Source organism: Rhodospirillaceae bacterium, from assembly GCA_018660465.1.
In the GTDB taxonomy this organism is placed as follows: Bacteria; Pseudomonadota; Alphaproteobacteria; order Rhodospirillales; family JABJKH01; genus JABJKH01.
In genome coordinates, this window is the sequence record JABJKH010000028.1 from 1 (window position 1) to 55227 (window position 55227).

Annotated in this window: 53 protein-coding genes; 34 read left to right on the plus strand and 19 right to left on the minus strand. The window is 52.3% G+C overall.

The genetic code is table 11. From position 1 onward, the window contains the following. Positions 1-575, minus strand: a 575-nt coding sequence (locus HOM51_05080) for a cation/H(+) antiporter (GenBank protein ID MBT5033873.1), incomplete at its 3' end; no start/stop codon positions are given. Between the two features lie 164 nt (positions 576-739). Between HOM51_05080 and HOM51_05085 the strand changes: the two genes are divergently transcribed. Then, positions 740-1111 carry a hypothetical protein gene (locus HOM51_05085; protein ID MBT5033874.1) on the plus strand — a complete coding sequence of 124 codons (372 nt, stop codon included), beginning with the start codon at positions 740-742 and terminating at the stop codon, positions 1109-1111. Here HOM51_05085 and HOM51_05090 read toward each other — a convergent pair whose 3' ends face one another. Then, entirely contained in the window at positions 1112-2593 is a 1482-nt protein-coding gene (locus HOM51_05090) for a hypothetical protein (GenBank protein MBT5033875.1), read from the minus strand. It lies immediately after the preceding gene. Positions 2594-2843: 250 nt separating this feature from the next. Between HOM51_05090 and HOM51_05095 the strand changes: the two genes are divergently transcribed. Beyond that, positions 2844-3692: a hypothetical protein gene (locus HOM51_05095; GenBank protein ID MBT5033876.1), complete on the plus strand. Its 849-nt coding sequence runs from the start codon at positions 2844-2846 to the stop codon at positions 3690-3692. On the opposite strand, the gene HOM51_05100 is transcribed toward HOM51_05095, so the two are convergent. After that, positions 3689-5074 (minus strand): glycosyltransferase family protein, encoded by a 1386-nt coding sequence (locus tag HOM51_05100; GenBank protein ID MBT5033877.1) that lies wholly within the window; start codon positions 5072-5074, stop codon positions 3689-3691. The genes HOM51_05095 and HOM51_05100 overlap by 4 nt on opposite strands. 367 nt (positions 5075-5441) lie before the next feature. Between HOM51_05100 and HOM51_05105 the strand changes: the two genes are divergently transcribed. Continuing rightward, positions 5442-7595, plus strand: coding sequence for a HAMP domain-containing protein (locus HOM51_05105; GenBank protein ID MBT5033878.1), 2154 nt, complete (start codon positions 5442-5444; stop codon positions 7593-7595). A 70-nt stretch (positions 7596-7665) separates the two neighbouring features. On the opposite strand, the gene arsC is transcribed toward HOM51_05105, so the two are convergent. Continuing rightward, positions 7666-8007, minus strand: coding sequence for an arsenate reductase (glutaredoxin) (gene arsC / locus HOM51_05110; GenBank protein MBT5033879.1), 342 nt, complete (start codon positions 8005-8007; stop codon positions 7666-7668). Between the two features lie 107 nt (positions 8008-8114). On the opposite strand from arsC, the gene HOM51_05115 reads away from it, so the two are divergent. Both HOM51_05115 and HOM51_05120 read left to right on the plus strand, forming a co-directional pair. Continuing rightward, positions 8115-10436, plus strand: coding sequence for a mechanosensitive ion channel (locus HOM51_05115; GenBank protein ID MBT5033880.1), 2322 nt, complete (start codon positions 8115-8117; stop codon positions 10434-10436). 18 nt (positions 10437-10454) lie between these two features. Beyond that, positions 10455-10835, plus strand: a complete 381-nt coding sequence (locus HOM51_05120; protein MBT5033881.1) for a VOC family protein — start codon at positions 10455-10457, stop codon at positions 10833-10835. On the opposite strand, the gene HOM51_05125 is transcribed toward HOM51_05120, so the two are convergent. Then, the gene (locus HOM51_05125; protein MBT5033882.1) at positions 10826-11398 is read right to left on the minus strand and encodes a regulatory protein RecX; all 573 of its coding nucleotides are present in this window, start codon (positions 11396-11398) and stop codon (positions 10826-10828) included. The genes HOM51_05120 and HOM51_05125 overlap by 10 nt on opposite strands. 49 nt (positions 11399-11447) lie before the next feature. Between HOM51_05125 and HOM51_05130 the strand changes: the two genes are divergently transcribed. The 3 genes from HOM51_05130 to argF all read left to right on the plus strand — a co-directional run bounded on the left by HOM51_05130 (position 11448) and on the right by argF (position 14413). After that, entirely contained in the window at positions 11448-12227 is a 780-nt protein-coding gene (locus tag HOM51_05130; GenBank protein ID MBT5033883.1) for an ABC transporter permease, read from the plus strand. A gap of 114 nt (positions 12228-12341) precedes the next feature. Then, entirely contained in the window at positions 12342-13508 is a 1167-nt protein-coding gene (locus HOM51_05135; GenBank protein ID MBT5033884.1) for an aspartate aminotransferase family protein, read from the plus strand. Further along, the gene (gene argF / locus HOM51_05140) at positions 13505-14413 is read left to right on the plus strand and encodes an ornithine carbamoyltransferase (GenBank protein MBT5033885.1); all 909 of its coding nucleotides are present in this window, start codon (positions 13505-13507) and stop codon (positions 14411-14413) included. The genes HOM51_05135 and argF overlap by 4 nt, the downstream gene beginning before the upstream one ends. 9 nt (positions 14414-14422) lie before the next feature. Here the strand turns inward: argF and HOM51_05145 are convergent, their stop codons facing one another. Further along, positions 14423-15547 (minus strand): hypothetical protein, encoded by a 1125-nt coding sequence (locus HOM51_05145; GenBank protein ID MBT5033886.1) that lies wholly within the window; start codon positions 15545-15547, stop codon positions 14423-14425. A 161-nt stretch (positions 15548-15708) separates the two neighbouring features. Here HOM51_05145 and tcuA point away from each other — a divergent pair, with 161 nt between their 5' ends. Beyond that, on the plus strand, positions 15709-17109 hold the full coding sequence (gene tcuA, locus HOM51_05150; GenBank protein ID MBT5033887.1) for an FAD-dependent tricarballylate dehydrogenase TcuA: 1401 nt from the start codon (positions 15709-15711) through the stop codon (positions 17107-17109). After that, on the plus strand, positions 17096-18190 hold the full coding sequence (tcuB, locus tag HOM51_05155; protein MBT5033888.1) for a tricarballylate utilization 4Fe-4S protein TcuB: 1095 nt from the start codon (positions 17096-17098) through the stop codon (positions 18188-18190). The genes tcuA and tcuB overlap by 14 nt, the downstream gene beginning before the upstream one ends. On the opposite strand, the gene HOM51_05160 is transcribed toward tcuB, so the two are convergent. Together HOM51_05160 and HOM51_05165 are read right to left on the minus strand one after the other, a co-directional pair. Continuing rightward, positions 18187-19209, minus strand: a complete 1023-nt coding sequence (locus HOM51_05160; protein MBT5033889.1) for a PDZ domain-containing protein — start codon at positions 19207-19209, stop codon at positions 18187-18189. The two genes, tcuB and HOM51_05160, sit on opposite strands and share 4 nt — an antisense overlap. Next, positions 19148-19561, minus strand: a complete 414-nt coding sequence (locus HOM51_05165) for a cupin domain-containing protein (protein ID MBT5033890.1) — start codon at positions 19559-19561, stop codon at positions 19148-19150. The genes HOM51_05160 and HOM51_05165 overlap by 62 nt, the downstream gene beginning before the upstream one ends. 168 nt (positions 19562-19729) lie before the next feature. Between HOM51_05165 and HOM51_05170 the strand changes: the two genes are divergently transcribed. Both HOM51_05170 and HOM51_05175 read left to right on the plus strand, forming a co-directional pair. After that, positions 19730-20602, plus strand: coding sequence for a 3-keto-5-aminohexanoate cleavage protein (locus tag HOM51_05170; GenBank protein MBT5033891.1), 873 nt, complete (start codon positions 19730-19732; stop codon positions 20600-20602). An 18-nt stretch (positions 20603-20620) separates the two neighbouring features. Next, positions 20621-21874: an anaerobic sulfatase maturase gene (locus tag HOM51_05175; GenBank protein MBT5033892.1), complete on the plus strand. Its 1254-nt coding sequence runs from the start codon at positions 20621-20623 to the stop codon at positions 21872-21874. Between the two features lie 32 nt (positions 21875-21906). On the opposite strand, the gene HOM51_05180 is transcribed toward HOM51_05175, so the two are convergent. Further along, positions 21907-22473, minus strand: a complete 567-nt coding sequence (locus tag HOM51_05180; GenBank protein MBT5033893.1) for a class I SAM-dependent methyltransferase — start codon at positions 22471-22473, stop codon at positions 21907-21909. 294 nt (positions 22474-22767) lie between these two features. Further along, on the minus strand, positions 22768-23559 hold the full coding sequence (locus HOM51_05185) for a glutathione S-transferase family protein (protein ID MBT5033894.1): 792 nt from the start codon (positions 23557-23559) through the stop codon (positions 22768-22770). Positions 23560-23672: 113 nt separating this feature from the next. Here HOM51_05185 and HOM51_05190 point away from each other — a divergent pair, with 113 nt between their 5' ends. After that, positions 23673-24920, plus strand: coding sequence for a flavin-dependent oxidoreductase (locus HOM51_05190; GenBank protein ID MBT5033895.1), 1248 nt, complete (start codon positions 23673-23675; stop codon positions 24918-24920). Here HOM51_05190 and HOM51_05195 read toward each other — a convergent pair. Then, positions 24917-25402 (minus strand): CinA family protein, encoded by a 486-nt coding sequence (locus HOM51_05195; protein ID MBT5033896.1) that lies wholly within the window; start codon positions 25400-25402, stop codon positions 24917-24919. The genes HOM51_05190 and HOM51_05195 overlap by 4 nt on opposite strands. A 99-nt stretch (positions 25403-25501) precedes the next feature. Here HOM51_05195 and HOM51_05200 point away from each other — a divergent pair, with 99 nt between their 5' ends. The 11 genes from HOM51_05200 to tauD all read left to right on the plus strand — a co-directional run bounded on the left by HOM51_05200 (position 25502) and on the right by tauD (position 37597). After that, complete coding sequence (locus tag HOM51_05200; GenBank protein MBT5033897.1) at positions 25502-26317, plus strand: cupin domain-containing protein; 816 nt, start codon at positions 25502-25504, stop codon at positions 26315-26317. Then, the gene (locus tag HOM51_05205; GenBank protein MBT5033898.1) at positions 26317-27315 is read left to right on the plus strand and encodes a Gfo/Idh/MocA family oxidoreductase; all 999 of its coding nucleotides are present in this window, start codon (positions 26317-26319) and stop codon (positions 27313-27315) included. The genes HOM51_05200 and HOM51_05205 overlap by 1 nt, the downstream gene beginning before the upstream one ends. 8 nt (positions 27316-27323) lie before the next feature. Beyond that, entirely contained in the window at positions 27324-28487 is a 1164-nt protein-coding gene (locus tag HOM51_05210) for an acyl-CoA dehydrogenase (protein ID MBT5033899.1), read from the plus strand. Positions 28488-28493: 6 nt separating this feature from the next. Next, positions 28494-30569, plus strand: coding sequence for a CoA-binding protein (locus tag HOM51_05215; protein ID MBT5033900.1), 2076 nt, complete (start codon positions 28494-28496; stop codon positions 30567-30569). Positions 30570-30601: 32 nt separating this feature from the next. Beyond that, positions 30602-31966 carry an MmgE/PrpD family protein gene (locus HOM51_05220; GenBank protein ID MBT5033901.1) on the plus strand — a complete coding sequence of 455 codons (1365 nt, stop codon included), beginning with the start codon at positions 30602-30604 and terminating at the stop codon, positions 31964-31966. 15 nt (positions 31967-31981) lie between these two features. Next, on the plus strand, positions 31982-33385 hold the full coding sequence (gene leuC, locus HOM51_05225; protein MBT5033902.1) for a 3-isopropylmalate dehydratase large subunit: 1404 nt from the start codon (positions 31982-31984) through the stop codon (positions 33383-33385). A 10-nt stretch (positions 33386-33395) separates the two neighbouring features. Further along, positions 33396-34025: a 3-isopropylmalate dehydratase small subunit gene (leuD, locus tag HOM51_05230; GenBank protein ID MBT5033903.1), complete on the plus strand. Its 630-nt coding sequence runs from the start codon at positions 33396-33398 to the stop codon at positions 34023-34025. Then, positions 34022-35125: a mandelate racemase/muconate lactonizing enzyme family protein gene (locus tag HOM51_05235; GenBank protein ID MBT5033904.1), complete on the plus strand. Its 1104-nt coding sequence runs from the start codon at positions 34022-34024 to the stop codon at positions 35123-35125. The genes leuD and HOM51_05235 overlap by 4 nt, the downstream gene beginning before the upstream one ends. 14 nt (positions 35126-35139) lie before the next feature. After that, positions 35140-36291: a mandelate racemase/muconate lactonizing enzyme family protein gene (locus tag HOM51_05240; GenBank protein MBT5033905.1), complete on the plus strand. Its 1152-nt coding sequence runs from the start codon at positions 35140-35142 to the stop codon at positions 36289-36291. Further along, on the plus strand, positions 36291-36644 hold the full coding sequence (locus HOM51_05245) for a hypothetical protein (protein MBT5033906.1): 354 nt from the start codon (positions 36291-36293) through the stop codon (positions 36642-36644). Before HOM51_05240 ends, HOM51_05245 begins: the two co-directional genes overlap by 1 nt. Positions 36645-36739: 95 nt before the next feature. Continuing rightward, positions 36740-37597, plus strand: coding sequence for a taurine dioxygenase (gene tauD, locus HOM51_05250; protein MBT5033907.1), 858 nt, complete (start codon positions 36740-36742; stop codon positions 37595-37597). Here the strand turns inward: tauD and HOM51_05255 are convergent. Then, complete coding sequence (locus tag HOM51_05255; GenBank protein ID MBT5033908.1) at positions 37594-38472, minus strand: TauD/TfdA family dioxygenase; 879 nt, start codon at positions 38470-38472, stop codon at positions 37594-37596. The two genes, tauD and HOM51_05255, sit on opposite strands and share 4 nt — an antisense overlap. A 26-nt stretch (positions 38473-38498) precedes the next feature. Continuing rightward, positions 38499-39473 (minus strand): TauD/TfdA family dioxygenase, encoded by a 975-nt coding sequence (locus HOM51_05260; GenBank protein ID MBT5033909.1) that lies wholly within the window; start codon positions 39471-39473, stop codon positions 38499-38501. Between the two features lie 259 nt (positions 39474-39732). Here HOM51_05260 and HOM51_05265 point away from each other — a divergent pair, with 259 nt between their 5' ends. Then, a complete protein-coding gene (locus HOM51_05265; GenBank protein ID MBT5033910.1) occupies positions 39733-40452 on the plus strand; it encodes an IclR family transcriptional regulator in 720 nt (239 codons plus the stop codon). Here HOM51_05265 and HOM51_05270 read toward each other — a convergent pair. Genes HOM51_05270 through HOM51_05280 form a run of 3 tightly spaced genes read right to left on the minus strand, consistent with a single transcriptional unit; the run spans position 40422 to position 43894 of the window. Then, positions 40422-41489 carry an isocitrate/isopropylmalate dehydrogenase family protein gene (locus HOM51_05270; GenBank protein MBT5033911.1) on the minus strand — a complete coding sequence of 356 codons (1068 nt, stop codon included), beginning with the start codon at positions 41487-41489 and terminating at the stop codon, positions 40422-40424. The genes HOM51_05265 and HOM51_05270 overlap by 31 nt on opposite strands. 15 nt (positions 41490-41504) lie before the next feature. Beyond that, positions 41505-42860, minus strand: coding sequence for an MmgE/PrpD family protein (locus HOM51_05275; protein ID MBT5033912.1), 1356 nt, complete (start codon positions 42858-42860; stop codon positions 41505-41507). A 5-nt stretch (positions 42861-42865) separates the two neighbouring features. After that, positions 42866-43894: a CapA family protein gene (locus HOM51_05280; protein MBT5033913.1), complete on the minus strand. Its 1029-nt coding sequence runs from the start codon at positions 43892-43894 to the stop codon at positions 42866-42868. Positions 43895-43970: 76 nt separating this feature from the next. Here HOM51_05280 and HOM51_05285 point away from each other — a divergent pair, with 76 nt between their 5' ends. The 5 genes from HOM51_05285 to HOM51_05305 all read left to right on the plus strand — a co-directional run bounded on the left by HOM51_05285 (position 43971) and on the right by HOM51_05305 (position 48322). Next, positions 43971-45200: an MFS transporter gene (locus tag HOM51_05285; GenBank protein MBT5033914.1), complete on the plus strand. Its 1230-nt coding sequence runs from the start codon at positions 43971-43973 to the stop codon at positions 45198-45200. Positions 45201-45262: 62 nt separating this feature from the next. Further along, entirely contained in the window at positions 45263-45544 is a 282-nt protein-coding gene (locus HOM51_05290; GenBank protein MBT5033915.1) for a hypothetical protein, read from the plus strand. Positions 45545-45577: 33 nt separating this feature from the next. Continuing rightward, positions 45578-45856 (plus strand): hypothetical protein, encoded by a 279-nt coding sequence (locus HOM51_05295; GenBank protein ID MBT5033916.1) that lies wholly within the window; start codon positions 45578-45580, stop codon positions 45854-45856. A 10-nt stretch (positions 45857-45866) separates the two neighbouring features. Next, the gene (locus HOM51_05300) at positions 45867-46925 is read left to right on the plus strand and encodes a hypothetical protein (GenBank protein ID MBT5033917.1); all 1059 of its coding nucleotides are present in this window, start codon (positions 45867-45869) and stop codon (positions 46923-46925) included. Then, positions 46922-48322 (plus strand): MmgE/PrpD family protein, encoded by a 1401-nt coding sequence (locus HOM51_05305; GenBank protein ID MBT5033918.1) that lies wholly within the window; start codon positions 46922-46924, stop codon positions 48320-48322. Before HOM51_05300 ends, HOM51_05305 begins: the two co-directional genes overlap by 4 nt. A 2-nt stretch (positions 48323-48324) precedes the next feature. On the opposite strand, the gene HOM51_05310 is transcribed toward HOM51_05305, so the two are convergent. After that, on the minus strand, positions 48325-49698 hold the full coding sequence (locus HOM51_05310; protein ID MBT5033919.1) for an MmgE/PrpD family protein: 1374 nt from the start codon (positions 49696-49698) through the stop codon (positions 48325-48327). 93 nt (positions 49699-49791) lie between these two features. Between HOM51_05310 and HOM51_05315 the strand changes: the two genes are divergently transcribed. From HOM51_05315 to HOM51_05330, 4 genes are all read left to right on the plus strand, one after another. Next, entirely contained in the window at positions 49792-50868 is a 1077-nt protein-coding gene (locus tag HOM51_05315) for an ornithine cyclodeaminase family protein (GenBank protein MBT5033920.1), read from the plus strand. A gap of 8 nt (positions 50869-50876) precedes the next feature. Then, the gene (locus HOM51_05320) at positions 50877-52130 is read left to right on the plus strand and encodes an MFS transporter (protein MBT5033921.1); all 1254 of its coding nucleotides are present in this window, start codon (positions 50877-50879) and stop codon (positions 52128-52130) included. A 66-nt stretch (positions 52131-52196) separates the two neighbouring features. Further along, positions 52197-53153 (plus strand): D-2-hydroxyacid dehydrogenase, encoded by a 957-nt coding sequence (locus HOM51_05325; protein MBT5033922.1) that lies wholly within the window; start codon positions 52197-52199, stop codon positions 53151-53153. 2 nt (positions 53154-53155) lie between these two features. Further along, positions 53156-53476 carry a hypothetical protein gene (locus HOM51_05330; GenBank protein MBT5033923.1) on the plus strand — a complete coding sequence of 107 codons (321 nt, stop codon included), beginning with the start codon at positions 53156-53158 and terminating at the stop codon, positions 53474-53476. A 6-nt stretch (positions 53477-53482) separates the two neighbouring features. Here the strand turns inward: HOM51_05330 and HOM51_05335 are convergent, their stop codons facing one another. Then, positions 53483-54568: an amidohydrolase gene (locus tag HOM51_05335; GenBank protein ID MBT5033924.1), complete on the minus strand. Its 1086-nt coding sequence runs from the start codon at positions 54566-54568 to the stop codon at positions 53483-53485. A gap of 71 nt (positions 54569-54639) precedes the next feature. Beyond that, positions 54640-55227: GntR family transcriptional regulator (locus HOM51_05340; GenBank protein MBT5033925.1), on the minus strand; the 588-nt coding region annotated here is incomplete at its 5' end.

Genomic DNA, 55227 nt, shown 5'->3' on the forward strand with positions numbered 1-55227 from the left:
AGGAAGACCACCGAACCGCCTAATTTAATCAACACCAACCAGTCAAAACTTCCTTCCGCCAACGCCCCAAGACCAAGCATCATTGGTACCACAGCCAAATCCTGTGCGATGAGTACGCTCACGGTAATGCGGCCTGCACGGGTACGGAGTTCGCCAATATCTTCGAGAACTTTGATCGCGACAGCGGTGCTCGACAATGCCACCACGAATCCCAAAACGACTGACACCTCCACAGAAAATCCTGCGACCTTGGCGGCCAAGACCATCACAGATGTACTGACACCGATTTGAATTAAGGTGGTTAGGACAGCGAGCTTCCACACCCGGCGAAAGGCCCGCAGCGACAATTCCATGCCGATCACAAACAGCAGCATCAACACGCCGAGTTCCGCCAGAACGTCAATATCGCCGCGATCATGAACTACGGCAAACGCTGAGGGGCCTAAGAGGACCCCCGCCAAAATATAGCCAACAATGGCGGGCTGGCGCAGGCGTTCCAGCCCTAATCCACACAACAACGCAGCCAAAGCCACAACGGCGATGCCGGTCAGGTTAGAATGTGCCGCTGCCTCCATAAATTCGACATTACCACACAGATATGATCGTACATTGGATTTTTTCCAGACTTAATGCTAAGATGCCTGCTACGCCCATTCGCAGAAGCGGTTTTATGGGTTTTGATTGGTTTTCAGGCGCGCTCGTTTTAGAAAACGGGGGTGTGATGGAAGCAAAAAAATAGGTGAAGAATTTGCCGCGTTATCGTCTTTCAATTTGTGTGATCTGCATGATGGTGTTCGCTGCCTTTGGCGTACAACCCGTGGATGCGGCCGAGTATGCATCTTCCAAATCACCAACATGGCACGTTGGGATTCTCAATAAGAATTTATCGTTTGCCTGCCGCCGAGGACGATTTAATCAGGCCCACACTTTCCGCCTGTCTATCGGCTACACTGGAAAAAATGGTCAGGGGATCACCGGAATTGCTCAAAAAGGCTGGAACTTAAAAGATCCAAAAAATATGAGTGAATTCGGTTATACCTATCACTTTTTTCATGATGGGCTTTCAAATTGTCGGGTTTATGTTGCTGAAAATCCTAAACGGCGCCGCTAATTAGTTCGACTCCGCGTCGTCGTCTTCTTCTTTTGCCTCTATTCCGGCGCGGGCCTCTTCTTTTCGTTCTGCCTCTTGTTCCCATTTCATCTTAGGAACGCCCCGGCTGCCGCGTTTTTCGAGCAATTTTACAACCCGGGATAGGTTCTTCTCAGAAATCTCTGCCTGCCTCGTGGCGTTGCGTTCTTCGTATAAATCTCTCACTTCGGCAAATACCTCTGCGGCTTCTTCTAGCTCTTCCGTACCCCGACCTTGCTTGGCAAGCATAAACAAAGCGGAGGCGAGATTATTCTTGGTCGCCGCCCACCATAACGGATGTTTCTCCCGGGTTCGGACTTCCAAAGCAGACCGACACGCGTCAATCGCGCTCTGGATGAGTTCTTGATTACGAAGGTGCTCACCCAAAATTTGCGCGGCACGGGCAAAGTCGTTCATAATTTCCGCCCAGACGTCCGGACTCTCGGCGCGGGTAAATACTTGCAGCGCCGACTGGTACGACGTCAGCGCATGTTTCAACATTTCTGTATCGCCGGATTCTCTCTCCAGCATATAGAGAACTTGACCCATCCGATGATTTGAAATGGCCCATTCCTTGGGATATTCAAATTTAGTGAGAAGAGTGAGCGCGGCCCGGTAAGCATCGACCGTCTGATCCATGGTTTCCGTGTCGCCGCGTTCGATGAGGGCCTGCAGAACCATGCCCAAGTCCATCTGCGCCGTCGCCCAGACGAATGGGGCATCGTCCTTATTAATCCCCGCCAGCGCTTCGGTCAGATGTCGTGCTGCCGTTTGATAGAGATCAGGAGAAGACTGATGCAACGCCACTTTGGCGATTGCCTTGCCGACACAAAACTCAAGAGCCGACCGCTCTCTGGATGTTAAATCTACCGGCGGCGATTGGATAACCGGCACAGCCGTCTCCAACGCTCCGGTTAACGTTTCGCGCAGGAGTACTGCTTTATCTCCATCCTTAATTTCCATCGCCGCGACCGTCGTTAGCAGCAAGATAGATAATAATTCCGGCGTAATTTCTATTGGAAGATGAAGCGTCTGGGTAAAACCAAAGCTACTAGGGCGATCATCCTGATCAGGAACAGCTGAAATAAACCGCAGGTTTAAAGTGGTGCCTGGTAAGGGGGCCTCACCCCAAATTAAAACATCCGCGTTGACACCTTGGAGCCAGCTCCTGGCAACGACGGTGGCCTGCTGAATTTGTTCTTCGGATGCCATGTGAGCATCTACTTCGAGTGTCTTTTTCAACAATCGGACCCGAATGCCGCCTTGTTTATCCATCGCATCAACGAGTCGCTTGCTGTGTTCAAGCCCGGCCTCGCCTGCCAGCAACGCCACGCGGACATCAAGCCTCCCACGACCAGGCGCACCTTTGAGACCGAGCAAGCGCCAAAACATTTCGGCCAGCGACCGTTTTTTTGCGGGTGGTGAACTCGCTTCGGAATTAGCAGTGGTGTTATCGACGTCCAATGGTTGCCCTCAGAATTTGTTATACAAACCGCGTAAATCAAAAAATAAACGGTAATTTCAACATCCGCCATTCATTTCGGCGTTAATCGAATATTATGGTCTGGAAGGGTTAATAACAATCTTACTAAAATATCTTGGGGCTAAAAATATCTTGAGGTCGGTTTCCATTACCGTCTTAATACAGGACCCAATTCGAAGGTGGGGCTTTGGATAATCATTGACGAATACCATCTGAGGGTATCGGAGAGTTATGATCCGTCGGGAATTCAGTTTTACGTTGGTCATTGTCGCCACGGTTTTTCTGTTGGCGGGCTTGGGAACGCGTGACGCCATGGCAACCGGCATGTACGACATGCGCGGGTTCCTGGGTCAAGGCCACCCATTTGACACCACGGACCCAAGAAACAGAGTTCCGGCGCCCACACCGTATCCAGTTCAAGCTCAGCCAGTCCAGGCTCAGCCAGCGGCAACAACTCCGGTGCCACCTGCTTATCGCCGCCCTGCCGCACCGCCAACAGCCCCGCGTCGGGCAAACCGGAGCACCCCTAAGAAAGCTGATCCAACAGGCTTGGAGCGCCCATTTGCTAATCAAAAGACTGAGGCGAGTTCTAGTAACAGCACCGATGATCCTTTTCTGGGATTTATTTCGGAGTTTAGAGTGGGTGGATTGGCGCATGACCAAGGCCCCTTCAGCCACAACAAGGAAGACGGCTACGATATCAATGCCGAAATTTTATTTGCGTCACCAGGCTTTTTGGATGTGATCTGGAGCCCGCGCCCGCATATCGGAGCCACGCGAAATTCGATTGGAAGAACAAGCCAAGTTTACGCTGGCATAACCTGGGATTGGAGCTTCTGGGATGGCTTCTTTGCAGAATTTGCCTGGGGTGCCGCCGGACATGACGGCAACAAAGTTCAAGAAGACCCGGATTTCAAGGACTTGGGGTGTCACCTTCTTTTCCGCGAAGCACTAGAATTTGGTTACCGAATTGCCGGCCACGGCCTGTCCCTTCACTTGGCCCATATTTCGAATGCGAAGCTGTGCGATAAGAATGAAGGACTTGAGACCGTGGGATTTAGGTACGGCTATCGGTTCTAGAATTTTTCTTTTGTTAATTCCCGAAGTGCTTCTCCAACTTGTCTGAATACGGGCGCCCAGTCACCAGGGTCGGTCTGTCGAAATAGCCGCATGCTGGGGTACCATGGCGAATCATTACGATTTAGCAACCATCTCCAATCTGGTGCAAATGGCACCAGAACCCAAACCGGTCGGCCCATGGCCCCGGCCAAATGTGCAATGGATGTATCGACGGTGATCAATATGTCTAATTGCTCTAAAACCACAGCCGTGTCGGCAAAATCATTCATTTTGCTGCCAACGTCGGCGATCAGAATTCCGCCGGCCCGTTCGTTGTATTCGCTAATGGCATCGCCCTTTTGCAGACTAAAGAAGGTGGTGTCGGGGATCGCCGTTAAATCCATGAAATCTGCAAACGAGCACGACCGATTTCGATCATTTTTATGAGTCGGCTTGCCGGCCCAGCATATGCCGACTGAGACAGTCCCCGAATGCGGCGACAGGACAAAATTATGCTGCTCCGGGGCACGGACGTAGGGAATGTTATTGGGGATGGTCTCCAACGTTGTCTCAAAGATTTTCGCCAGAGTGATGATCGGCGCGGTGACGTCGAAATCCGGCAGCGGGGATTCAGACGAAACCACCTGATCAACACCTTCCAACGTTGCAAACAAGCGCAACAGTTCGGGTTGGCATTCGATAAGAACCGTGCCACCCTTTTCCTTGACCAGAGGCACATAGCGGGCGAACTGAATCATATCGCCGAAGCCTTGTTCCTGATGTAGCAAAATTGTTTTGCCGGTCAGGTCCGACCCATCCCAAAGCGGTTGTTTGAACCCTCGGGGCGGGTTGTGTGATAGACGCCAACGCCATTCATATTCCGGGAAACCTTCTTCTAATTTTCCATTCCGCAACAGAATTAACGAACGGTCCCAGTGGCAATCTACGTAATCCGGGTCGATTTCCAGGGCCTGATCGTATTTTTGCAGGGCGATGTCATCGCGGCAGAGATCACGATCCACTAATGCGCGATTATAAATACCCGACGGGGATGTGGCGTCGAGTTCCACCGATTGATTGTGCGCAGCCTCTGCTTCTTCAAACCGCGCCAATTCGCGAAGCGCGTTCCCTAAATTTGAATACACATTGGCGGCTTCTGGGCCATAGGCAAGCGCTCGCCGATAACACGACACTGCGGCTTCCAGCTTTCCGAGAGTCCGAAGGGCGACACCAAGATTGTTATAAATATCGGGATGGCGCGGTTCTTTCGAAAGAATTTGCGCATAGGCCCGCACCGCCTCAACCATCTTGCCCTGCTGGTGCAGGGTTACTGCCTGATTGAAGAGTTTCTCTGATTCGCTCGCAGTAAAAGATAATTTGCCGATATCGGTATCTTTATCCATCTAGGCCATGCACTTGTCTTTGTAACAGTCATGTAACAAAAATATATATATTGGAAATACTATCATCTAATGCCGGAAACAATGCAACAATTTGTCCTTAACATATTAATAATAAACATTTTAATTTAATTTTCCTTAATATAAATAACATCGCACATGCGTTGATTGCCTGTATTTTAAGCACGGCATTCGCAACTATATATTTGCCCATTCTTTAACCGTTGACTGATTGATTCGTTTTAATCCTTAGTAAGTTTAGAGGCTTCGCTACGAAGTAATTAATAATAACTATCTAGTAAATCGACAAATATTAATGTTGGACAATTAATTTTAGAATGAAACCCACCTCTTACTAAGGAGACATTTAATGGTAATTCTACCGCATAAAATTTCCGTGAAGCTGCCGCTTATTATAATATCTGCAGCACTTGTTGCCGCGATAATTACCGGCGCAAACTCCTATCGGACGACATCCAATTTATTGATAAATGCTGCGAATGAAAAACTTACCGCGCTTATGGAATCCCGTAAATCTGCGCTCAGTTCATATTTATCGAGCATTAGAGAGGATCTACTAATCACGGCATCCAATGAAACCGTCATCAAGGCAATGAAGACCTTTCAGCAAGATTTTGCAGTGATTGAAAAAGCCGGCAATCCGGTCACTCAACTGCAAAAAATTTACATCAAGGACAATCCCAACAAGTTGGGTGAGAAACATAAGCTGATGATGGCGAACGACGGGTCATCCTACAGCAAGACCCACGGTCGGTTTCATCCGTGGTTTCGGAAATTCCTTGAAGCGCGCGAATATTATGATGTCTTCCTCGTCGATCTCAAAGGCAATGTTGTATATTCGGTTTTCAAGGAACTCGATTACGCAACAAATTTGCAAACTGGCCAATGGAAAGACAGCGATCTCGGCAATGTCTTTCGTAAAACAACCAAGGCCAAAATAGACGGTGTCACATTTTTCGATTTCAGGCCTTATGCCCCAAGCGCAAATGCACCAGCCAGTTTCATCGCAACGCCAATAGTCGATGCCGCAGGAAAGAATATTGGAGCATTGGTTATTCAGATGCCGGTTGATCGTATTAACGCGATTATGCAGGTAGCTGCCGGAATGGGGGAATCGGGAGAAACCTACCTCGTCGGCGACGACTTCTTAATGCGGAGTAATTCCCGGTTTTCCAAAGAATCAACGATCCTGAAAACGAAAGTAGATTCGGCGACGGTACGGAAAGCCCTAGCCAATAAATCAGGCATCGAGGTTACCCCAGACTATCGCGGTATTCCCGTATTTTCGGCTTTTACCCCGATGGTATTCGAAAATGTTACCTTTGCTATTCTGGCAGAAATTGACGAGTCAGAAGTCTTAACCCCTGTCACCAGCATGGGAAAATCATTGCTTTTTGCCGGCGCAATTTTTTCAATCATCATTGCAGTCCTAGGCGTGTTCTTTGCACGACGGATTACCAAACCTATCAGCATTATGACTTCGGCAATGAACAATTTGGCTCAAGGCAATTTGGAGACTGTCGTTCCGGCTCTTAGTCAGAAAGATGAAATTGGGGAAATGGCATCCGCCGTACAAATCTTCAAAGAAAACGCCAGTCGCGTCAAACGGATGGAGACAGAATCAGGTGAACGAGCCCGCGTTAGAGAGGTTGAAAAGCAGAAAATGATGTACGATCTTGCAAACGGCTTTAAATCGTCCGTCGGTGGTATTGTTATCAACGTTTCGGAAGCATCTGCGGAAATGCAAAATCAGGCAGGGAATTTGACATCTCAAGCCGAAAGCACCAATTCTAGGTCCTCAACCGTTGCAGCCGCTGCTGAACAGGCTTCTGCCAATGTTCAAACTGCGGCAACGGCTGCAGAAGAACTATCGTCATCCATCGCAGAAATTAGCCGTCAGGTTACAAAATCAACGGCCATTGCCTCAAATGCCGTGTCGGAAGCAGGCCGGGCAGATACGATGGTCAAAGGATTGGCCGACTCAGCACAAAAGATTGGGGATGTTGTGGCTCTTATTACAGACATCGCTGATCAAACGAACTTGCTGGCCCTAAACGCGACCATTGAGGCGGCAAGAGCCGGCGATGCTGGCAAGGGATTTGCCGTGGTTGCTTCCGAAGTTAAAAACTTGGCCAATCAAACAGCCAAGGCGACTGAGGAAATTGGCGGACAAATCTCCGAAATCCAGTTGGCGTCGCAAGAAGCAGTCGGGGCAATTCAGGGTGTCAGTTCGATCATTGATGATATGAACGAATATGCTTCCACCATTGCCGCAGCCGTCGAAGAACAGGGGGCTGCAACCCAGGAAATTGCCCGTAACGTGGAACAAGCAGCAGTTGGGACATCGGACGTATCCAGTAATATCACTGGGGTCAATGAGGCCGCTAATGAAACCGGCTCAGCAGCCGGGAAGATCATGTCATCAGCAAACGACATGGCGCAGAAGTCTAATGACTTACGGTCGGAAGTTGATACATTCCTGGAAAAAATACAGGCAGCGTAAATTTAAAATAAATCCAGCCGAGTGGTGGAGTTGTTCCGTCGCTCGGCTGGTATTTTTTTGCCAAATTCTTTTAGAGGATTTTCAAGATATCTTCTGGCGGACGCCCCAACCCAGCCTTGCCGTTGGAAACCACGAGCGGGCGCTGAATTAATATGGGGTTCTTAACCATCTCATCGATCAAAACGTCTTCATCCATCGACTTGTAGTCCAGGCCGATTTTTTTAGCGTCTCCATCACGAACCAGTTGATGGGCCTCCATGCCTAACATTGCCAAAATCTTCCGAAGTTCGTCCGCGTTTGGCGGCGTTTTTAAATACTCGATAACTTCGGTCTCTACACCTTTTTCATCCAGCAAACCCATGGTGGCGCGGGATTTACTGCACTGCGGATTGTGATACAGAATGGTCGACATGATTTCTAAATTTCCTAATAGTGCCAAAATATGTGACAGCCACACCCTCAGGCGGGTAATGTCACCCTCAAGTTTTAAGTTGGCTGGAATTGGTTTGGCAAGAACATATGCGTTTAAAATTCTATCAGTTCTTTGGTGTTCTATTTATCGCTTTGATTCTAGCGGGTTCAGCTTCTGCTGCGGGCACAAGCTTGGCACCGACACCTAAAGCAGCAACTTCAGCGGCGGAAGAGGCTGGCGTTTCCGTTAAAGATCTTGAAGACCTTGCCGGAACGCTAAAAGACGAAGCCAAACGCAAGGCATTATTGGCCAGAATTCAGGCCCTGATCGCGGTTCAAAAGGGGACCGAGAAACCAGCCGAAAAATCCAGCCCCGGTGCGGCCTTTATCGGCATGTTGACCAATCATGTGGAAAAGATGACTGGCCAGTTGCTGTCTATGGCCGAGGCCCTGAGTGACTTACCGGAGCTAAAAAATTGGCTGATTGACCAAATCACCAGCGAAAAGGCACGCGACCTTTGGATTGGTCTCTTGATAAAGGTCGGGATCGCGCTAGGTGTCGGCATTGGCGGTGAGTACCTCACGCGCTGGTTGCTAACTCGACCGCGCCGCGCAGTAGCATCCTGGAAAATAAAATCCTACCTGATGCGAATTCCCGCTCTTGGGGCCCGAACGCTGCTTGATATTATTCCTATCGCCGTATTTGCGGCGATGGCTTATGCAACATTGCCGCTGACCGAACCTGACCCGAAGGTCAATGTGGTGGCGCTGATTATCATAAATGCCTATGCAATTGCACGAGTCATCATGGCCCTGGTTCGTATGGTGCTGGTGCCCTCCAATGAGACTCTTCGATTGCTTCCACTGGGCGGGGAGACGGCCAACTATCTGTTCATCTGGGCGCGGCGGCTGGTCTACACCACGGTCTATGGCTACTTCTTTGCTGAGGCGTCTTTGTTGCTGGGCCTTCCACCGGCAGGGCATACCGGCCTCCTGCGACTCTTGGGTTTGTTGATCGCCGGCATGGTGATCGTCCTCATCAATCAAAATCGAACGGATGTCGCCAAATTGATCCGCGGCAAACCAAAAGACGATGAGCAACTCGCGCAAATTCGGAACCTTCGCACGCGTCTCGCCAAGTCTTGGCACGTGCTTGCGAGCCTGTATGTCGCTGTGGTTTTTGGTGTTTGGGCGTTTGGTGTTCTGGGTGGATTTCAGTTCCTGCTTAAGGCAACCATCATCACTGGCGTTATTCTATTCGCGGCCCGGTATGCGGGCATCGGCATCCGCAAGGGTGTTGAAAAAGGTTTCGCCGTTAGTGATGAGGTCAAGGAACGTTTCCCCACATTAGAGGCCCGTGCCAACCGGTATGTCCCGATGCTGCACACGACTCTTCGGTGGATTCTTTATGCCGCCGTTACGCTATTTTTGTTGCAAACGTGGGGTGTCGATATCTTAGGATTACTCAAAACCCCTGCTGGGAAGAGCGTTTCAAATGCGGCAATCAGCATTTTCACCACGTTGGTCCTAGCTCTGGTATTCTGGGAATTGCTCAGTTCCGCCTTCGAACGCTATCTGGGTGAGACCGACCGTAATGGGGAATTAGTGGAACGAAGCGCGCGGGTTCGAACGCTCCTGCCCCTCCTTCGAAATGTAATTCTCGTGCTGTTGGTCACCACCGTTATTCTGACAGTCCTCTCCGAAGTCGGCGTTAACATCGCACCTCTGTTGGCCGGTGCTGGTGTAATTGGTCTGGCCATTGGTTTTGGCGCCCAGACTTTGGTGAAAGATATTATTACGGGTGCCTTTATTTTGTTCGAGAACACCATTGCGGTTGGCGATGTCGTTGCCCTGGGCAGTCACACGGGACGGGTCGAGAAAATAACCATTCGATCAATCCAACTTCGGGATTTTTCCGGCAACGTCCATACCATCCCCTTTAGTTCCGTCGAAACGGTAACCAACAAAACCAAGGATTACTCATTCGCCGTATTTGAGGTTGGTGTGGGTTATAGCGAAAACACCGACGAGGTTACAGCAGTCCTCCAGGGCATTGGTGCGGAAATGCAAGAAGACCCGGAATTGAGCCCGCTTATTTTAGAGCCGCTTGAAGTCGTCGGTGTGGACCAGTTTGGAGATTCTGCGGTTGTCATTAAGGCACGTCTGATGACACAGCCGCTCAAACAATGGGCTTTAGGACGCGAATTTAACCGCCGCATGAAAATTAAATTCGATGAGCTTGGAATCGAGATTCCTTACCCGCACACAACATTGTTCTTCGGAGAAGATAAATCAGGCAATGCCCCAGCGGCTCGCTTTGAAGCTGTAACAAAATCACGTGCCACAAATTCGCCAAAAGGTTCTCAGGCAAAAACTGGCAAGTCCACCCCCATCGTTGAACAAACGACAACTGACGACGATGGTGATTAGGGAGAAAGCGTTATGTCCATCACCCTCAGCCATCTGGATCATTTTGTCTTAACCGTCCCTGATATCGATCGGACCTGCGACTTTTATGTAAAAGTTCTAGGCATGGAGCGGATGGAATTTGGCGCGGGCCGCACAGCACTAAAGTTTGGCCAGCAAAAAATAAACCTGCACCCGACGGATAAAATCCTCGACCCGCACGTCAAACACGCGCTGCCGGGGTCAGAAGATTTATGTTTTATCACGGAAACACCCATAGCCGACGTGCTGGAACACTTAAAGGCTTGTGGGGTGAGCCCACACTTGGGGCCGGTTGAGCGCAGTGGCTCACAAGGGCCGATCATGTCGGTTTATTTTTATGACCCGGATGAAAACCAAATCGAAGTTTCCAATCAGTTATAGTCTTCTAGTTCATCGGTAGTTTCTGTTTCCACCACCTGTTTGGCGATGTCGTAGCTAAAACCTGCACGGGCCAAGGCAGCTAAATCTTTTTCATAAAATTCTTTGCGGGCCTCTTCGTCACGGTAGGGTCCCAGTCTGCGCTTTCGAGCCAATACAGCAGCCGCGGCAAATTCCACATTTTCAAAATCAACCTCAAGTGTTCTTAAGGCGGCATCGATATCTTCCTCGCCCAAGCCTTTTTGAAATAACTTCATACGAATGGCGCGACGAGAATTCCCTCGCCGGTGCAGGCTGGCCGCTTGCGCTTCGGCGAACGCAGCGTCGTTTAAAAGACCCAATTCTTCCAGCCGGGCCACCACACCATCCAGCAATTCGGCCCCTTCCTCCACCGACGTGCCGTGATGGCTGGACGAGCGCCGAACCCGACGCATGAGAACTGATTTCAAATTGGCGGACGAAGAGGCATAGCGCTGCAGGTAATAAAGCGCGGAGTTCTTCAGATACTTCTCCGTTATCTTTTTTGGTGCCCGCTGTTTGCGCGGTTTTTCCGATGTCTCGTCCATGCCGACCACTCTATAGTACGTGTCTAATGCCCAACAGCTGGATAATGATATGCACACCATCGGCGCCGTCAACTGGATCGGACTTTTAACTCTCTATATGCGCGAGGTCCGTCGTTTTTTTAAGGTCTACATGCAGACCCTGATTGCCCCCATCGGCACGACCCTGCTGTTCCTGGCGATCTTCTCTTTGGCACTGGGGCGGGCAACGCAGATCGTCGGCGGTGTACCGTTCATGGAATTCCTGGCCCCAGGGTTGGTCATCATGGCGATTGCTCAAAACGCATTTGCGAATACATCTTCGTCTCTCATGATCGCCAAAATGAACGGCTGTATCATCGATACATTAATGCCACCGTTAACAGCGCATGAACTGACGTTTTCAATTGCAATCGGGGGGGCGACGCGGGGGCTCATGGTCGGGCTGCTTTGTGGATTGGCAATGATCCCGTTCGTTTCCTTAGAAATTCATAATCCCTGGTTTATAATTTATCATGCTGTAGGCGCTGCGGTTATGCTGTCGCTGATCGGTATCATAGGCGGCATCTGGGCAGAAAAGTTCGACCACATCGCATCGGTGACAAACTTTATCGTCACCCCGCTGTCGTTCTTATCGGGTACGTTTTATTCCATTGAGCGATTGCCGGAATCGATCCAAATCGCGTCTTTCGTTAATCCGTTCTTTTATATGATCGACGGATTCCGCTACGGTTTTATTGGCCATGCAGATGGTTCCCTAACCATCGGAATTTTCGTGACCTTAGGCGTGAATATTGCACTTTGGATGTGGTGCCACTGGATGTTTAAATCTGGATATAACTTGAAGTCATAACGCCTTAGCATTGACAGTATAGGGTCAGATGCACATAATCCCCCGCTTTCCCAGACGGGCCGGTTAATAACCGGCCCGTTGAGTTTTTAAAGCCTGTTATTAAAGGAAAGCACCATGAACTCGTCTGTAATGAATACCTACGGTCGCTATGACCTTTCTTTCGCCAGTGGCGAAGGCGCCTATATCGTGGCGACAGACGGGCGACGCTTTCTAGACTTTGGATCAGGCATCGCGGTCACCTCCCTTGGCCATTGCCACCCGCACTTGGTAAAGACCCTACAAGACCAAGCAGCCACCCTGTGGCACTGTTCCAACCTCTATAGCATTCCGAATCAAGATCGCCTCGCCCAACGGCTGGTGGAAAATTCGTTCGCTGATAGAGTCTTCTTTGCCAACTCAGGTGCGGAAGCGGTTGAGGCCGGCTTAAAAATGGTCCGGAAGTATCACGACGACAATGGAAACCCGGAAAAGTACCGGGTGATTTCCTGCGAAAACAGTTTCCACGGTCGGACCATGGCGACAATTTCCGCTGGTGGGCAAGAGAAACATTTGATGGGCTTTAGCCCAATTGTCGAGGGCTTTGATCACGTTCGCTTTGGTAACCTGAACGAAATGCGGGCTGCAGTTACGAAAGAAACAGCCGCCATCTTGGTGGAACCCGTGCAAGGTGAGGGTGGAATTTATCCAGCCCCAGAGAACTACCTCAAATCGCTTCGGGAAATTGCCGATGAATTCGGCCTGCTATTGTTCTTCGACGAAGTGCAAACAGGTATCGGTCGGACTGGCAAGCTGTTCGCTCACGAATGGGCGGGTGTGACGCCTGACATCATGTCGCTCGCCAAAGGTCTTGGGGGCGGATTTCCGATTGGTGCATGTCTTGCGACGGAAAAGGCGGCGGCTCTGACACCGGGAAGCCATGGTTCCACGTTCGGCGGCAATCCGTTGGCAACAGCTGCTGGCAATGCCGTGTTGGATATCATTTTGGAAGACGGATTCCTGGATAACGTGAATCAGTCCACAGAAAAACTGATGGGCCGGGTTAATGAAATCGCGGCGAAGCATCCGAAGATTATTGAATCCGTTCGCGGCGCAGGCCTGTTGATCGGCATGAAATGCGTTGTGCCTAATTCTGATTTGATCGGCAAGCTGCACGACCTTGGCATGCTTACCGTCCCAGCGGGCGATAATATTGCACGGTTGATCCCGCCGTTGATCATCGGTGACAAAGAAATTGAAGAGGCAGCAGGCATGATTGAGAAGGCCTGCGAGGAGCTTGAATGAGTACGCTTCGCCATTTCCTAGATATTGATCAATTTGACGGGGCGACCCTCCGGCACATTTTGGACACGGCTGCCAAGTTTAAAAGCGGCAACGGTGCAGCGAAGCCGCTTGCCGACAAAACGCTGATCAGCATCTTCGAAAAACCTTCAACGCGAACACGAGTGTCCTTTCAAGTCGGCATGCAGCAATTCGGCGGCAACGTCGTTGTCTTGAGCCAAAATGATTCTCAGCTCGGCCGGGGTGAGACTATTGCTGACACCGCGCGGGTGCTGTCACGTTATGGTGACATCATGACCATTCGCACGGATGATCCGCAAAAGCTGACCGACCTGGCAGAATACGCGACCGTCCCCGTGATCAATGCACTGACCGACGACAGTCACCCCTGTCAGATTATGGCCGACATCATGACGTTTGAAGAACACCGAGGCTCCATCGCGGGCAAAACCGTGGCGTGGGTCGGTGACGGCAATAACATGGTGACATCTTGGGTGCATGCAGCCGTCAGATTCGGCTTTACCCTGCGTCTTGCTTGCCCTGAGGAATTGAGCCCAAGCGCAGACCTGCTCACCTGGGCAAAAAGTGAAGGTGGCAACGTCACGCTCGGGACAAGCGTGAATGCTGCGGTGGACGGTGCTCATCTGGTGACGACGGATACCTGGGTCTCCATGGGCGATAAAGACGCCGACGTCCGCAACAAATTACTGGCCCCGTATCAGGTCAACGAAGCCTTGATGGATACGGCTGCCGACGATGCGCTGTTCATGCACTGCCTGCCTGCGCACCGGAACGAAGAAGTGACGGATGCGGTTTTGGACGGGCCTCTGTCTGTTGTCTGGGACGAAGCAGAAAATAGACTCCACGCACAGAAGGGCATTATTGCCTGGTGTATGCATGTGGATTAGGCGGGTCGACTAAGCAACCGCCGAAATTTTCTCACCAAAGCCAAATTCTTGAAAAGGCGCTTCGCAAGGTGGCCCATCGGTGACCGCCATTGTCCGGCGTTCCAAATCAATAATAACAGCGGAATTCGTCATTGTTCGGCGGGCTTCTGGCTGACGTTCGTCGGGGTGACGGCAGAGCGCGTGCGGATAACCGAAGTGATCTTTTAGGGCCTCAGCGATTTTCTCAGCATCCAGCACGCCGTTATGCTTTTCAAGCAAGCGGCGCAATCTTGCAGCGCGATACAGCGTGCTCGGCGATATGCGTTCCATCCCAGATTGGCCGTGGCCGTCATCCAGGAAATGGTTGGAATGAGTGATGATGCCGTTTACCGGGTACTGGTACGTCACTGTGTCAGGGCTACTTTCCATATCGATAATTTCCCCATCCGCATGGCCGACGACGAAATTGGCCGAACAGGTGCGCTTTGTTTTGAGCACGGGCAGCAGCGCATGATCGTAGGTTTCAGCCTCCAATATTTGCCGACACCGAAGATGGAAGGGGGCAGCATAAGGATTTATGCCATCGTTACTGCTGACCAAACCATTTTCGACCAAGCCGATCCCGGCGCTGTTCACACCTTGCTTGCCGCCGACGATGCCGGCTTCGTTAAGGCTGATGATATCTGGGCCGTCACTTCGGGAAATTCGAAGGATCACCGTCCGTCCCTGCACACCCTCCAGCCAGTCCCAGTTCTGACCGATGATGGTGGCGCCGTCTGCAGTTGCTTCGGGCATCAAGCCAAAGGATGTGCAGCCTTCTGGTTCGCGAAATGCACCTGAACTTCGGGCTTCATCCCCAAACAACGAAAACGCAATTTCATAGCGCGCGTTCAGCATACCGACGAGATTTTCCGGCACGTCTGCGCCTGATGCAATGCCCCGCATTTCTTCTGCATAAGCTGGGTGGGATTCCTGAATAACCGGCAGCCATCTGCCCCCTTCCGCCAAAGCTTCGTCACGCGTCATGCCGTTGGATTTGAACATCGCCAAATAGGTTTCGGCATTTTCCAAAACTTCACCGGCTAAAGTGCGGCCGTGAATCAGGCCCCGTTCATAGGGGTCGTCCCCCACATCCAGCATTTTCAAGGGTGTCATGGCGTCTTACGTCCTTTATTTATAAGCGAACATGGTGGCAGAAATTCGATGTGAGCTCAATCAAACCGAAAAAAATACCGCTTTTCCTTGCCAACATTAATTCTTCCCGCCTAGGGTTCTCATCGAAATTATAATTTTGTCCGAATAAATCGTATCAAGACATGCCACAAGATATTCCAGAAAATACAGACGTCCTGGTCATAGGCGGCGGCAACGCGGGCCTTTGCGCTGCGATTACGGCGCGGGAAGGTGGCGCCGAAGTATTCTTGGCTGAGCACGCCCCGAAGAATATGCGCGGCGGAAACTCGCGCCATACGCGGAATTGTCGGGTTGCTCACGATGAAGCGAGTGGCTTCCTAACCGGCCCTTATACAGAGGAAGAATATTGGCAGGACCTGTTACGGGTAACCGGTGGTGAAACAAACGAACAGCTTTCCCGCTTCCTGTTGAACCGATCTCAAGACTTGCCCGCCTGGATGGAAGACCACGGTGTAACTTTCCAGAAGGCGCTTGGTGGAACGCTTTCCCTGTCTCATTCCAACGCCTTTTTCATGGGCGGCGGCAAGGCGCTGGTCAATGCGTTTTATGCGACTGCCGAACGTTTAGGCGTCGGCACGTCTTATAATACTGAAGTTATCGATCTGGATTTTACGGACGGGACCTTCACGTCGGCAACCCTGATTGTGGATGGCCAGGAAAAGAAAATTAATGCCAAGGCTGTCGTCGTGGCAGCGGGTGGATTTCAAGCCGACCTTGATTGGCTCAAGGAATATTGGGGTCCGCCTGCCGATAACTTCATTGTCCGGGGAACCGGATTCAATAAAGGTAAATTGTTGAGAGTCCTGTTGGATGCCGGGGCAAGGCCGGTGAGTGATCCAACCCAAGGCCACTGCGTCGCCATCGATGCACGTTCCCCCAAATACGACGGTGGCATTGTCACCCGCTTGGATTGTGTCGCCTTCGGGATTGTCGTTGATAAGAACTGCGACCGCTTTTATGACGAAGGCGAAGATTTCTGGCCCAAGCGGTATGCGATCTGGGGTCGTCTTGTCGCCAAACAGCCCGATCAAATCGGCTATTCGATTATTGATTCAAAATCGATTGATTTGTTCATGCCGTCTGTGTTCCCGCCGGTTACCGGCGATACGATTGAAGAATTGGCAGAAAATTTGGAAATTGATCCGGCGGCCCTCAGAAAAACTGTTGATACCTATAATGCAGCCGTTAAGCCCGGCGATTTCGATACCACTGTTTTGGATGGCTGCGCGACCGAAGGCCTGAGTCCCAACAAAACCAACTGGGCACGCCCCATCGACAAGCCGCCGTTCTATGGCTACCCGCTTCGGCCCGGGATCACATTTACGTATCTTGGCGTCACGGTGAATGAACGTGCTCAGGTGATTTGGGAAAAACAGGGTGCTGCGGACAATGTCTTTGCCGCCGGTGAAGTCATGGCAGGAAATATTTTGGGCCAAGGTTACTTAGGTGGCCTCGGCATGACCATTGGTGCCGTATTCGGACAAATTGCAGGACGGGAAGCAGCGACCTATGCCAAGCGTTGAGATTCTAAACGAGGCCCGTCGTGCCATTGAAATTTGCAATGCGTGCCGTTATTGCGAAGGCTACTGCGCCGTGTTTCCCGCAATGGAACGGCGGCGAATATTTTCTGATTCAGATATGAGCTATTTGGCAAACCTGTGCCACAACTGCCGTGGCTGTTTCTATGCCTGTCAGTTCTCGCCGCCGCATGAATACAACGTAAATATCCCGGCGCAATTTTCTGCCCTTCGCGCGCAGACGTATCAAGATTACGCGTGGCCCGGGGCGCTTGGAAAATTGTTCGAACGTAACGGCCTTGTTGTTTCCTTGGTCATGGCAGTCAGCCTGATGGTGGTCATGGGGCTCGCATTGCTGATGGTCAACGACGGTCGGTTGTTCGGTGTCCATACAGGTGCGGGGGCGTTCTACGCCGTCATCCCCTACGAAGTCATGGTCTACACGGCAAGTGCCGTATTCGGGTTCGTGGTGCTGGCGATGATCATTGGCTTTACGCGTTTCCTCAAGGATACGGGAAAGACGAGTGTGGGTAATGTGGACACTTCGTCTCTTTTGAGTGCGGTCTGGGATGTCCTAACCATGAAAAATTTAAAGGGCGGCGGTCTCGGTTGTAACTATCCCGACCATCGGTTTTCACCCGCGCGGCGCTGGCACCATCATTTCGTGATGTATGGGTTCTTTTTATGTTTTGCAGCAACCTCTGTCGCCACGATTTACGACCACGTTTTTGATTGGCAAGCGCCGTATGCTTACACAAGTTTGCCGGTGATCTTGGGAACTCTCGGCGGCATAGGCCTTACAATCGGTAGTCTTGGCTTGCTTTGGCTCAAGGGTCAATCGGACCCGGACGTTGCGGATACGGAAACCAATGGCATGGACATAGGGTTTCTGGTGCTGCTGCTCATGACTGCGGTCACCGGACTGGCGCTGCTGGCTTTCCGCGAAACAACTTCCATGGGGATTTTACTGGTGGTTCATTTGGGCTTTGTGTTGGCCTTATTCTTGACCTTGCCCTACGGCAAATTTGTCCATTCAATTTATCGGTTCGCCGCGTTGATTCGCCACGCGGCAGAAGGCAAGAGCTAGCGCGTTAACGTTACGGTCAACACCATCGGGCGCTCATCCCTTAGAACTGTCACCGGAATATTTTCCCCGATACGCGCAAGGCCGAACACGCTGGTGACGTCGCTTGGCTTTCGGATGGGTCTGGCCCCAATTGATGTAATGATATCGTCCGCTTTCAATCCCGCCACCTCTGCTGGCGAACCCGACTGAACACGGCGGATCAGGGCACCGGTTTTATTTCGCCGTTCGATCCTGGGCAAAAGCCCGACAAGTATTCCGGATTTCCCCCGAATGACTTTTCCGTGCGCAATCAAATCATCCACCACCCGCGTCACTAAGTCCATGGAGGCGGCAAAATTGACACCGACGTTGGCATCTGATCCCTTGGTGAAAATTGCCGAAAGCAACCCAACCAATCGACCTTGCGCATCAACCAACGCACCCCCCGAGGCTCCCGGGTTTACCACCGCGTCTGTCTGAATAAAATCTTCAACCGGATTGAAGCCCACACCGGTCCGGTGGGTGGCCGAGACCACGCCACACGTCACTGACAAATCCAGACCGAACTGATTGCCCGCTGTACAAACTGGATCAGCAAGCTTTACGGTCGGCCCAATAACGAGGGGCGGAATATCTTCGTCAATTTTTAGAACGGCAATATCCGTCAGCGGGTCGACACCAATGCCTTTTGCAATCATCACACGACCGTCTGACAGACGCACATTAATGCTAAGGGCGCGCCGGACGACATGCAGGTTGGTAACAATATAGCCGCCATGTCGGACGACCACGCCGGTGCCTTCTGGTTCTTCCGACTTCCCACCGCCGCGGTTTCGAAATTCTGCCCAGACAGGCAATACGCTCACGACCGACTTCAAAGTCTCCGGTGTGATGGCTCGGGCAGGCGATGCAATGAGAACGAAAGCGACAGCTGCCGCAATCGTTCCCCATATCACATCAATGCGGCGCCCGATCAGATTAATCCTTCGCTTTGGCCGCGTCAGCGTATTTGCGCTCGGCTTCGGCTGAGGCTTCGCCACCGACTGGGTTATAGTCCTGGTTCAGGTCACCATCACCCGCAGGACTTTTCACGGTAAAGAAAATCGCCGGACCATCGATCGCGCGGCTACGATGATTAACGAAGCGCGGGATGTGGATCAGGTCCCCCTTCTCAACGATTCTTTCTTCGTCATCGAGAACGTAATGCAGCTTACCCTCTAATATAAGCGTCCACTGCTCTTCGTTCGGGTGCATGTGCAATTCTGATCCCTCGCCCTCTGGCTTGGTCACGACACCCGCCTTCATGTACTCCCCCATGAGTTCTTGAAGAACCATGTTGGGGTTTTCTTTCGGGTTTCTTTTTTTCATTTCATTGACGACGTAAAACGGCATGTGTTGTTCCTCATGTTAAATTTGATTTTGAATTTATCATGTTCAGGGCAGGGTGCAACGCCAGATTAAAGGCAAGATTAAACAGTTGCGTCCCGGTGGCGCGTAGCTAAGATTGCCCGACCTATTTACTTATTTAATTTAACGCCGCAATGGCTGGGGATACACGACATGAAACCGACAATCTTGGCCTGCGCCGTTACCGGAAACTTCACCACCCGCGATCACAACCCTAACCTACCCGTCACACCGGATGAAATCGCCGGCGCCGCCATTGATGCAGCCAAAGCGGGCGCGTCGATCATTCACATCCATGTGCGCTATCCGGACACCGGTAAGCCCAGCATGGAACTGGAACATTACCGTGCGGTGGTCGATAAAATTCGCGCCAACGATACCGACCTGATCATTAACCTGACAACAGGACCCGGCGGACGTTATGTCCCGGGCGATGACGACCCTGCCGTTGCTGGGCCAGGGACGAATTTCAGAACCCCTGAATACCGCACCGAGCACATTGTCGAATTGAAGCCGGAAATTTGCAGCCTGGATCTCAACACCATGTGGTTTTCCACATCGGCTGTGATCAATTCTCCCCGTAACGTGAAGGTCATGGCCGAACGTATGTATGCGGCTGGTGTAAAGCCGGAACTCGAAGTCTTTGATACCGGTGATATTCATCTGGCGAACGATCTGGTAAAAGAAGGCGTCTTAAAAGGCCCCCTCTTGTTCCAGGTTGTGACCGGGATTAAATACGGCATGTCATCATCACCCGATACCCTTTCATATGCGAAAACATTGCTGCCTGCTGACTGTGAATGGGCCGCGTTTGGCATTGGCCGCATGGAATTCCCCATGGTGGCGCAAGCCTGGCTACACGGCGGTCATACCCGCGTCGGCATGGAAGACAATGTCTACCTGGAAAAAGGCGTTCTGACGCCCAGCAACGCTGCCTTGGTTGAAAAGGCTGTTCGGATCATCGACGATCTAGGTGGCCAAATCGCGACCGTCAGTGAAGCCCGACAAATTCTCGGCCTTAGTTAAAGGTATTTGGTCAAAGCTATGGCGACCGCGTCACGAGAATTTCAGGTGATGGCTAAACCAATCGGTTCTGCCTGTAATCTTGATTGTAGCTATTGTTACTACCTTGAGAAAAAAGATCTTTATCCGAAGCGCCAATCATTTCGCATGGCTGATGACCTACTTGAAAGCTATATCATTCAGCATATCGAAGCCTGCCCAACCGAAGTAATTTTCTTTTCCTGGCACGGTGGCGAGGCGACCCTTTTGGGGCTCGATTATTTTCGGCGCATTGTTGAAATTCAGCGGGAACATAAACCGATAGGCCGTAAGATTCTCAATGGCATTCAAACCAATGGGACTTTGCTAAACGATGATTGGTGCAAATTTCTTGCGTTTGAAGGGTTCCTCGTCGGCATCAGCATCGATGGCCCCAAGGAACTCCACGACCCGTATCGCGTGAATAAAAGCGGCGCCAAAACCCACAAGCAGGTGATGCAGGCCTACCATAAATTACGCAAATTTGGGATCACTGTTGATGTGCTCTGCGTCGTTCATAAAGGCAACGTTACCCATCCGGCAGCTGTGTACCGTTTTTTCAAATCGATTGGTGTCCAATATTTACAGTTTCTGCCGATCGTGGTCCCTTTAAAAGATAATGAGATGAGTCCGGAAAGCGTCCCGGCAGAGGCCTATGGGAACTTCCTGTGCGCTGTTTTTGACGAATGGGTCAGGAACGATATCGGGCAGGTTGTTATCCAAAATATTGAAGAGGCGGAGAAACCGTTTCGGGGGCAAGAGCACGCGCTTTGCCTCTTCCGGGAAACCTGCGGCGATGTAGTCGTCGTCGAACATAACGGGGATTTCTATACCTGCGACCATTTTGTCAACGAAGAGAACCGCCTCGGAAATATCCGCGATACCCCCTTGGTGGAATTCTTGGAGAGTCAGGAACTAAAGAAATTTGGGCAAGACAAACGAGACAAGCTCCCGCAATACTGCCTCGATTGTGAAGTCCTCAGCTCGTGCAATGGGGGTTGCAAAAAGGACCAGTTCACGATGACCCCAGACGGCGAAGAAGGTCTGAATTACCTCTGTTCCGGATATAAACACTTTTTTACCCATACCCGGGCTCCATTACAGAAGTTGGCATCGCTCCGAAAAACCGACGACCCTATGGAACGAATTACGGGCCTCCTGCAAGATGAGAATATCGTAACTGCCGGGCGGAATGATCCTTGCCCGTGCGGTAGCGGCAAAAAATACAAAAAGTGCTGCTTGGCAAAATATGCATGAAACGGTCGGTGAAGTGCGGCGGACGCTGGGGCTTAGGTGATCTTGAATTCGGTTACCCGGTAAAAATCGGCGAAAATTCTTTTGTCTGATATGACGGCTGCTGATTTTCCGCGGGCTTCCCCATATGCGTTTAACAGCCCCACCACATCATCATGCCAAAAGCCATCCAGAAACGGCTCCAAATATGTAATTAACCAGCGGGTTGGGGGAAACCTGTACAGGATGTGTTTTGTCGGCAACGGAGCGTACTCCGTCATCAACAACGCGCCTCCCACAGGGATCACCCGCATACATTCCGATAGGACGTTCGCTCGGGCTTCTTCCGGCATTTCATGCAATAGAAAAAACAACACGACTGTTGAAAAGCTATCGTCCTTATAAGCCAACTGCTCAGCATTCATTCGGGCGGCATGGAGAACGTCGTCGCTGGGTGCCTTGCTGTGGGCCGCCTCAAGCTGAACCATCGCCACGTCGGCTATATGCAATGGCGTCGGTGAGAGGGTTTGAATGATTTTTGGAGTGAGTTCGCCATAGACACAGGTTAGTTGCAGGACACTTTCGTTGGGAGTGTCCTTTAATCTTTCCATCGTCGCCTGCATTAATTTCCTGTACTGGCCAAATAATATCGCATTGATAATCGGCTGATGATCAAAAAACCATACGGCAACAGGCCACAGGTAAGCCCACCAATAATGACGCACCAAATACACGGGCGCGCCATCCAAAAAATACCGGTAAAAATTAAACGATGGGAATTTCATAAATCGAACTGTATGACACTGGTCGGTGGCGGAATTCGTTTCAAAGCAGCACCGGAATAATATCGACTACTTGTAAGTTGGCTACCTTGATCTTTATCAAGACGATTTCGACCACACAATACTTTTGATGGCTCAGCCCATCTCTGCCAAATTCAATGGCCGCTTTACGCCCTTGCCCAACTTAAGATCGGGGTAAATTTGTGAGTTGCGTGAACCGGGGTAGTAGGCCGTTTTATAGGCAGAACGAGCTTGCATTCTGCTAAGCCAATCGGTGACTTTGGGCAAATCGAGTTCCCAAAGGTTCGCGTACCCAAGGTCTTCCATTCGGTCAATCAGGGGGGCTACGCAAATATCAGCGATGGAGTACCGTTCCCCCATCAACCACGGGCCGGCGTTGGTCAGGGCTTCTTCCATACGTAATACAGTCTTGCGGATGTCGCGGATGGCCTTGTCGATGTCTTCGGCGCTGAAACCATCCTGGCCCAATTTTTTGTACAAGTCCGCCTTAAGCGGGCGGCGATCAACCAAATCGTTGAATTCTTGTTCTGACATGTTTTGGAACTTGCGCAGCAGTCCGCCTTGATTGAACGACGGATAGCGCACTGCAGGGGTTGCCACTAAATCGAAATACGCCAGCCATGCGCGCAGGCGGGCTTTTTCTTTTAGGTCCTGTGGCATCAAGGAGATATCCGGAAATGCCTCATCAAGATATTGCAGGATGACCGACGATTCGATGACAGGCACCCCGTCATGGATCAACGTCGGCACGACCCCATTCGGATTAAGCTTTAAATAATCCGGTTTCAGATGATCGTGGTCGGCGGAGATCAAACGATGATCCACCCAGTTTAATTCTTTTTCAGCCAAACAAATTCGGACTTTTAGGCTGCAGGTTGATTGTGGGAAATTATAAAGTTCTAGCATGTTGACTTCTTTTTGTTGGCTACTCGAATGCACTTTATAGCAACCATCACCGCTTGCAATTTCTTCAATTTTCCCCGACCTTCGGAACCTGGACACGAAGGAGAATTCATTTCATGAAAGCCATTATCGCGGGTGCCGGACCAGGAGGCCTGACTGCTGCCCTTTTTCTGCATAAAATTGGTTGGGACGTCGAAGTTTATGAATCGACCCCAAAGATCGAACCTCTTGGCGTCGGTATTAACTTATTACCCCACGGCACCCGGGAATTGATGGTCCTGGGCTTGACCGATGAACTTGCCAATACCGGCATTCAGACCCGTGCGTTGGAATACCGGAGCAAATACGGCGACCTTATTTATTCCGACCCCAGGGGTGAACACGCTGGTTTCAAATTCCCGTCGTATTCCATCCACCGCGGCCATTTGCAGTTTCTATTACTGGATGCCTTCAAAGCTCGCGCGGGCGCAGACAAGGTCCACGTCAATTGTCACTTTGAGCGGTATGAAGAAGACGATGAGGGCGTCACGGCATATTTTGTTGACCCTGAAAGCAAGTCACCTACTGCTGAAGATCGGGGTGACATCTTGATTGGCGCGGACGGCGTTCATTCCGCCGTTCGCAAATTATTTTATCCGAATGATGGCCCCCCCCGCTACGAAGGCTTAATGATGTGGCGCGGTGCGATGGAGCGCGAACCCTACTTGGACGGCAAGACCATGTTTGTGGCCGGTGACCATAATGTTAAGGCCGTGGTCTATCCCATGTCGGAGCCTTCCCGACGCAAAGGAAAATCCCTGGTTAATTGGGTGGCAGAGGTCCGCGATGGCAACTCTCGCCCGCTCAACCCCAACGACTGGAACCGCAAAGGTAGCCTCGAATTTATTGAGAACTACCGCGATTTCAAATTCGATTTTATTGACCTGCCGCAGTTATTCAGCGAAACAGAAACCGTCTATGAATATCCGATGATCGACCGCGATCCGGTAAATCAATGGTCATTCGGCCGCGTGACCCTGATGGGCGATGCCGCCCATGCGATGCTGCCGATTGGTGCTAATGGCACATCTCAAGCTATTTTGGATGCCCGCGCTTTAGCGGATTGTGTGGGGAGCAGTAAGGATATGGTCGCTGCTTTGAGGGAATACGAACAACTTCGCCTCGGCCCCACAGCTAAGGTCGTTGAAAGCAACAGGAACTACGATTCAGAAAATTATCTGGATATCGTGGCGGACCGAATTAAAGGCCCAGACGACAAGATGGAAGACCTGATCACACAAGACGAAATTGATACCATCACCGATAAGTACCGCAAGATCGCCGGGTTCCAGGTCAAAGCTCTGAACGAGAAAGGGTTAAACTAAGCGCCGCGCAAGACTTCTTCGAATACCCGAAGTGTCTCCTCGGCAAATGCCCACATATTTTCTTCACGCTCAGCCTTGCCGGTTTCCAGGGTTGTTGAGAACTCGACCGGCCCGACGACCGCAATGCAAGTATGGCCTGCATCATCGCCGTATCGGTTGCCGGTCGGCCCGGCGGCGCCAGTTTCGGACAAGCCCCAGACTGTCCCTAAGCGATCCCTAATAGATTTTGCAGCCAAAAGCGCATAGGGCTCTGTGCTGGCCCGCATACCGGGATGGTCATCCATATTAATTCCCAATAAACCTGCCCGTGCCGTGACGGTATAGACAGCACCCCCGCCAACAAAATAAGCTGACGCGCCGGGCACAGCCAATAAGGATGCCGATACCAGCCCCCCGGTTGATGATTCAGACACGGCAACCGTGTCGCCTCGTTCCTTTAGCAAGGCACCAACGGCTCCGGCCATGGACGTTAAACTTTTCATGCTGCTCCCCTTTTTCTACTTAATCCTTCTTAAAGACTGGAAACTTTCGGCGCAAAGATTAATCTCAATCTCCCAACAAATAAAAAGAGACATTTGAAGATGACGCATCGCTACCCGCTCGTGGATATTAAAGACACACCACCCGCCGATCCGCGCCCCGGCATTGGGGCCGAGGTCCGTGTTGCTATTGGTGGGCACAATGACAGCCCTACGGCAGCCATTCATTGGACAGCAAGTCCTGGCGGCGGCTTCGCCCCTTATATTAATCGGGGCTGTGAGGAGATCGTCTATTACCTCAGCGGCGGTGGCACCGACGGGAATGACACCGTGGGTGCAGGGCATTGTCGCGCAATTCCAAAAGGGACAGCACATTCGTATGCAAACCCCTCAGACGAAGAAACGACGACAGCGGTTAGTTTTTTAATCGGGGCGGCGGACTTTGATCAGTCAGAACATGAACTTCTCGAAGGGCAGGCATCTGAAGACGATCAAAGTATTCTCGTTCATGTTGACGATGTAACACCTGAGAACATGGCCAAAGGCGATGGCTGGCTGATCAGTGACTTTCGTTTGCCATTCGGGGCGCATAACGGCTGTTCGAGCACGCTGTTTCGGGCGCGGTTTTTGCCAGGGGCGGTCCACAAGAAGCACACCCACGAAGCCTGCGACGAAATTTATTATGTGATCAGCGGCCACGGGTTAGCAGGGGCTGGCGATGATCGGGTTGAAGTCAGGGGAGGACAATTTCACTACATCCCCAAAGGCGTTGAACACTGGCTCCACAATCTGAGCGACACCGACCCTATTGAAGTTGTTGGCGTCTATATCGGGGCTGGCACTGTTGCAGAAACCGAATACACCTATAAAGGCGACGTCACCGAACAAGATCTAGTTGCCAGAACCGGAGGAAGCTAATGCTACGAACAGCGGTGATCGGCCTCGGATGGTGGGGCACAGAAGTAATCAAGCGTCTGGCAAATAGTGACCGCATTCAAGTCGTAGCCGGGGTTGATGTCGCGCCAGACCTTGTGCGGGACTTTATGGCTGAGCAAGATGTTCCCCTGATGGGAAGTTATGAAGAAGTCCTGGAGAACCCAGAGATCGAGGCGGTTATTCTGACCACGCCGAATGGTCTCCACGAAGCCCAAGTGTTGGCTGCGGCTGCGGCTGGCAAACAAATATTCTGTGAAAAGCCCCTGACCCTATCGGCGGCAGGGGCCGAGCGGATGCTGGCGGCCTGCGATGAAAAAGGCCTGAAACTCGGCATTGGCTACGAACGCCGCTACGAAGGGGCCATGGAAGAAACCAAACGGATGCTGGACGATGGTGAATTGGGCACCCTGCTTCATATGGAATTCAATGCATCGTACAATTTATTTGCGGGTGTCGAATTAAAGGGTTGGCGGCATGACCCGAAACAGGCCCCCGCCGGCACCATGACCGCCTTAGGCGTGCACCACACAGATTTCATGCAAAGCCTTGCTGGACCCGCACGAGAAATTTACGCCGTTGCTGCTGATCGGTCTCCTGATTACCCCGGCAACGATATTGTTTCCATCGCAATTACCTACGAATCAGGTGTCACGGGGTCCTTCTGCACCATTGGCACGACGCCGTTTTATCAGCGCATGACGGTCTTTGGGGATCGCGGCTGGAGCGAAATTCGAGAAGTTTCAAACGTCGATAAGCCTGATCCCGCCGTGCTGACGTGGCGCGGTATGGATGAAGAAATCCACACCCGCACCTATTCCCCGACCGACACGGTGACGCAGAACTTCCATGCCTGGGCTGATGCGGTGGCCGGTAAATCCGACTACCGCTTCACCCGCCAAGAAATTTTGCACAATGTTGAAATTCTAGAATCAATTGTGATTTCGGCGGAGACCGGTAAGCCTCGCCTCGTAAGAACTTAGGACCCACTATGGATTTCAACCTAAACGAAGACCAGAAGCTGTTTAAAGATTCAGTGGAGGGATTCGCCCAGCATCATTTAGCCGACGGTGCCGTTGCACGTGCCCATGAAGACACCTATCCCTGGGAGGTCGCCAAATTAATGGCTGAGCAAGGGCTGCTTGGCATCACCATCAACGAGGCCGACGGCGGCCAAGGTGGTAGCCTGATGGACGCGGTGTTGGCGATCGAAGCCATCGCCAAATTCTGCCCCCGAAGCGCCGATGTGGTTCAAGCAGGAAACTTTGGCGCCATTCGAGTCCTGGCAGAATACGCCTCTTCCGAGCAAAAAGAACGGCTGCTGGGACCCATGCTGAAGGGTGAAAAGCTCATTGCCGTCGCCATGACTGAACCTGAGGCAGGTTCGGCGGCGACCGACCTCAAGACCACAGCAACCCCGGACGGTGACGGCTTTCGCATTAATGGCTCAAAAATCTTCACCACCCACGGCCAGTTCGCCGATGTGTTTCTGGCCTACGTCCGCTATGGCCCTGGGGTCGGCGGCATTGGCTCTGTCTTAATAGAGCGTGGCCAAGACGGCTTTAAGACCGGAAACCCGGTGAAATTCATGTCTGGTGAGGAATGGGTGCAGCTTTATTTTGACGATGCCTATGTCGGACCCGAAAATGTTTTGCTGGGAGAAGGGGGGTTCAAGAAACAAATCGCGGGCTTCAATGTCGAACGCATCGGCAATACGGCGCGGTCTCTGGCATTAGGTCGTTACGCATTCGAAATAGCCAGAGATTACGCGGCAACCCGTGAACAATTCGGCCGTACGCTTAATGAATTCCAAGGCCTGCAATGGAAGTTCGCTGAAATGAAGGTCAAGCTGGATGCGGCTGAATTACTGCTTTATCGGGCCGCCTGTAATTCAGACGGGGGATTTCCGTCTGCCGAAGAAACCTCCATCGCGAAGTTATACTGCAATACCGCTGGTTTCGAAGTTGCCAATGAAGCCATGCAGATCATGGGCGGGGCCGGGTTCAGCGAGGATTGCCTGATCGAATACTGTGTCCGCCGGACGCGCGGCTGGATGATCGCCGGTGGATCGTTGGAGATGATGAAGAACAGGATCGCGGAATCTGTGTTTGAGCGCCGGTTTTCCCAACGCCCGCCGAGACCGGAGACAAAATAACCCACCATGTCGAACTCCGAAATTGCTGATGCCTTATTCAATCCCCGCGCCGTCGCTTTGGTCGGGGCCTCTGGGGATGAAAAGAAAAACACCGCCCGCCCACAACGCTTTCTAAAGAAACACGGCTTTAAAGGCCGCATCGTCCCCATCAACCCAAGCCGGGACGAGGTGCTAGGCGAAGCGGCTTACCCCGATATTGCCTCGGCCCCGGGTCCCATCGATCACGCCTTTATCATGGTGCCCGCCAAGTTTGTGCCGGGCGTCATCGAAGATTGCGTGAAAGCGGGGGTTAAGACCGCCGCGATCTACAGCGATGGTTTTGCTGAAACGGGTGAAGGCGGCCGCCGGATCCAAGAGGACATGGTTAAAATGGCCAGGGACGGCGGCTTGCGCATCATTGGCCCCAATAGCATGGGCGCAATTGATGTTGGGGCGGGGGCGGCAATCACCGTCAACGCAGCCTTGGAAGTGCCGGAAATTAAGCCAGGCTCGTTGGGCGTTGTCTCTCAAAGCGGCACCATCTTAGGCACCCTTATCTCGCGCGGCACGGCACGGGGACAAAAGTTTTCGAGACTCGTGTCCATCGGTAATGAAGCCGACCTGACTGTGGGAGAGGTCGGGGATATGTTGGTCGATGATCCCAACACCGGCGCGATCTTGTTATTTCTGGAAACCATCCGCGATCCCGTGTCCCTCGCCGCCATGGCGCGCCGCGCGTATGAAACGGGCAAGCCGGTGATTGCGTATAAGTTGGGCCGGTCTGAAGCCGGCCGGGAACTGGCGCTTAGTCATTCCGGGGCCTTGGCAGGGGATGACCGAGCAGCAGACGCCTTTTTCCGACAGCATGGCGTCCTTCGGGTCGGCATGTTGGAAACTCTTTTCGAACTACCGGCACTCGTCATGGGTCGAAAGCCAATGACTGGGAAACGTGTCGGGGTCCTGACGACGACGGGTGGCGGGGCAGCGACCGTGGTCGATCAACTAGGTGCCAAGGGGATTGAGTTGATCTCAGCCCCTGCCCCGTTGCGCGAAAAATTAAAACCCTTCGGAATTAATTTTGGAGACGAAACAATTGTCGACGTCACCATGGCGGGGACTCGAAAAGAGGTATATCAGCCCGCCCTCCAAGAACTTCTGGATACACCTGACTGCGACGCGGTGGTTGCGGTAGTGGGATCATCTGCGCAATTTCACGCTCATGCAGCGGTCGAACCAATTGTCGCCGCTGCGTCCGGCAGCAAAAAACCCGTCGCTGTATTTTTGGTTCCGCAGGCGGATCAATCTTTGGCTCTGTTGGCAGATGCGGGGATCGCCGCCTTCCGCACGCCGGAGGCCTGTGCCGACGCGGTGAGTTGTTTCCTGGATTGGACTCCGCCGTCGCCAATCCCGACAAATGTTTTACCAGGTGCTGTGATCGAACAATTGGCAGCGGCCAAGGGTCCTATTCTCGATGAAATGCTCTCTGGCGAAATTTTTGAAGCTCTCGGTATTGGACGTGCCGTCAGTCACCTTTTAGACGAAGACAACCCGGTTTCCAAAGTCGGCTATCCGGTTGTCGCAAAGGCCGTCTCGCCCGATATCGCTCACAAGACCGAGGCAGGCGGCGTGATCTTGAACATTCAAAACGATGCGGAACTGGAAAAAGCGTCAAAAACCCTTCGCACGCGCCTTGCTGCCTCCCACCCCCAGGCCAATCTTAAGGGCATCTTGGTTCAGCGCATGGAACAAGGCTTAGGCGAGGTCCTCATCGGATATCGCCAAGCGGGAGAAACCGGCCCCATCGTGACCCTGGCACTCGGCGGCACCCTCGCGGAAATCTATAAGGACGCCAGCGTGCGCTTGGCCCCGGTGGACGAAAAATCGGCAATGGAGATGATTGAAGAAGTCAAAGGTCTGGCACCCCTTCGAGGATACAGAGGCATGCCGAAGGGAGACTTGGACGCCCTTGCAAGCGCCCTTGTTAAGATTTCGGCATTGGCCGCAGCACCGGAAGTCTCAGAAGCAGAGATTAACCCCTTAATCGTCAAGCCCGAAGGCGAAGGTATTGTCGCGGTCGATGGACTAATTGTATTGTATAAATAAGAAACTTAACGACTTCTGGGGAAGATCATCTTATGGCCGACGATACGCCCGAAATCAGCCCGGTAATGCGGGGGCTGAGCCAGTATATTTCGAACGCTCTGGCCCAAGACCTCCCCGATGCGGTCGCGGAAAAAGCCAAGCACCATCTATTGGATACGCTAGCTTCCATGGTATCGGGTGCACATATGGTGCCGGGTGAATTAGCGGTGAAGTACGCACGCCTCCAAGGCGGCACGCCGGAGGCAACAGTTGCCGGTAGTGACGTCGTCACCAACGCAGTCAACGCAGCCCTCGCCAACGGCATGTCGGCGCATGCGGACGAAACCGATGATTCCCACTTCACATCGCGCAGTCACTTAGGCTGTGCGGTCGTGCCTGCCGCCTTGGCCATGGCCGAAAAAGAAAAACGATCCGGCCTTGATATGTTGAAAGCAGTGGTGTTGGGCTATGACATCGGTGGTCGGTTGACACCATCACTTAACGCCAATCGATTTTACGCAGCAGGGCACAGCACCCATACCTTCGCGCCATTGTTTGGGTCAGCAGCAGCGGCGAGCGCCCTCGCTAACCTGAGCGAAGATCAAACCCGGTGGATGATATCCTATACGGCGCAACAAGCCTCCGGCGTAAATTGCTGGCAGCGGGATGAAGACCACATCGAAAAGGCCTTCGATTTTGGCGGCATGGCGGCCCGGAACGGCGTGGCATCCGCAACCATGGTGCAGGCGGGCTGGACGGGATTGGAAGATGTGTTCTCTGGCCCGCGTAATTTCTTCTTCGCCTTCGCACCGGATGATGCGCAGCCTGAATTACTTCTGCATGAACTCGGTAAACGCTATGAGATCACCCTGACAAACATCAAAAAATGGACGGTCGGATCACCAATTCAAGCGGTGCTGGATTCAACCCAAGCGTTGATCCTGGAAAACGACTTGGCGCCGGATGACATTGCAGAGATCATCGTCCGCATGTCGGACAATGAATCCCACGTCGTTGACAGCCGCCATATCGCCGACATCAACTGCCAACACATGACGGCTGTTATGGTGATGGATAAAACAGTGACGTTTGAGACGGCCCACGACAATGACCGCATGAATGACCCTGATATCCTGGCTCAAAAGGCCAAGGTAAAACTGACACCGGACCCAAGCCTGCCGCGACGCCAACCGATCATTGAGATTAAAACCACTGATGGTCGCGACCTGACCCACCGCACTATGGCGGTACGAGGGACACCAGATAACCCAATGACCAAACAAGAAGTCGGAGACAAGGCGTTCGAATTGTTTGCGGGTCCCTTGGGTGAAACCAAAGCTCAGGATTTAATTGATCGGGTTTGGAACATCGAAGACGTCGCCAACGTTCGCGACCTTAGCCCCTTATTAATGCCTTAGATCAGGATTGTGAAGATGAGCCAGCCCAAGACAATGTTCGACAAAATTTGGGATCAGCACACGATCACCCAGCAAGGCGAGGAGACATTGCTTTATGTCGACCGCTGTCTCATCCACGAAGGATCGCGACATTGCTTTGATCAAATGAAGCGAAACGGCAATACGGTGGCCGAGCCGGGTAAGATATTTGCCTTCTCGGATCACTATGTCCCAACCATAAACCGGGACAAGGGCATCGCCGGGGTCCCCGATCCCAAAATTCGCGGCATGATCGAGCTGCTGGCAGCAAACACCAATGAACACGGCATAACGCTGTTTGGCTGGGACAGTCCTAATCAGGGAATTCTCCACGTCGCCGGGCCGGAACAAGGGATTTCACTTCCAGGCATTATCCTCCTGGGGGCAGACTCCCACACCGCCACCCACGGCGCGCTTGGGAATGTTTCCTGGGGTGCTGGGGCATCTGAGATCACCCACGTCATGGCGACGCAAACCATTTGGCAACGTCGCCCCAAGACTCTTCAGATCACTGTCGATGGCACTCTACCTTTTGGCGTTGGGGCTAAGGATATCATCCTCGCCATTATCGCAAAGATTGGTCACGGCGGGGCCACGGGCCATGCGATTGAATACGCGGGCTCGACCATTCGGGCACTGAGCGTTGAAGAGCGAATGACCGTCTGCAACATGTCCATCGAAGGCGGCGGTCGCGCGGGCTCCGTTGCGCCTGATGATAAAGTTTATGAGTATTTGGAAGGACGGACTTACGTGCCGAAAGGCCCAGACTGGGATGCTGCGCTAAAGTTCTGGAAGACTCTGCCTAGTGATAAAGGCGCGACGTTTGATCGCGAGGTTCATCTGAACGCGGAAGACATCGCCCCCATGGTCACTTGGGGCACCAACCCGGAGCATGGTGCCCCTATTACCGACCGCGTCCCCTCGCCTGATGACGCCGAAACGCCTGAGAAGAAACAAGAACTTGAGGCCGCCCTCGACTATGTCGGGTTAGCGCCTGGCACTCCGATTGATGGCATCCCCGTCGATCACGTGTTTATCGGATCGTGCACCAACAGCCGCCTGGATGATCTTCGTGCTGCGGCTGAGGTGGCTAAGAAAGGCAAGGCACAAGTTACGGCCTGGGTCGTCCCCGGTTCCACCCCCATCAAGAAGGCCGCTGAAGCAGAAGGGCTGGATAAAATTTTTGAAGATGCCGGCTTTCAATGGCGGGATGCGGGATGTTCACTTTGCACCGCGATCAACGGCGAAATTTTACAGCCGGGTCAGCGCTGTGCCTCAACCTCCAACCGGAATTTCAAGGGCCGCCAAGGTTTGGGCTCGCGCACCCATTTGCTAAGCCCCGCCATGGCAGCTGCAGCAGCGATCACCGGTAAAATTACCGATGTTCGGAAGTTGGGATAGGAGGAGAAAAATGGAACCGTTCACCACCTTCACCGCCATTGCCGTACCCATCGATGAAGCGAATGTCGATACCAATCAATTGTGCCCGACCAGATTTAATAAAGTGCCTGTTGGGGATGAAGACTATTGGAAAATTCTGATGCACGACCGTCGGTTTAACCCAGACGGATCAGAGAAGCCTGAGTTTATTTTAAACAAAGAACCGTACCGAAAAGCAGGCATTATCGTCGCGGATCGAAACTGGGGTGGTGGATCATCCCGAGAATCTGCCGTCTATTCCCTGAAAGCTTTTGGCATTCGTTCCGTCATCGCCTCAAGCTTTGGCGACATCCACTATTCCAATTGCATGAAGAATGGGGTGCTGCCGGCGAAGCTGCCGCAAGAAACTGTTCAAACGCTTCGATTACAGCTGCACGAAAATATTGGCGCAGAAATTTCGATTGATCTTGAAGCACAAACAGTCACCGGCCCGGATGGCGTGGCACACGAATTTGAAATTCCAGAAAACCCGAAATATTGTCTGCTGAACGGTCTGGACGACATCGCCCGCACCCAAGAACATCAAGACAGCATTAATGCATTCCGCAAGAAACACACCAAAGAACTACCATTTCTAATTCCAGAGAGGTCTGAGCTATGAAGATTAAAAGCGTTAAAGCCACGTTTCATGATTTAATTGTTCCCGTCCCTTTATTTGAAAGACCAACCATTCGTCGCCAAGTCGTTTTTTGCGAAGTGGAAACGGACAATGGGTTAGTGGGTCACGGCATAACCGGCGGACAATATTTACCCCACGGTGTGGTTCCGGCAATTGAACGCCATGTTGGTGAAACCGTCATGGACATGGACCCCCGCGATACCGAGGCCATCCATGAAAAGGTTTGGTGGGCGCATAACCAGCGCTCCATGACGGGTGTGGTATCCGCAGCCTTATCAGCCATCGACATTGCGTGCTGGGACATTCACGGCAAGCACACCGGTCGCACGGTGGCACAGCTATTAGGCGGCCATCGTGATTGGGCGGCCGCCTATGTCACTTTCGGATTTCATCAGTACGACCGGGAGCAAATTGTCGAAGCCGCGAAAATTCAAACTGCCAAGGGTGTGACCCGATTGAAGATGGTTGTCGGCGTCCATGAAAAGGGCTGGCGCGAAGATGCATGGCGGGTCAAAGCCGTGCGCGACGCCATCGGCGAAGACGTGGACCTGATGATCGACGCCAACTATAAATTCGCACCGGTCGAAGCAAAATTACTGTGCCGGGCGATTGAGGATTGCAACATCACCTGGTTCGAAGAACCCATGTATGCCAACGACATTCGCGCCATGGCTGATTTGCGGAATTCAACGTGCATCCCGCTGGCGGCAGGTCAGATGGAGGGCCATCGTTGGCGTTTCCGCGAATTGGTTGAACGTCATGCGGTGGACTTTATTCAGCCAAACGTCTGCTACAACGGCGGCTATACGGAAAGCCAGAAGGTCGCCCATATGGCCCAGACTTTCAATGTGATGGTGACCAACGGTGGCGGCTGGCCGTTGCATAACATGCACGTCATTGCCGGCATGATGAACGGCTATTGGGTGGAATATCATCTCGGCATGCAGGAAACCGGCGAGCGGCTCTTCATCGATCCGCCGCGCCCGATTGACAATAAAGTTCATATCCCTGATGCGCCGGGACTTGGCCTTACCCCCAACTGGGACTCCTTGAACGACTCCCAAATTAAAGACCCAGAATAAGGAGAAATTCTACGATGAAGGTTACCTCGGTTAAATGCATTACGGTCCACCCTGGATGGCGGAAGAACTGGATATTCGTAAAGGTTGAAACCGATGAAGGCCTATACGGTTGGGGGGAGGCCTATAGCCAGTACGACCGCGATCCGTCTGTCGTCGCACATGTTGAGCAATTAGGCCGTTACTTGATTGGGCGCGATCCGTTCCAGATCAAACACTTCACGCAAATGGCGTTTGATGATTACGCGGCACGCCGGGGTTCCGTCGAATTCTTTTCGGCACTTTCGGGCATCGAAACCGCAATGTGGGACATCGTCGGCAAGGCCACGAACCAGCCGGTCTATAATTTACTTGGCGGGCCGGTACGCAAGAAAATCCGCGTCTATGCAAATGGCTGGTATTATAAAATGACCGAACCCGCCGACTATGCGCGCGCGGCAGAAAAATGCATTGAAATGGGCTTCACTGCAATCAAGATGGACCCGGTGAGTGGGCCGTGGCGGAACTATCTTTCCCGTGCCGAGGAACGTAAATCCGTCGAAGTGTTGCGCGCCGTGCGTGAAGCGGTTGGACCAGACATCGATATTCTATTGGACTTGCATCGGCGCTTGTCCCCCATGCACGCAATTCGCCTCGCCGACCTCTACGAAGAGTTTGAACCCTATTATTACGAAGAACCCTGCATGTGGGAAAACGTCGAAGCCTTGGCCGATATCAAGGCGTCTATTCGCTTACCTGTCGTCACCGGTGAAGCGATTTATGCCAAGACTGGATTCCGCCCGATCCTTCAGCATAACGCAGCCGATATCATTAATCCTGATGTCGCGAGTTGTGGCGGAATTTTGGAACTAAAAGAAATTGCTGCCATGGCGGAGCCATTTTTTGTCGCCGTGTCGCCGCATAATTATAATTCCACCACCTTGGCGCTGGCGGCCACAGTCCATGCCTCTGCCGTCATGCCGAACTTTATAATTACGGAATACTTCCTGCCATTTGTGGAACTTGGCAAAGAGGTCTGCCCAAATATGCTGGAAGTAAAAGATGGCTATATTGATCTGCCAACCGCGCCAGGCCTGGGCATTGATTTAGATGAAGAAGCCCTTGCCAAACACCCAGGCAAACAGTTTCCACTTCGGAATCTGCGCCACCCAGCCGATGAGGGACCATAATGCCGATCCAATCTAAATATCTTTTTATTGTGAACATGGATGTCACGCCTGAAAAGGAAGCCCTTTTCAATGAAGTCTATGACCAAGAACATGTACCGATGCTGCTCAAAGTCCCAGGAGTTACCGCAGTCACGCGGATGGAGTTAGAGCCCTTAGTCGTGAGCATTGGGGGTGAGTTGAAAACAGTTGCGAACGAGGGGGAGCCGAAGCATTCGGCGATCTATGAAATTGAAAGCCCTGACGTATTGGTGAGCGATGCCTGGGCCGCAGCTGTGGAAGAGGGACGCTGGCCTGAAGAAGTTCGGCCTTACACCTCCAACCGCAGACATTTTCTTCGCAAGGTAACGGGCTGAGATCAATCTGAGCGGAATTTGATCTCCGAAGATTTAGTACCTACACTAGGGTCTAATTAGCATAGCTGCTGCGGAAAATTAGTGAGGAGAATGTGATGTCTTATGAATCTATCTCAGTTGAAGAAATGGTACCCGCTTGTGGTGCGATCATTAATGACATTGATCTTGCTAAGGAACTTACCAATCAGCAGTTTGATGAAATTCACCGCGCCCTGCTCGACCGAACGGTGATCGTCTTTCGCGACCAGGACCTCACCGAAACTCAGCATATAAACTTCACCCGACGGTTTGGAGAAATTCAACCGTCAGCCGTTTCTGGATTCGAGAAAGACGAGAACTATCCCGAGATTGATATCCTACAATCTGATGCCGACAATCCACCGCACGTCACGCGTGATTTGTGGCACGTAGATTTTGCCGGTCGGGAAATGCCGTCCATGGGGACAGCTCTCTATGCACGTCATATCCCACCCGAAGGGGGAGATACGATTTGGGTCAACTCGGTCGCCGCCTATGAAGCCTTATCCGATAGGATGAAAGTGCATGTCGATGGGCTGTGGGCCTATAATGATGCCTACAAAAACTATGACGAACATGTCAGGCCTGAACTCTGGGAAGATGATTCCTTCGTATATGACCGGGACAAAAGATCAACCTATCGACCGGTTTTGCATCCTGTTGTACGCACCCACCCGGTCACCGGAAAAAAGGGCCTGTTTGTTAATGAGTCTATGACCAGCCTGATCAAAGACCTCGACCGGCGGGAAAGTGATCATCTCTTGGCTTATCTCTTCGAACATGTGAAAACGCCGGAATTCCAGTATCGCCATAAATGGCGCACCAATGACCTGGCCGTTTGGGACAACCGTCTGAGCCTTCATTATGCGCTGTTTGATTATACCGAGCACAGGCTGATGCACCGCATCATTCTTAAGGGCGATAAACCAGTTTAGGCAGCTAATTCTGGTGCGTAGTAGGGTTGAGTTCCTTCGATAACAATCCGGTGCATTAATCTCGGGTCATCAACACCAAAACTGTTACGGCGGTGCATGACGCTGCGGTTGTCCCACATGATCATGTCCCCAAGCTGCCAACTTTGTTCCCAGCTAAATTCATCTTGGGTCGCGTGGTCCCAGACTTGGTCCAAAATATCATTACTTTCGTCGACCGGCATGCCCATGATGTAGCCGTTGATACGACGCCCCAGATAAAGCACGTCGCGCCCGGTTTCCGGATGGGTCATGATCATCGGGTGGATGGGACCTGGAATTTTTCTGACATCGTCGGTACCGGGGTCCTTAAGCCCAGCCCGGACTGTACCATCGCTGCTGTGAACTTTTTCGTGCTTTAATGTTTTGCCGTCAATCGCGCCGCGTAGTTCTGCCGGCAATGTCTCCAACGCCTTATACATATTGCAAAATCCGGTCTCGCCCCCGGCACTTGGAATTTTAAGACCGTGGAGCATGCTGCCCATGGGCGGTTCTTCCAGATAATTCATGTCAGAGTGCCAGTACGCTTCACCGCTGCCGAGCGTTCCCGTCGCCTTACCATTCTCATCAACGATATTGGTGATGCGACTAAGCTCTGGGTATTCCGGATACCAAGGGTCGTTGGTCAGTAGTGCGCGAGGCGATAATTCCAAATCACCAAAGCCACGACCAAATGCAAGGTGAGCATCATCATCAAATTCCTGCCCCCGAATTCGCAGAACGAGATATTTCATCCACGCTTCACGAATGGTCGAAAAGTCTTCATCTGTGGTGTTGTTGATATCGAAACCAACAATGTCCGCTCCGAGGGTGGCGTTTGTGGGAATGACTTCGACCATTTTCCTTGCTCCTAACTTTTTGACTTTTAGCCCGAGATTACTTTCTCACCGGCGAATTGGCTCCGCCACATGACCCGCGGCATTGTTGAGTTAACGACTTCACGGCGATGCATGGCGCTGCGATTGTCCCACACCAAAAAATCGCCAACTTGCCATTCGTGCGTCCAGCTGTATTTGGGTTGCGTCGCATGTGCCCAAAGTCTGTCCAAAATTTCTTCACTGTCATTCGGAATGCCTTCAATGTACTGCGAAGGCCAGGTGCGGCGACGACCGAGATAAAGTGCTTTTTTGCCAGTAACCGGATGCACACGAACCATGGGATGAAACGGGCCGGGCACCTCTTCAGGACAGGTCGGTTCCGTTACACCAGGTCTGAGGACATTCGCCGAATTGCGCGTCGCGTCGTGCTTTGATTGTTTGCCTTCGATGGCCGCCAATAGGTCTGCGGGGAGTTCATCATAAGCAAGGTATTGGTTATTGAACGAGGTTTGGCCGCTGTTGTCGGTAGGAATGACTATAGAGTAGAGCGTGCTGCCGGCGGGAGGTTGCTCGATATAGGAATTATCGGAATGCCAGATTACTTCTAGGCTACCCAAGCTGTCATTACTCTCCACCGGCTTTCCGTCGTCGCCGAGATTGCAAAGAATTGTAATATCCTGTTCCATCACATGATAGAGGGATTTCCGATTGGCTTTTTCGTAATAGGCTTTGTTTGCCGCGACTTGTACTTTCCCAAAAATGTTGGCAGCGTCTATATAATTATCCGGGTCGATCTTTTGGTCGCGAAACAGCAAGACCAAGTGGTCGGCCCAGGCCTGGCGAAGGGCATCGGCAAGTTCTGTAGGCACAGGCTTTGCCAAATCAACGCCTTGTATTTCGGCCCCAACAGCGCGGCCGGATGGAACAATTTCGAGTGCATCTAGTGTATTCAGCCTTCCGGAGGGAACCACGACCGATTCCGGTGCAGATGTATAGGCCTCAGCAAAATCAAACGTTTCCATGTTCTTTCCCTTCATTATATCGTCATGCAGGCATTCTTTAGGGCTGTTCCATTTAATTCAAATCGCGTCGCACTATTCCAATAGCCCTATCGAATAGAGTAAGGCCAAAATTATCGCGACAATTGTTTTATCTGCTTAAGCCCAAGTATTTTTTTATTTTGTATTGCAAAATACATTTTATAATATAAAATATAAAAATCAACACTTTTTATGATAAGGCGACTAATACCTAGTTTGTCTAGCTGGATTGGATACGTTAATGGCAGCGGAAAGAGCGAATGCAGTGGAGAAGGCGCTTTCGATCATCGAGAGTTTTCGCGAAGGGAATGATCGCTTATCCCTCCAAGAAATTTCCGAGCGTACTCATTTAAATAAAGCGACGATCATTCGGCTGATCGCGTCGCTCGAAAAATTTGGCTACGTCTTGCGTGTACGAAAAGGTGAGTACGCACTCGGGCCAACCTTCTTGGAGTTTGGGAATCTCTACCAAAACTCCTTCCAATTCTCCGACCACGCCTTACCGATTATGAGAAATTTGGTAAACGAGACCGATAATTCCGCCGGCCTGTTTATTCGCGACGGCGACATGCGGGTTTGTCTCCATAAAGTTGGTTCGGGGGCGGCATTGGTTTCTAGTTTACAAGAAGGCGATCGGCGACCGATCCTCCCCGGCGGAACTGGAAAAGTCATGCTCGCCTTTTCCGATGATCCATCGGAGCGTGAGGCTTGGACCGACATCCGTAATTCATTTTACATCGTAAATATCGGCGACCGGCATCCAGAATTTTCTTCCCTCGCCGCACCTATTTTTAAGCGCAATCAAAAATTGGCAGCGGTACTTTCGATCTCAGGCCCGACGTCTAAGTTCACAAAAGCTCACATCGATGAGAACCTGCCGCGCCTTCTTAGCGCAGCAGGTGTTCTCACCAAACAGATTGGCGGCGATCCTCAGCCTTTTACTTTATCAGCCACGGCCTGACCAAAAGCGCGCGTGCCGAGCGGCCCGCCAAGATCTCCGGTGCGGGTTGCAGGATCGTTCAAGCAATCATGCACCGCCTCTTCGACAGCCTGAGCAGCCTTGGTCAACAACTCATCATTGTGACGCCGTCCCAGCCACTCCAATAGCATCGCCATCGATAGAATAAGCGACGTCGGATTGGCTTTATCTTGCCCGGCAATATCAGGTGCGGAGCCATGTTGCGCTTGCGCCATAGCGATGTTATCGCCCGCATTGATACTGGGTGCGAGCCCTAAACTTCCCGCAAGTTCGCTAGCCTCATCAGACAAAATATCACCATACATATTTGTCGTAACGATAACGTCAAAAGTCTCCGGTGAGCGCACCAGCAGCGCTGCCATCGCATCGACGATAACGATTTCCAGTTCAATATCGGGATAGTCTTCGGCGACCGTCTGAACTGCCTCAAGAAACAACCCATCAGAAATTTTCAGGACATTTCCTTTGGCAACGGCGGTTACTTTTTTGCGACGAGACTTGGCGGCTTCGAAAGCAGCACGGGCAATACGTTCGGAAGCCTGTCGCGTAATCTTGCGCACGGATAACGCCAAGTCTTCGGTTGGCTTAAGCTCACCACTGCCGAGCGCCATGCTGCGGTCCGCATAAAATCCTTCGGTGTTTTCCCGAAAGAAAACCAAGTCCATTGGCTTTCGGGTATAGCCTTGGCCAGGAACCGTCACAGCCGGGCGGATGTTGGCGAACAAATCCAGGCTCTTGCGTGTTTCCGCTGTTGGGTTGCGACCGCCTTCTTCCTTAGGCGGATAGTTGATCGTATCGTTAGGCCCCATGATAAAGCCGTCAGCAGCGCGGATTTTTTCGAGCACGCGGTCTGAAAATGTTTCGCCTTCCTGCTCCAGCAAGGCAAACCCCATGTGGTCAGGCTGAAGCTCAATGTCTAAGGAAAAGCGTTCCATCGCTGCATCCAAGACAACGCCTGTCGCTTGAGAAATTTCCGGTCCAATGCCATCCCCTGGCATGGTTACAATCTTTAAAGTCATCGTTATTCGTCTCCTTTAAGACAACCCAAGCGCATTTACGTTATCAAGATTTTCGAGATCAGACAGGCCGTCCCAGACACGGCCTTGCCAGTCCGCGCCCATGTCCGATGTCAGTCGCGTGAATTTGTCTTTCATGTCGTCGCGGCTGACGGGGTCACTTGGCATGCCCATGAAACTGTCGGCGCGTTTTTCCAATTCGCGGCCATCGTTCAACGTAATTTTAACAACGCTGGCCCACGGTGTCGTCTCGCCGGCGGCGTCATCACGGAGTTCGACTTTAACCTTTCGGCAAAGCCCGCGAATGGCCTCATCATTCAAATTTTCTTCCGAGAACGAACGCGGGTCCAAGGGGTCGCGATGCACGGCCAGTGCCACACAAAACGGCGTGCTGTACTGACCCAGCATGACATCCTTAGGTTCAGGAATATTATGATGGGTCAGCATTTTCTCGCTGCCCTGAACGGTCAACGCTGCAACATCATCGCCAGCGAAACTATGCTCCGCTTTTAAATCCAATACGGCTTGAATGGGCGTGTGGGCGGTGATGTGCGCCGAAAAACGCTTGAGGCAGATGTTGAGCGTATCAAAATTTGTGCCCAGTTCCCGCGTGAGTTCGGTTATATCCGCATCCCGGCAATAGACATTGAGGAACCCGAATTCACCTTCTAACACGGTTACCGGCCCGGTAAATCCTTCTTTAGCCAAAGAAGCTGCAAGCACGGCGCCTTCAGACGCCCGCCCCATATGCAACCGCTTGACCATGCCGCCTGTGCCGGAGCGTACAAATTCCAGCAATCCAGACGAAAGCGATCCTGCAACCCCCATGGCATTGACGATCCTGTCCACATCAAATTCGAGCAAACGCCCAAGAGCGGCAGCACCGCCGATTGGACCAACCAAGCCTGGCGCGTGAAACCCCATCTTCTCGCTCGAATGCTTGGACGCGAGGCCAATTCGCGACATGACTTCATTACCAGCGATGAACGCTGTGATTAAATCTCTGCCCGACGCCCCTATACTTTCCGCCATCGCTAAGACGGGAGGCCCCAAGGTCGACCCAGGATGAATACCGGCAGAGGGCTGGCGTAGGCTGTCCATTTCAAACGCATGGGCCAAAGCACCGTTTGCCAACGCCGCCATTGGCGGGGTCGCGCGAATGCCGTCGGGGCCCAGAACCGTGCATGCGCCGCCGCCGCCATTGGCCTTGACGTATCCAGCAACGATTTTGCTCCAAGGCATGGTGCTGCCGAAAACCGCAGCACCGATGGTATCGATCAGGCAATCCTTGGCGCGTTCAACCACGGGGCCCGGAATATCTTCGTAATTTAAGCCTACCGCAAAATCTGCGAGGGTTCTGGTTTCTCCGCTCATAATACTTATTTCTTCCAAACTAAGATTCTATTTTGTTCAACGGTCAATTCTGTGCCCAAGACCTTTGAGCGATTTAAGATATTATCCATCTCTTCAGGCTCATCCCCCGGATTTCGAAGGTATGTTTCATTGTCTGGGTTGTGGCGAATAAGTTGTAGGGATACTTCTGCAAGGTCGCCGTCTTCGATCTCCACCGTTGCGAAGGTGCCGATCCAATCGGGATGCTTTGCGCGATGGCCAATATCAAATGAAAAATTCCCCATGCCGTAAAACACCGGACGGTCTTTATAAATCTCGACCCCTAACGGCATGTGCGGTCCGTGCCCCATGACGATCTTGGCCCCTGAATCAATGGCGGTGTGGGCGATTTCTTTTTGATACGCCAGCACGTCTTCTTTTAGGCCCCAATGATGCGAAGCGACAGCAACATCTACGTCCGCAGCCAAGGCAGAAATTTGATCGCGGTAAGCCGAAAGATAGTCCGGATCGACCCATGTGATAACGTCAGGCGCTACGCCGGGTCGATTGGGTGCTTTATCATCAAGGTGGGGTCGATAGGCGGTGTGTGCCTTCAGCACGGCGACACCTGCTGCGGTCTTTTGCGCTTCTTGATTTTTAGGCCAATAGGCGGATGTGCGTTGCATAAAGCCAAAACGAGCCCCGTCCTTTTCAACCACCGCCGGTTTCGCAGCTTCTTCCGCATTCTTTCCGGCCCCGGTATGTTTGATCCCCAGTTCATCCAAACGGGCAATTGTCGCCAGGATAGGTTCTTCCCCAAAGGTCACGTTGTTGGCATGACCGATGGCGTCGAAGCCTGCATTTACCAGGGCCTCCGCCGAAATAGGAGGTGCGTAGAACCCTTCCCGCTCCGCTGGGTTATGGCCTGGTTTATCGAAAAAGCAGCATTCGAGATTGCCAAATAATACGTCGGCCTTTTGCACAATAGGGGCCATGTGCCGAAAGGGGACTGTCGGATCAGTCACGGCCTTAAAGTTCATATCGCCGGTTAAAATCAATGTTTGTTTCATGGTCATCAAAAATTTCTAAAGTTTGGGTTTTCCATTTGGAAAAGAAGAATTACTCTCCTCTCGATTAATGTAAAGGAAACTCATGACCACACTCCAGGCTACGGCTTCTGATTTTACCCGCCAAGATCAGGCGCGGGTACTTCTCGTCAGCGTCGGTCACGGTATGACCCACTGGGTCAAGTCTGTAATTTTCGTGCTGTTGCCTGCGGTGCGGGAAGATTTCAGCTTGGACTACACTGATATCGGACTGTTCGGGACGATTTATTACATGGGGGGTGCTGTTGCTAATGTGAGCTTTGGGCCCATGGTTGATCTAACCGGGCGGCGTGAATTGTTCCAGGTCTTGTCGTTGCTGTTGATGGTCGTTGCGATGGCAGTTATCGGGATGACCGATAGTTACACCGTCTTTCTGGCGATGGCGATCCTGATCGCGGCGGGCAGCAGTTTGTGGCATCCGGCGGCCATTCCCTATCTTTCTTCACGGTATAGTTCGAAGCGCGGCTATGTTCTGGCAATCCACAGTTTCTGTGCCAGCATCGGCGACAGCGCCGCCCCTGCCGTGGTCGGCGCCATGATCTCTGGCTGGTTTATCATCACATTCAGTTGGCGCGAGGCGGTGTTGTGGAATATGGCCCCGGTGCTGTTGGTGCTGCCAGTGATTGTTTTTTTCGTTTTGCTTGAACCGCAGCCTGAAAAGAAGAACGGGCCCAGGGGCATGGCGTTTATGCCCTATATGATCGGACTTTGGGCACAGTTAAAATCGCCAATGGTGATCGGTCTATCTGTTGTCGCTGGCCTTCGGAGCGCGGCACAGGGCGGGCTAAGACTGTTCTTACCAGTTTATATGGTTGATGTTGGCGGCTTGCCGTTGGCATACGCGGGGCTGGCCTTAATGGCGCTCAGCGTCGGCGGCTCGGTCACAGCAATCCCGGCAGGCATCGCATCGGACCGGTACGGCAGACGGCCCGTGGTGATGTTGGCATTGGCCGTTTCAACGGTTCTTATCGCCGGCTTTACCCTGATCGAAAATGAATTTGCGATGGTTGGCGGCGTCTGCTTGATTGGCTTTTCTATCTATGCACTTCGGCCTGTTATGATCAGTTGGATCATGGATATCATCCCCGATGAATTGGGCGGATCAGCCACCAATTTATTGTCTACGGTTCAGAGCCTTTTTAACTCTGTCATGCCCTTTGTCGCTGGTATAATTGCCACCAAGTACGGTCTGGTTTCGGTGTTCTATCTGTTCGCGGCCTTGTTGATGGCGGCTAATGTGGTTGCCTATTTCCTGCCCAAAGGACACAGGGATTAGCCTTTACAGAGGCAAACGTCCTGCCCCTATAATGGGCTAGGTTAATTCATAGGAGAAACATCATGTCGGAAATTCAGGTGCATGTCCCGATAGACGTGCGCGATGTTCCGCCGATGGACTTGGCACCCCGCCCCGAGAGCCTCAAAGGCCTTCGTATCGGGTTGTTAGACAACGGCAAGGAATTCAGCGACACGGTCATGGAAGGCATATCGGAAGTACTCGGCGGCAATTACGCGATTGGCGAAGCCGTCACCTGGCGCAAAGGTTTCCCGGCCAAGGGAGCTCCCTTCATCACGGAAATGGCTGACGATGTAGATGTCGCCATCAGTGGTGTTGGTCACTGAGGCTCATCATCCCCGTGGAGCGTCCATGACGCCGTGGCCCTTGAAGCACAAGGGATCCCAACCGTTACCTTAATTAGCTGTTCGTTTTGCACATTGGCGCAAGCGGTCTCGCGCCAACTCGATTATCCGGGCCTGCCGATCTATCTACTGCCCCATCCCATTGGCGACCCTGATCTCTCTAAGGTTCGAAATATTGGTATTAATGCCGCTGCCGATGTGGCTCGGTTGCTCACCACACCAGCGATCGAACTGACCGGAGAATTCGAAACCAAAGAATTCCCGCTGCCGGAAAACGTGGTCGCGAAGTTTTAGGAACCGCATCATGAACGAAGACGACCTGGTCCGCCTGCCTGATGAGTTAGATGCCATCAATGATCATTTTTATGAAAAAGGCTGGACCGATGGTCTGCCCATCATCCCCCCGACGGATGCGCGTATTGCTGCAATGCTCACCGGTATGGGCTGGCGCAACGGCGATGAACTAATCGGCGAGGTTCCCCCCGGCGGTGGCAAGGCAACGCTCCGCAAGATTGCCGTGAATGCAGTGATGGCCGGATGTAAGCCTACCTATCTGCCTGTCATCGTGGCGGCGTTGGAAGCGACCTTGGAGCCCCGCTATGGTCTGCATCATCGCCAAACCACCACCCATGCGGCCGCACCGATGATCATCGTCAACGGCCCCATCGTCGAGAGATTAAAAATCAACTATGGCAACGGCTGCTTTGGTCCGGGCTGGCGTGCCAATGCGACCATCGGGCGTGCCCTTCGGTTGTGCCATATGAACCTGGGCGATGCGATCCCCGCCGTGGCTGATCTGGCGCAACATTCTCATCCGGGCAAATACACCTATTGCATTGCCGAACACGAGGCCGCTAACCCTTGGGAACCACTTCATGTGGATCGAGGATTCGAATTAAATCAAAGCGTTGTCACCGTCGTCCAATGTGAAGCGCCCCACAGCATGACTGAAAATGTCCGTACCGCTCCGCTGGAAATCATGGATACTTTTGCCAGCTCAATGGCGGCACTTGGCGGCAACAATGTTTATTCTCAAGGCGAGCCCGCAGTCGTTCTAGGTATCGAACATGTCGCACACTTCCACGCAGGCGGTTGGAGCAAGGCTGATTTCAAACGCCATGTCTTCGAAATGGCGCGCCAGCCTTGGGGCAAGATGAAAAATCGCGGCAAATCAAACGGGCCGTTTTTTCCGGACTGCGTCGATAAATCAGATGACACATCAACCGTTCCCATCATCAATGACCCGAATGATCTGGTTGTTGTTGTCGCCGGGGGTGCGGGCGGCAAATCGATGTGGTGTCCAACCGCGGGCGCGCAAACATTAAGTGCCAGCAAGGCGATAGACTTAGGACCGACATCATGACCGACTCCCCGACTAGTTCTCCAACTTTGGCACTTGGCGAATTTGCTGCCAGCCTAACCTATGACAAATTACCGGCGCCGGTGAAGGTTGCCCTCGCAGACCTACTGCTTGATTGGTTGCGGGTGGCTTCGGTTGGCGAACGCATGGAATGGAGCGGTTGGTCGCGTGATTATATTGCGGCGGATGGCGGGCAAGGGAACGCTGGGATTTTATTTTCCGATAAAACAACCGATGCCGCGAGCGCGGCGTTCCTGAACACCACCTATTCCGGCAGCATCGATGCCGACGACGTGCACGTGGGGTCCATGCTGCATCCCGGCTGTATTATATTTCCGGCAGCGGTCGCGGTTGGCCAACAGTTCGGTCATTCAGGACGTGATGTATTGGCAGCTGTTGTCGCCGGGTACGAAGCCATGATCCGAACGTCATTGGCGATCCAACCGAGCCATTTCAAACGGGGCTTTCAAAGCACTGCAACCTGTGGTGGGTTTGGTGCTGCCACCGCTGTCGGCGCTTTGTTATTTAAGGGTGACGACGGCCCCCGGCGGATTGCAGAAACGTTAGGTCTCACCGCTTCGTTCTCGGGTGGTCTCGCGCAGTTCTATCAATCTGGATCAACGGTCAAACGCATTCATGCAGCGTGGGCCGCACAATCTGGAGTGCGTGCCGGATTGCTGGCACGCCAAGGATTTTCCGGGCCAGCGGACATCTTGGAAGGCAGCGCCGGGTTCGCGCAGGCCTATGCGGATGCCGTGGATTTCGCGCCCTTGTTCGATGGGCTCGGCGAAAATTACCGACTGCTTGAAGTCACCGTAAAGGGTCACGCCAGCAGTGCCCGCGTGATGGCAGCCGTTGAAGGCATGGCGGCCCTAGGCGCAGAACACGGCTTTGGGCACAGCGATATTGAACACATTCGCATTGGCGTTCCGACTGTGATCAAGGGGCGGTTGACCATGGCCGACCCCATAGATATCCAAGCGGCGCAAATGAGCCTGCCGTTCAGCATGGCCGTCGCTGCCAAGCGCGCGCCGGAGGCAGGTGCGGGGCTGGCGCTGACGGTGACCGATTATTTGGACACCGTGGAAGATGAAGAAGTACGAGATCTAGCCCGCCGTATTGATTGCGAAGTCGACACCTCAATGGACGAACAAGCAGCGGGGGATTCAGTTCCGGCAGACATCACGGTCAAATTAAAAGACGGTGCAGAACATTCTATATATGTATCGGCGCCCAAAGGCAGCCCCTCCAGTCCCTTTACCCGGGGTGACCATGTAACCCGTTTCAAAAATGAATTGGGGACACGTTATTCTGAGGAGCACGTTGACCGCCTTTTGCAGCAGCTTGAAAATTTTGCAGACTTAGATAACGTCGGCGCATTGCGGGATAATTTGATTTAATTTTAAGGCTGCAGCAATGGCCTCAATTGTTTCATGTCCTTAACCTTTTCCAGCGACCAGATGGTTTTGATCAATTTCTGAGATTTCGCCCTGCCAAGGATGGGCACCATCAGGTCGAGCGATTTTAATTCGACGTCCGATCGGGTCATGGGCTTTTGCGGAGTGCCATGAACGGCACGGGTTCTGTGCTTAATTTTTTTACCTGAGCTTAGCTCGATTTCGACAATGGCTTGGCGAAGCGGCTTGGCTTTCACCAAGGCATCACTGGGCACCAGATTTATTTTTCTGCGCAGGGCCAACACGTCTCGTGCTTTCATTCGTGCTTCATCGTGGGAACTCGCAAACGTCATCCCGCCATCCAACAGCATGACCGCAACCAAATGCTGGGTACAGATGTCCGGCATCAAGACATTATCGGAAATATGAAAGCGGCGATTGGGCAAAGTTACTGTGACGGCTTTTATATCTTCAACTTTAGGCTGATGTTTCGAAATTAATAGTTCCAACGCATCCAAGACAGCTTGGTTCGGCATGCCGACGGACCATTTTTTTATTTGTGCATCCATGACTTCAAAACGTGTACCGAGGCCCTTGATCAGTTCCTTCGGTCGTGGATCATCTGAGAAAACATCGAAGAAATTTCTGGGGCCAGAGAATACATCATCAACACCTGTAAAACCCAAATCGACCACCGTTGCCGCAGTCACCGCATCGCGGGCACACATACCGCCGAAATCAAATGCTTTCTCGATATGTTCAGGGTCACGGGTCCAACACGGAATTCCGGAGGCTTGCTGAACCGCATAGGAAAACAAATGCCGGACATGTCCAGGTTTGAAATCCATCAAAGTTCCCACCGCCGCGGTTGCGCCAAACAACGAACCGGAGCTGTGGCCGCTATGGCCCTCGTCGTTTAGCACCATCGGTCCGCGCGCCAAATTCACTCGTACGCCAAGATCATACCCGGCCGTCACCGCCTTCAGAAATGCTGCCCCGTCCTTGCCCTGACGTTCCGCCACGGCAAGGGCAGCGGGAATGGTTGCGCACCCCGGATGCAGGCGACCCCGTTGATGTGAGTCATCGGTTTCATCTGCATGAGCCAGCATCCCATTGGCCAGGGATGCATTGATCGCACTGGTGACCAGTTTGGTGCCGATCACTGTTGCTTCGCGTTTACCGCCCTGGGAGCGGGCGAATTTAATCGCCATCTCACCGGGTTTCAGGCGTGAACCGGAAATCATCGCGGCAACTGTATCGAGCACATGATGTTTGGTTTTTTCCACAACATCCGCTGGCACACGTCGTTTTGCGACACCCGCAATGTATTTGCTAAGGTCCATCATCAGGGGAGAAACGTTTAATTTTTGGGATACCATTGTACACTCTCTTGTTTTTCGCTACGGAGTTTAGCGGACAAGTCTTTCACGCCAAGCCCCTTTATCGACGAACCCTATTCTCGGAGATCGAAAATGACACTGCTGATATCCAATGAAGACGCCGAAGAAATTTTATCGATAACGGATTGCATTGATGCATTAGAACAAATGTACCGGGAATTGGCCGACGCCCGCGCCGTCTCGGGCCACCGTTCTGATATGGTCACGGAAACCGCCCATGAAAGCGGGACGTATTCTTTAAAGATGATGGGAGGCGTAATCCCGGCATTCGAAGTTGGCGCGGTTCGTATTAATTCTGATCTGTTGGGCTATCCAGAATCCGGCGGCATCAAACGACGGGTCAAGATCCCTGCGGCACCGGGAGAGCGCTGGGTTGGATTAGTCCTCTTATTCAGCACGCGGACCGGCGAGCCGTTAGCAATCTTCCCAGATGGGGTGGTACAGCACATGCGAGTCGCTGGCACCAGTGCGCTTGGCGTCAAATACATGGCGCGCGAAAATGCGAAGACCGTGGCATTACTGGGTGCCGGTTGGCAGGCAGCAGCCCAAATCCCCGCCGTGATGGCTGTTCGAAACATTGAAAAATTTCGGGTATACGGCCCGACCCCTGAACGGCGCGAAAAATTATGTACGGAAATGGAGGAAAAGACCGGCATTGAAATCCGACCGGTATCCGATGCCCAGTCGGCTGTTAAAGATGCTGATATCGTGCTCTGTGCGACCAACAGCATGACGACTGTGTTCTTTAAAGAATGGCTGGAGCCCGGCATGCATGTGAGCACAATCCGCAATGTCGAGATCGAACCCGCCGCCATTAATGCCGCTGATCGAATTGCCATTCATGACCCAAGTGGTCTTACGAGTGGCTATGTACTCCGCACCAAGGGGATGGCATTAGGCGACGGCAAGAAGCAAACCGCCGACGACCCAACGCTAAAGCATCTGGCGGATGCACCGATTCTAGCCGACCTTGTCTCCGGCAAAGTACCGGGGCGAACCAGCGACACCGAAATTTCTCAGTTCCTGAACTACCAAGGCCTGGGAATTCAATTTGCCGCCGCCGGTTGGGCGCTTTATCAGAAAGCGAAGGAACATGGTCGCGGACGTGATCTGCCGACTGACTGGTTTACAGAAGATGTAATTCCTTAAAAAATATAATGAACGATACAGACTCCACACCGAATGCCCCCGCCCCCCGCGCTGCACTCTGGAGCGCCTATGTCACCGGTGCGCTTTCCAATGGTATGACTGATATGTACGCGGTTGTGGTCCCGCTGTGGGCTTTATCGATTGGACTATCCCCGACGGAGATCGGACTGATCGTTGGGGCGCGTAGCATCCCCCTGATGATCTTCAGCATTCATATGGGTGTCTTGATTGATCGAATTGGTCCCCGCCGAATTCTCATGACGGTCTCCATGACGGCGTCTCTCATGGCGCTGATGTATCCTGTGGTGCCCTGGTTCGGAGCCCTATTTTGCCTGCAAATGATCATCGGCCTTTCGACCGTGACCGGATTTATTTGTGGCCAGACAATGGTCGGACAATTGGCACGAGGCGACACGCAACGGTTCGGAAATTTTACTTTTGCCAGTCGGTTTGGAACTTTTTCCGGGCCGATCCTAACCGGTATCATTTGGGATGTGGCCGGGCCGTGGGGGGCGTTTCCGTTTATTTTCGCGTGGGGATTAACCTTATTTGGAGTGTCGCACCTGATCCCTGCATCCGCCCCGTCGCCAACTTTAGCCCAAGGCGAAGAACGCCCGACGCCACGATGGCACGACTTTATTCCCAAATCGAGTGATTACATTCGGTCATTTGCGCTTTTGGGAATTCCAGCGGTGGCCTTGGCCGTTGGCGTCACACTACTGCGCAGTACCACAGCCGGCATTCAGGATTCATTTTACATCGTTCATCTAAATTCTGTTGGCTTAACCGGCACCATGATTGGCATCTTGATCGCGATAGGTGAAATATCGAGCGGTTTCGGCTCCTTATCCGCCGCCCGCCTTGAGCGCTTTATGGCACCCCATTGGATTTTAATCGTGTTCTCCGCCTTGGCCATTTTATTCATTGCGCTAACACCCCTTATTGCCGGATTTATCGTCCTGTTATTTGTCTTTCAAGTGTTGCGGGGGCTTAGTCAGGGCATCATGCAACCCGTTGGATATTCAATCCTTTCCACCGCTGCAGGTCCCAATGCGCAAGGTGCGGTCATGGGCCTTCGCATGACGGGAACCCGCATGATGAATACTATTCTACCGCCAACCATGGGGGTCGCGGTGGAGGTCTGGGGGATCGAAGCCGGATTTTATGTGATTGGCGGCGTGTTGATTTTTGTCCTCTTACTTCTATCTATCGGCATCGCTGGGTCGCCGTCGTTTTCCGGTCAAGGGGACAAGAAGATTTAACCCCGTTGTTGCGTGAAAGCGGTCAAGCAATAATAATCGATCTGAGACAGCAAGGATGAGGATATTATGACCAAACCCCTAATCGTATGCCGGTTGGATGATACGCCGGTTTTTGAAGACGCCATTGCTAAAGCAGGGCTGGCCGACCGGATCGAGATACAAAGTGTGCCCAAAGACGGCGCGCTCAGCGATCATATGCTGGCGAATGCTGAAGGCATGCTGGCGTGGGGATTGCCGCCGGGGCAATTGGCAGAAATGCCCAAGCTCCGCTGGGTCCAGACCATGACCGTTGGCATGGACAGCTGGTTGAGCCGAGATGATCTACGGGACGATATCATTCTGACTTGCGCGCGAGGCATCCATCGGGTGCAAATGCCTGAGAGCGTGATGGGTGCCATGCTTTATGTCACCCGACCGTTCATTGATACGACAGCCAACAATCTGGCCCATAAATGGGTGCGCCGTGCGCCAGAACCATTGGCTGGGAAAACCCTCGGCATCTTGGGCGTCGGCACGGTTGGTGCTGAAATCGCGCGTAAGGTGAGCGTCTTTGAAATGAATATTATTGGCACACGGAAGTCAGGTGAAGCTGTGCCAAACGTCGATAAAATTTATTCACCTGATGAAACCGATGCGGTCTTAGCGCAAGCTGATTTCGTGCTGACGCTATTGCCGGTGACATCGGAAACAAAGAATTTCATGAACGCCGCCCGCTTTGCCAAGATGAAAGAAAGTGCATGGTACCTTAACTTTACACGCGGCGATGTTGTGGTCGATGCGGACTTAATTGAGGCTGTGGAATCGAAACGAATAGCGGGTGCCGTGCTTGATACCTTCCGGATTGAACCCTTGCCGCCGGAGGATGCGTTCTGGGCAACCGAAGGAATTATTGTTCTGCCCCATATCGGTGGCATGCACCCGGAGCGTGGCGCACAAATCTCCGGCCTTGTCGTCGATAACCTGCGAGCATTCTTGGAGGGTGGCGAAATGACCGCTGTTGTTGATCGGGAGAAAGGATACTGAGAATGAATAGAATTTCTATTACCGTTCTAATTGGCCTTTTATTTACACCTGGCTTTGCCGGGGCAGATCAAATTGACGGCGACTGGTGCACGAAGGAAGGGCGCCGCCTGAACATTGAGGGGCCAAAAATCAGGACTCCCGGCGGCACCGTAATGACAGGCGAATACGACCGTCACAATTTCGCATATGTGGTCCCCAAGGGGGAGCCCGGCGCAGGCGTCAAAATCACCATGGAACAATTAGACGACGACATCATGCACATGCGGCAAGGCGACGGTTCCAAACCGAAGGAATGGAACCGCTGCCGGATGCCGATTAGCTAAGCTGGTTCAGCTGGACTTATAAAACTGGGAGATATCCAGTCCCAGAAGCTCTGCCGCATTGCCGCCCATGATTTTGGCTTTGCCGTCATCGTCCAGTCCTTGGACGCTGTTGACGTGGCCAACGGGATCGGGTTCTGCCATGTCGTAGGGGTAGTCGGTCCCCATTACCACCTTATCCGCACCCCAGGTATCGATCATGTAGCGCAGCTGGTGTTCGGTGAACACGACGGTATCGAAGTAGAGCTTCTTGATGTACTCGCTGGGTGGTTTGCTGATGGTTGTCCGACAATCATCGCGCAGATGATAAGGATGGTCAAAACGGCCTGAGTACGCGGGGATATAACCGCCGCCATGGGCGATGCAGATTTTTAGGCCGGGGTATTTTTCGAGGTATCCGTCGAACACCAAATGCCCAACAGCGAGTGCTGACTCTAAAGGATGGCCGATGGTGTTACGGAAGTAATGATCCCCCATACGTTCCTTGAAGGATGTGCCAATGGGATGAATGAAAATCATCACGCCCATTTCTTCAATGCGCTGAAATAGTTTCTCAAGGCCTGCGCGGGTCAAGTCGGTCCCATTGACGTTGGTTGAAATCTCCACACCCTTGAAACCAAGGTCGTTCACGCAGCGTTCCAGCTCCGCAATCGACATATCGACGTCCTGCAGTGGCAGCGTTCCAAGGCCGACGAAGCGGTCCGGGTGGGTGCCAACGACTTCCGCAATTCGATCATTTACAACATTGCAAGTATCGCGCGCGAATTCAGCTGGCTTGTCGTAGTTATAATGAAACGGCGATGTTGAGATGGCTTGAACGTCAATGCCTTGCTTGTCCATGTCTGCCAGTCGTATTGCCGGATCCGTCAGCTTGGGGCGCAGGGATTTTTGTAATTCTTTGTTGATGGAGACTGTCAGAGGGTTGTTATCGACAGACCCACCGTAAAGATCGGGTAGGCTCGCCAACATGTCATCCGCCTTATGGACATGAATATGGCAATGAATATCAACAGTAAAAAATTTATTGCCGTTCTGAACGGTTTGGGCATGGCCGTGATCGTCCGCCGGGGCATGGTTCGCGCATTTGAAAAACATCGTCTTCTCCTGATGGAATTAATTCGAATTAGGGCCACAGTGTAGTCATTGTCGCTGTGGTGAAAAGCAGATTAACTTGCGAGCAGGCGCATTACTTCTTCCGCCGCCTTATGGGCTTCTTCTCGGGTGATGCGTTCGGCTGTGGACGCATCAGCTTTCTTGATCGCAGCCAAAATCGCCCGCAGATTCTTCATGCTCTCCTTGGACCTTGAAGCAGACCTGTTGGGATGGCTCAACCCCAGAGCCCGCCACCGCCAAACACGGGCATGAAGCGATGCCAGCATTTCGCTGAGGGTTCCACTGCCAGCCCCTTCATACAACACGTCATAGAATTGATTTTTGGTTTCTAGAACTTTGTCGGAATTTTCTTCCTTATAAGCCGCGACGACGACTTGGAGCGCCTCGTCCAATTTTTTTACCAAGGCTTGGTCCGCATTTTCAACGAACAAGCGGGTGGCGTGGCCTTCAAGAACCGCGCGTATATTGTATAGATCTTGCGCTTCGTCGATTGAAAGTTCGCGTACGACCGGACCTTTGTTTGGAATAAGTTCGATCAGCCCTTCTGTTTCCAACTGGCGAAGTGCCTCGCGAATAACAGTCCGCGACACATCCATCATTTGTGTTAGCTCAGGTTCCGTCAATCTTTGCCCTGGCGCAAG

Bases quoted from the DNA above. Each gene is read 5' to 3' on its own strand.
- HOM51_05130 (MBT5033883.1), top strand. From the start codon at position 11,448: ATGCACACCATCGGCGCCGTCAACTGGATCGGACTTTTAACTCTCTAT.
- HOM51_05220 (MBT5033901.1), top strand. From the start codon at position 30,602: ATGGCCGACGATACGCCCGAAATCAGCCCGGTAATGCGGGGGCTGAGC.
- HOM51_05170 (MBT5033891.1), top strand. From the start codon at position 19,730: ATGAAACCGACAATCTTGGCCTGCGCCGTTACCGGAAACTTCACCACC.
- tcuA (MBT5033887.1), top strand. From the start codon at position 15,709: ATGCCACAAGATATTCCAGAAAATACAGACGTCCTGGTCATAGGCGGC.
- leuD (MBT5033903.1), top strand. From the start codon at position 33,396: ATGGAACCGTTCACCACCTTCACCGCCATTGCCGTACCCATCGATGAA.
- HOM51_05300 (MBT5033917.1), top strand. From the start codon at position 45,867: ATGAACGAAGACGACCTGGTCCGCCTGCCTGATGAGTTAGATGCCATC.
- HOM51_05235 (MBT5033904.1), top strand. From the start codon at position 34,022: ATGAAGATTAAAAGCGTTAAAGCCACGTTTCATGATTTAATTGTTCCC.
- HOM51_05200 (MBT5033897.1), top strand. From the start codon at position 25,502: ATGACGCATCGCTACCCGCTCGTGGATATTAAAGACACACCACCCGCC.
- HOM51_05310 (MBT5033919.1), bottom strand. From the start codon at position 49,698: ATGGTATCCCAAAAATTAAACGTTTCTCCCCTGATGATGGACCTTAGC.
- HOM51_05320 (MBT5033921.1), top strand. From the start codon at position 50,877: ATGAACGATACAGACTCCACACCGAATGCCCCCGCCCCCCGCGCTGCA.
- HOM51_05330 (MBT5033923.1), top strand. From the start codon at position 53,156: ATGAATAGAATTTCTATTACCGTTCTAATTGGCCTTTTATTTACACCT.
- HOM51_05290 (MBT5033915.1), top strand. From the start codon at position 45,263: ATGTCGGAAATTCAGGTGCATGTCCCGATAGACGTGCGCGATGTTCCG.
- arsC (MBT5033879.1), bottom strand. From the start codon at position 8,007: ATGTCGACCATTCTGTATCACAATCCGCAGTGCAGTAAATCCCGCGCC.
- HOM51_05305 (MBT5033918.1), top strand. From the start codon at position 46,922: ATGACCGACTCCCCGACTAGTTCTCCAACTTTGGCACTTGGCGAATTT.
- HOM51_05270 (MBT5033911.1), bottom strand. From the start codon at position 41,489: ATGACTTTAAAGATTGTAACCATGCCAGGGGATGGCATTGGACCGGAA.
- HOM51_05145 (MBT5033886.1), bottom strand. From the start codon at position 15,547: ATGACACCCTTGAAAATGCTGGATGTGGGGGACGACCCCTATGAACGG.
- HOM51_05285 (MBT5033914.1), top strand. From the start codon at position 43,971: ATGACCACACTCCAGGCTACGGCTTCTGATTTTACCCGCCAAGATCAG.
- HOM51_05180 (MBT5033893.1), bottom strand. From the start codon at position 22,473: ATGCAGGCGACGATGGAAAGATTAAAGGACACTCCCAACGAAAGTGTC.
- HOM51_05190 (MBT5033895.1), top strand. From the start codon at position 23,673: ATGAAAGCCATTATCGCGGGTGCCGGACCAGGAGGCCTGACTGCTGCC.
- HOM51_05195 (MBT5033896.1), bottom strand. From the start codon at position 25,402: ATGAAAAGTTTAACGTCCATGGCCGGAGCCGTTGGTGCCTTGCTAAAG.
- HOM51_05125 (MBT5033882.1), bottom strand. From the start codon at position 11,398: ATGGACGAGACATCGGAAAAACCGCGCAAACAGCGGGCACCAAAAAAG.
- HOM51_05175 (MBT5033892.1), top strand. From the start codon at position 20,621: ATGGCGACCGCGTCACGAGAATTTCAGGTGATGGCTAAACCAATCGGT.
- tcuB (MBT5033888.1), top strand. From the start codon at position 17,096: ATGCCAAGCGTTGAGATTCTAAACGAGGCCCGTCGTGCCATTGAAATT.
- HOM51_05115 (MBT5033880.1), top strand. From the start codon at position 8,115: ATGCGTTTAAAATTCTATCAGTTCTTTGGTGTTCTATTTATCGCTTTG.
- HOM51_05095 (MBT5033876.1), top strand. From the start codon at position 2,844: ATGATCCGTCGGGAATTCAGTTTTACGTTGGTCATTGTCGCCACGGTT.
- HOM51_05100 (MBT5033877.1), bottom strand. From the start codon at position 5,074: ATGGATAAAGATACCGATATCGGCAAATTATCTTTTACTGCGAGCGAA.
- leuC (MBT5033902.1), top strand. From the start codon at position 31,982: ATGAGCCAGCCCAAGACAATGTTCGACAAAATTTGGGATCAGCACACG.
- HOM51_05135 (MBT5033884.1), top strand. From the start codon at position 12,342: ATGAACTCGTCTGTAATGAATACCTACGGTCGCTATGACCTTTCTTTC.
- HOM51_05240 (MBT5033905.1), top strand. From the start codon at position 35,140: ATGAAGGTTACCTCGGTTAAATGCATTACGGTCCACCCTGGATGGCGG.
- HOM51_05245 (MBT5033906.1), top strand. From the start codon at position 36,291: ATGCCGATCCAATCTAAATATCTTTTTATTGTGAACATGGATGTCACG.
- HOM51_05210 (MBT5033899.1), top strand. From the start codon at position 27,324: ATGGATTTCAACCTAAACGAAGACCAGAAGCTGTTTAAAGATTCAGTG.
- HOM51_05215 (MBT5033900.1), top strand. From the start codon at position 28,494: ATGTCGAACTCCGAAATTGCTGATGCCTTATTCAATCCCCGCGCCGTC.
- HOM51_05255 (MBT5033908.1), bottom strand. From the start codon at position 38,472: ATGGTCGAAGTCATTCCCACAAACGCCACCCTCGGAGCGGACATTGTT.
- HOM51_05260 (MBT5033909.1), bottom strand. From the start codon at position 39,473: ATGGAAACGTTTGATTTTGCTGAGGCCTATACATCTGCACCGGAATCG.
- HOM51_05315 (MBT5033920.1), top strand. From the start codon at position 49,792: ATGACACTGCTGATATCCAATGAAGACGCCGAAGAAATTTTATCGATA.
- argF (MBT5033885.1), top strand. From the start codon at position 13,505: ATGAGTACGCTTCGCCATTTCCTAGATATTGATCAATTTGACGGGGCG.
- HOM51_05105 (MBT5033878.1), top strand. From the start codon at position 5,442: ATGGTAATTCTACCGCATAAAATTTCCGTGAAGCTGCCGCTTATTATA.
- HOM51_05325 (MBT5033922.1), top strand. From the start codon at position 52,197: ATGACCAAACCCCTAATCGTATGCCGGTTGGATGATACGCCGGTTTTT.
- HOM51_05335 (MBT5033924.1), bottom strand. From the start codon at position 54,568: ATGTTTTTCAAATGCGCGAACCATGCCCCGGCGGACGATCACGGCCAT.
- HOM51_05265 (MBT5033910.1), top strand. From the start codon at position 39,733: ATGGCAGCGGAAAGAGCGAATGCAGTGGAGAAGGCGCTTTCGATCATC.
- HOM51_05165 (MBT5033890.1), bottom strand. From the start codon at position 19,561: ATGCCGTTTTACGTCGTCAATGAAATGAAAAAAAGAAACCCGAAAGAA.
- HOM51_05205 (MBT5033898.1), top strand. From the start codon at position 26,317: ATGCTACGAACAGCGGTGATCGGCCTCGGATGGTGGGGCACAGAAGTA.
- HOM51_05275 (MBT5033912.1), bottom strand. From the start codon at position 42,860: ATGAGCGGAGAAACCAGAACCCTCGCAGATTTTGCGGTAGGCTTAAAT.
- tauD (MBT5033907.1), top strand. From the start codon at position 36,740: ATGTCTTATGAATCTATCTCAGTTGAAGAAATGGTACCCGCTTGTGGT.
- HOM51_05185 (MBT5033894.1), bottom strand. From the start codon at position 23,559: ATGCTAGAACTTTATAATTTCCCACAATCAACCTGCAGCCTAAAAGTC.
- HOM51_05280 (MBT5033913.1), bottom strand. From the start codon at position 43,894: ATGACCATGAAACAAACATTGATTTTAACCGGCGATATGAACTTTAAG.